The sequence below is a fragment of the Acinetobacter sp. AOR18_HL genome, assembly GCF_027855145.1.
Taxonomy (GTDB): Bacteria; Pseudomonadota; Gammaproteobacteria; order Pseudomonadales; family Moraxellaceae; genus Acinetobacter; species Acinetobacter pittii.
Genome location: NZ_JAKTIG010000080.1, coordinates 101,384 through 145,975 on the forward strand (window position 1 = coordinate 101,384; position 44,592 = coordinate 145,975).

A 44,592-nucleotide genomic window follows, 5' to 3' on the forward strand; every position below is an offset into this window, starting at 1 on the left:
GTCGCTTTTTTTATTGCGATTTTTAAAATATTTAGTCATTTCTATGTCTCCTTAATAATAATTACTTTCGATCTTGGTTTAAATTATTTACCAAACACCTTTCTTCAATTGCTGTTTAGCGTCTTGTCTATCTCTACGATGTTGAGCACGAGGTTTCTCTGTTTCATGTATTCCACCTTTGTGAAGTAAAGGGGAAAGAGCCACTTGATTACGGACTTTGATTTTTGACATTTCTTTAATTTTCATGTTTTAACCTTTAATACATAAAACTTGTTTAAGTGTGTGAACGACTTCAATGAGGTCTGACTGATTCGCCATGACTTCATCAATGTCTTTATAGGCGCTTGGAATTTCATCGACAACGCCACTGTCTTTACGGCATTCAATACCTTGGGTTTGTTCAATAAGATCTTGCTGATTAAAAAGAACTTTTGCTTTACTTCTGCTCATCTTGCGACCAGCGCCATGAGAACAAGAACAAAATGATTCAGGATTTGCTTTGCCTTTAACGATATAAGATCGTGCTCCCATTGAACCTGGAATAATACCTAACTCATCTAAGCCTGCTCTAATTGCACCTTTTCGGGTAATCAATAGATTTTCGCCAAAATGTGTTTCACGGCTTACATAATTATGATGACAATTAATCGCTTCTTTTGTCATTTGAAAAGAAGGGAGAGGAGGGCGGATCGCTTCTAAAATTAATCGCATCATCTCTTTGCGGTTTTCAAAAGCATATTCTTGTGCCCACTCTACAGCTTCTACATAATCATCAAAACTTTTTGAGCCTTCAGCAAAATAACTTAAGTCTTTATCAGGAACATGGCCAAAGCGATGCTGAGCTTCTTTTTTGGCTAACTCAATAAAGTAAGTACCAATAACATTACCAAGCCCTCTGCTACCTGAATGTAGCATTACCCATACGTCTTGATTCTCATCAATACATAACTCTATAAAGTGATTACCACCACCCAAAGTCCCAAGTTGCTTTTGCCATGTTGCATCAAATTGTCGAAGCATTCGGACAAGACCAGGATGCTTTTTGATAATTGGTTCTAAGCATTTTTCAAGTGGAATAATGCTAGAAGCTTTCGCTTTGACTTGTTTATGCAAAGCAAAGCCAACAGGGACTTTACGTTCAATTGCATCACGCAAACGACTTAAGTTATCAGGTAATTGTGAAGCCTTTAAACTCAAGCGAATTGCATTCATCCCACATCCAATGTCAACTCCTACAGCAGCAGGAATAATGGCGTGTTTGGTTGGAATAACACTACCTACAGTAGCGCCTTTACCCACATGCACATCAGGCATAACTGCAATGTGAGAATAGATGAATTGCAGCTGAGCCATTTTTTTGAGTTGTTCTATACTTTCACTATCTATATCTTGAGTGAAAATTTTAACAGGGACACCATAGAGTGCCTCCTTGTTTAATATTTTTTGTATGCCCATAATTTTTTCTCTTATTTTTGTCCGAGCAGGCATAAAAAAACCTAGCGAATGCTAGGTTTTAAATTTAAGCATTCGGACAAGTGGTGTGAATTTGTACACTTGTCCGTGAGCTGACATCGTGCCAAATTATTTAATCTGTTTTACCTTGTACTAATGGCATGATGTCCTCCTTATTTAAAAGTGCCGTTGAAAATCTGAACGGCATTTTACGCTTTTTTAATCAAAGATCAAGTTTTTGATCTTTGATTAACTTTTAATTACCGATTCTTAGTCTTGCTCAGGTTTGACGTTCATTTGATCGTAAGAGATCAATTTGGTTTTATTTTTCCACTTATAGCCTAACCAAATGATCAAGAACAAAGGCAAGCTAATATAAGTTGAAAGTAAGCCTAACCAATCAATTTTTCCACCTAAAATGGCTTGATAGTTCTGCCCTAAAATGATGATTGAACAGAGAATAAAAGCAAACCAAGGGGCAAATGGGAAAAATTTGGCACGATATGCTAAATCTTCTAATTTATAGCCTTGAGCAATATAACCTTTACGGAAACGATAATGTGAAATCGCAATTCCTAACCAAACAATAAAACCGCACATACCCGACATATTGAGTAGCCAGTTAAATACTTGTTTTTCACCAATAAATGTCGTTAAAAAACAGAATGCAGCAATAAATGTCGTTGCGTATAGCGCGTTCATTGGAACGCCACGACCATCGAGTTTTGCAAACCACTTTGGTGCACGGCCTTCTTGAGCCATTTTAAACAACATACGAGTTGAGGAATACATGCCTGAATTACCTGCTGATAAAATAGCAGTAAGAATGACAGCATTCATTAAACTCGCAGCGAAAGCAAAACCTACTCTTTCATAAAGCAATGTAAATGGAGATAGTGCGATATCTTCAGTGGCTGCTGCTTGCAGTAAATTCGGGTCATCATAGGCAATCAAAGTGCCGATAATGAAAATACATAGGATATAAAATAATAAGATTCGCCAGAAAATCTGTTTGATTGCAAGTGGAATTGTCTTCTTTGGATCTTTTGATTCGCCAGCAGCAACTCCAACCATTTCAGTTCCTTGGAAAGAGAATCCAGCAATCATTGCTACTCCAATCATGGCTTGTAAACCGCCTACAAAAGGTGCCTCTTTGTAGGTCCAGTTTCCGAAAGTTGCAACACCTGGAGTTAGCATAATCTTGATGATCATGGCTAAGCCAATAATAATAAATGCAACAATTGCAATTACTTTAACCATCGAAAACCAGAATTCGCTTTCCCCAAATCCCTTTACTGTCATGGCATTGATCAGAAAGATAACAATAAGGAACAGGGCACTCCAATAGAACCCTGGAATATCAGGGAACCAGAACTTCATAATAAACTGAACCGCAACAAGTTCGAATGCAACCGTAATTGCCCAGTTATACCAATAGTTCCAGCCTAGAGCGAAACCAAAGCCTTCTTCGACATAACGACTGCCGTAAGTAAAAAAGGCACCGGATGTTGGTGTGTGAGTTGCAAGCTCACCTAAGCTGGTCATTAAGAAGTAAATCATAATGCCAATGAGTGAGTAGGCGAGTAGCGCTCCACCAGGGCCAGCGTTTGCAATGGTTGATCCAGAAGCAAGGAAGAGGCCTGTACCAATGGAACCACCAATGGCGATCATATTCAGATGACGAGCCCCAAGCTTACGCTGGAGTTTTTCAGGAGCATGTGTTTCGCTCATGGAGATTCCTTACATAGTTTGTTATGCACAGGCATATAACACCTTAAAGCCTTGATGATCAGTTTTAATCTGGCACTGACCAAAGTGCTTCTCAATTAAGATCGGATAGTTTAAAAAACGGTTTGCTACAATCCATAGCTCACCTGATGCCTTTAAATGTTTTTTAGCGTTTTGGCAGAGTCCTTCACTTGCATCATAGTTGGTATGAATACCTTGATGGAAAGGGGGATTACTGACAATGGCATCGAGTTCTGTTGGAGCGTCTGCAATTCCTGTAACAGGCTGCAATCTCAACTGGTCTGAACCTATTCCATTTCGACTAAAAGTCATTTCCGTTGACCGTAAAGCGAAAGCATCAATATCTAGGGCATGAATAATATTACTTGAATTTATTTTTGCCAAATAGCAACTGATAATTCCAGCACCACACCCGAAGTCGGCAATTCTACCTGATTTCACCTGATTAAGATAAGGGAGTAAAACAGCAGTTCCGACATCTAGATGATTTTGGCTAAACACACCGGGAAGGGCACAAATCGTAAGTTCTTGTTCATTAACATGAACAGTGTAAGTTTTAAGCCAACTTTCGAGAGGTTTAATTTGTTCTGTTTTTTCAATCTTTAAGTGCCATAGCTGACAGTGGCGTGCACTATCGAGTTTAAGTACTTTGCCGAAGCTTTGTAGTTGTTTGGCAGCGCGTTCAACACCACCTTTTTTTTCACCTACTAAAAAAACAGACTGAGCAGTTTTAAGATTGCTCATTACTACATGCAGTATGTAATTTAATAGTTCTTTAGATTTGGGAACAAAAATGACGGCTTGATCGAATTCTTGTAATGGAAACTCAACTGAGAAATGCGCATTTGTTCCACTATTTATAAAGCTTTGATAGTCAGTATGGTTCCATGTCCAGACTGACGCATCAATATCAGTTGGTAGTTGACTAACTAAGGCATCATTCGGTGCATTAATGAACAAGATTCTACCTTTTAAATAGTCTTGCTGTCTTAATATCACTTCACTTCTAGGATCCATGTACATCTCTCATGAAGAAGAATGCCCAGTGGAAACTGGGCAGTAATCAAAATTAAAAAAATAGTTATTTATGTGTTTCAGGAAGTACAACATTTAAAATTAATGCTGCTATACCGCCTGTCGCTACGCCAGAGCTAAAAATATTTTTAAATAATTCTGGTAGGTGTTCCAAAATTTGAGGAACTTGAGCAACACCCAAGCCTAGTGCAAGTGAAATTGCGATAATTAAAAGTGCTCGGCGATCAAGGTGAATAGATGAGAGAATATTAATACCTGATGCAGCGACGGCACCGAACATTACCATAACTGCTCCACCTAAGACCGCCTGTGGTACGGCTTGTATTACACCAGCTACTGCTGGAAATAAGCCCAATAAAATAAGTAAAGCAGCAATCCAGATACCTACATAACGACTTGCAACCCCAGTAAGTTGGATTACACCATTATTTTGAGCAAATACAGAGCTAGGGAAAGTATTAAATAAGCCTGCGAGTAAAGAGTTTGCACCATTTACTAAAACACCGCCTTTAATGCGTTTCATCCATTCTGGACCATTAACGGGTTGGTTTGAAAGTTTACTGGTTGCAGTCACGTCACCAATCGCTTCTAAAGATGTAACTAAATAGATAAAAGCCATTGGAATGAATAAGCCCCAAGAAAAGCTTAAACCAAAGTGCATTGGCGTTGGAATCTGTACAAGAGGCGCATCTTTAATACCTGAGAAATCTAGGTAACCCATAAATCCTGCAAGAATGTAACCAATTACTAAAGCAATTAAGATTGCTGAACTTTTAATCCAAACCACCCGAATGCGGTTTAGCACAATAATAATAGCAAGTACGGTACATGACATAATAAGGTTGTCTGCACTTGCAAAAGTATGGTCTTGCATGGCTTGGTAGCCACCACCCATACTAATCAAGCCTTCCTTAATAAGCGTTAAGCCAATTAATAGAACAACAATACCAGTCACCAAGGGAGTAATTAATCTTTTTACCCATGGAAGAATTTGCGAAACACCCATTTCAATAAAGGAGCCAGCAATTACTACACCAAAAATTGCAGCCATAACTTGGTTTACAGGAGTTCCTGCGGCAACCATTGCACTACCAATACCAATAATTGGTCCAATAAAGTTAAAGCTTGTGCCTTGTACAATCAGAAGACCTGCACCAAACGGGCCGACTTTTTTACATTGAAGAAATGTAGCAATACCCGAAATCACCAAAGACATAGATAAAATCATGTTAGTTTCGGTGCGTGATACGCCTAAAGCTAAACAAATTAAAAGCCCTGGTGTAACAATTGGTACAATAATCGCAAGCAAATGCTGGAAAGCTGCTAAAAAAGCGATCAAAGGTTTTGGTCGATCATCTAAGCCATAAACAAGGTCAAGATGGTCTTGAGAGTGTGGATTGGACATGGGTGTAGGTACGCCGCAATTTCGCAAATTGGCGCTATTCTAATCGAGATACCTATCTTTACAAAACGAAATACAGGCTATTGGAAAATTTTTTTGTCAATGTCAATAAACTGTCACTACTCAAGAGTAGTGTTTTTCTGTATAATTTGCCCTCAAATTTCAGGCGTTTCGAATTTTCATGTCAGATATCAAAAATCTCCGTAATATCGCAATTATTGCGCACGTCGACCACGGGAAAACCACACTTGTCGATAAACTACTTCAGCAATCTGGTGCTCTCGGTGAACGAGCAGGCGAGATTGAGCGTGTCATGGACTCAAATGCGCTTGAAAGTGAACGTGGTATTACCATTCTTGCAAAGAACACTTCTATTACTTGGTTAGATAAACGTACTGATACAACTTACCGTATCAACATCGTGGATACCCCGGGACACGCCGACTTCGGTGGTGAAGTAGAACGTGTTATGTCGATGGTTGACTGCGTATTACTTTTAGTTGACTCTCAAGAAGGCCCAATGCCACAAACTCGCTTTGTGACACAAAAAGCCTTTGCTCGTGGTTTAAAACCAATTGTTATTATCAACAAAGTAGACAAACCAAGTGCGCGTCCAGATTGGGTTATTGATCAAGTGTTTGATTTATTTGATAACCTTGGTGCAACTGATGAGCAATTAGATTTCCCAATCGTTTATGCATCAGGTTTACGTGGTGTAGCGGGTCCTGCTCCAGAAGAACTTGCAGAAGACATGACTCCGTTGTTCGAAACGATTGTAGACATCGTTGAACCACCAGCAGTTGATGTTGATGGTCCATTCCAAATGCAGATTTCATCACTTGACTATAACAGCTTCGTAGGTGTTATCGGTGTTGGTCGTATTCAACGTGGTTCAGTAAAATTAAATACTCCTGTTACTGTAATTGACAAAGAAGGTAATACACGTAACGGCCGTATCTTAAAAATCATGGGTTACCATGGTTTAGAGCGTATCGATGTTGAATCAGCATCTGCTGGTGATATCGTATGTATTACTGGTATCGACGCACTTAACATTTCTGACACGATTTGTGATCCGAAAAATGTTGAAGCATTACCAGCTTTATCTGTAGATGAACCTACAGTATCTATGACTTTCCAAGTAAACAACTCTCCGTTTGCTGGTAAAGAAGGTAAGTTCGTAACTTCACGTAATATCCGTGAACGTCTTGATCGCGAATTAATTCATAACGTAGCTTTACGTGTTGAAGACACTGACAGTCCAGACCGTTTCAAAGTATCTGGCCGTGGTGAACTTCATCTTTCAGTTTTAATTGAAAACATGCGTCGTGAAGGCTTCGAAATGGGCGTATCTCGTCCACAAGTAATCATCAAAGAAATTGATGGTGAAAGACAAGAGCCTTACGAAAACGTAACTTTTGACGTTGAAGAACAGCATCAAGGTGCTGTAATGGAACAAATGGGTCACCGTAAAGGCGAGATGACCAATATGGAAGTTGACGGTAAAGGCCGTATCCGTATTGAAGCAACTGTACCTTCACGTGGTTTGATTGGTTTCCGTTCTGAATTCTTGACCATGACTTCTGGTACAGGGATCATGACTTCAAGCTTCTCGCATTATGGTCCTGTTAAACAAGGTACTGTTGCGAAACGTCAAAACGGTGTATTGATCTCTATGGTTCAAGGTACTTGCTTGGGCTATGCATTGTTCAGTTTACAAGACCGTGGTCGTTTGTTCGCTAAACCACAGTTAGAAGTTTACGAAGGTATGATCGTGGGTATTAACTCTCGTTCAGACGATATGGTTGTAAACCCGACTAAAGCGAAACAATTAACTAACGTTCGTGCGTCTGGTACAGATGATGCTTTAACTTTAGTACCTGCAATTGAATATACGCTTGAACAAGCGCTTGAATTCATTGAAGATGACGAGTTAGTAGAAGTAACACCTAAATCAATCCGTATCCGTAAGCGTTATTTAACTGAAAATGAACGTAAACGTAATCGTGATAAATAATTTTTCTTAATTGAAAAAGAAGAAACCGCTAAATTAATTTAGCGGTTTTTTTTAATCGTTATATTTGAAATTAAAGTAAGCTTAAAATCATATTTTTCTTGTAAACGAATATGTTGTTAAAGTGTGAAATAGCTTTCTTTTTTTGATAAAAATATTAAATTATCAATATCATGGCGAGAACTATCTAATTCGATAAGATGCCAATGAAAAAGAAAAATATGATGTGTTTCTGCCCCCGACATCTGGAGATGTTTAGATGAGTATTATTCAAGAATTTAAAGAATTTGCCGTTAAAGGCAATATGATGGATTTAGCCATTGGTGTGATTATTGGTGGTGCTTTTGGCAAAATCGTGGACTCTTTAGTGAAAGATATTATCATGCCACTTATCACTGTAATTACTGGTGGTGGTGTTGATTTTTCACAAAAATTCATTGTATTAGGTGCAAACCCTAATAACTTGCAATCTTTAGATGCTTTGCAAAAAGCAGGTATTAATGTTTTAACTTATGGTAATTTCCTCACCATTTTAATTAACTTCATTATTTTGGCTTGGGTTGTGTTCTTAATGGTGAAATTATTAAATAAACTTCGCCGTAATAAAGAAGAGCCAGAGGCTCCAGCTGCAACTCCAGAAGACATTCAATTGTTGCGTGAAATTCGTGATGAGTTAAAAAAGCAAGCTTAATAAGATTTGAAATAAAAAACGGTGCCTTGAGTACCGTTTTTTATTACTTCATATTTTATGTTGTACTAAAACTATTGGTAACATTGCCAGTAGAGAGAATTTCAACTCAGCATATTGTAAAAGGTATATAAATTAATGAATCAGCTTTTTGTGTATGGCACTTTATGCCCGAATAAAGCAAATGCTCATATTCTTGAACAAATTGGCGGTAGTTGGACCAAAGCCAGTGTAAGAGGTGTGATTCATATTTTAGATTGGGGGCCAGACAAAGGGTTAAAAGCGCTTGAGTTAGATTCGGAAGCAGATTGGGTAGAGGGCTATTTGTTTAGCACAGAAAAACTTGCTGAAAACTTGCAGATGCTTGATGACTTTGAGGGTTTTCAATACCAACGTGTCATCGCAAATATAAAATTAGAATCAGGCGATTATGTTAAAGCCTGGACATATCAGCTGAATGCACAGGCTTCTGAAAAACGATAGTTAAAATTATGGAATCAACGTAAGCTACCCATTCTAAATTTAACTTCTAAAAGATGATAGCCAAATTGGCTTTTGATTGGGCCTTGTAACACACGTTCAGCAGCTGTAAAAACAACTTTGTCGATGACGGGCACCAATTGCCCTTTTTTGACTTCACCAAGTTCACCACCACGTTTTGCCGAATTACAGGTAGAGTATTGCTTGGCAAGTTTGGCAAAGTCAGCGCCACTTTGAAGCTTCTTTTTTACCTGCTCAGCTAAGTCTTTATCTTTAACTAAAATATGTCGGACAATTGCTGTTTGCATGTTGTCTTCCTCCAAAAAATTAAGGCTTTCTCAGCTTTTTAAGCGGTTGGCACTGTGGGCAAAATACACTGGCACGCTGACCGAGTTTTAAGTTTTCTAATGTGGTTTCACAGTTAATACACATTTCTCCAGCACGACCGTAAGCAAGAAGTGTTTGCTGGAAATAACCATTTTCTCCCATGGCATTGCTGTAGTCTCGTAATGTCGAGCCACCTAAATCAATTGCCGACTTTAAAATGCGTTTAATCTCGACAACAAGTTTCTCAATTTGTTGCATGCTTAAGTCACCAGCAGGCTGAGCTGGGTGAATGCCTACATTAAATAAGCTTTCAGTTGCATAGATATTGCCTACACCAACCACTACATGATTATCCATGAGTGCAATTTTTATGCCGACAGATTTATTTTTGAGTTTTGAAGCTAAATATTCTGCATGAAAGTCAGTACTTAAAGGTTCAGGCCCTAAAGTATCTATGAGTTTGCCTTGAGTCTCGGGATTAAGCCAAAGAATACAACCAAAACGGCGAGGGTCATGGTAACGTAATTGCTGATCTTCAAATTGAATAATCAGATGGTCATGCTTTCTCAGTTCGTCATTTGGCTCGGTTAGACGAAAGCTTCCTGACATGCCTAAATGCCAAAGCATTTGATCTTGTTCAAACTTTGCCAAAATATATTTTGAACGTCGATTTAACCCAATGAGACGTTGCCCAACAAGTTTCTGAACATCATCTGGTATAGGCCAGCGTAAGCTAGGATTGCGTACTTCAACACTTAGAACTTTTTGATTCAATAATGGAAATAAACTGGTTTTGGTGGTTTCGACTTCGGGTAACTCAGGCATGCCAACTCGCAGAATTAACAGATATACTGGATTAATCAAGTATAACGTGTGGTATGTAATATTTCAGAGATTACTATGTCAGATATTTTACCATTAAGCTGGTTTCAACGTGAAACCTCAGAAGTAGCTTATGATTTAATCGGCTGCGTATTGTGTAAGCGACAACCTGATGGCCAAGTGATCCGCTGTACAATTAGTGAAACTGAAGCTTATTTGGGCGTTCGTGATAAAGCTTGCCATAGTTACAATGACAAACGCACCGCTCGAACAGAGGTAATGTATTGCCCTGGTGGCACGATTTACGTCTATTTAATTTATGGCATGTATGAAATGCTCAATCTTATTACTCAGACAGAAGGTGTGCCTGAAGGGGTAATGATTCGTTCTGCATTTTTAAATGGTGCTTCAACTAAAAATGACTATAAGCTTTTAGCTGGACCCGGAAAATTGACACGCTATTTAGGGATTGATCGGACTTTAAAAGGACAAACCTTGGGAGAGGAATCTGGACTATGGGTTGAAGCAGCATCAACGCAACCAGAAGTTGTTTTAACACCACGTATTGGAATTGATTATGCCGAAGAAGCAAAACATTGGCCTGAACGATATTGCTGGAAAGATCATCCATCTTTGAGTCGATAATTTTAATCTGGAAATCAATTTTTAGATATTGATGAAGAGTGTTCCAGATTTACAACAATGCAGATCGAATTCAATATCCAGACAAGACACTGCTTTTTGTTATCATAACTACAATTAAATAAAGGAAATAAGCATGTCCTTATTACGCTTAGACCGACTTCATTACTGTATTTTGATGAGTATGGGCTGTATTTCTAGCCCACTTGTTTGGGCAGAAGATTTAACACAAGACGTAACTGTATTGCCAACATTACATGTGGAAGCAACCCGTACCGATACAACCTATTTGCAGACACCGGCCTCGGTTTTTCGAATAGATGCACCTCAAGTTGATACTTCTTCACAAGTAAATTTAACCGAAGTTGTAAAGGGTATACCGAGTTTACAGCTTCGCAATCGTGAAAATTATGCACAAGATTTACAGTTATCTATGCGTGGTTTTGGTGCACGTTCAACTTTTGGTGTTCGAGGCATTCGCCTATATGTGGACGGTATTCCTGCAACAATGCCAGATGGACAAGGCCAAACGTCTAATATCGATTTAAGTAGTCTGGACCATGTTGAAGTTCTAACAGGACCTTTTTCCTCACTTTATGGAAACTCATCGGGTGGAACAATTTTAACTTCTACTAAAGAAGGGCAAGGCAAAGATTCAATTGAGCTGAGCTATTCGGGAGGCAGTCACGATAAAAGCCGAGCAGGGCTCGTGCTACAAGGTGGAGCAAAGGGTGCGAATGAACCAAGCTATGTTATTAGTTCATCATACTTCGATACTGATGGTTACCGAGAACATAGCGGTGCAGAAAAAGTACTAAATAATGCAAAGCTCAGTTGGAATCTTGTTGATGGTAGTAAAATCAATTGGGTAACCAACTATGTAAAAATTCATGCAGATGACCCGCAGGGTTTGAACCGTGATCAGTGGAATGCAAATCCAAAGCAACAAGTTCCATTTTTAAAGCAATTTAATGTCCGTAAAGATATTGAACAGACCCAAACAGGGGTGACATGGTCTAAGCCTATTAATGATAAAAATGAACTCTATGCCATGGCATATTTAGGTAATCGCCAAGTCACTCAATATCAATCTATTCCTAAATCAACACAAGATGCCAGCATCAATCATGCAGGCGGGGTAATTGATTTTGAACGTGATTATTATGGTGCTGACTTCCGTTGGACGGGCAAAGAATTACTTCCAAATACCACTGTAAGTGTTGGTGTTGCATTAGATGCGATGGATGAAGATCGTAAAGGTTTTGAAAACTTTAATTTGGTAAATGGTCAACCTTCTTATGGTGTCAAAGGTAATTTGCGCCGTGATGAAGATAATACTTTGTGGAATATCGATCCCTATTTACAAGCGTCATGGCAGTTCTTACCAACGTGGCGTTTAGATACAGGCGTACGCTATAGCAATGTCCATTACAAATCTAAAGATAACTATTTAAGTAATGGCGACGATAGTGGTAAGACTGATTACAGTAAAGTTTTGCCTTCTGCTGCTTTAAGCTGGCAAATTTTACCTGAACTCATGGCTTATGTGAGTTATGCCAAAGGATTTGAAACGCCAACTTTTACTGAAATGGCATATCGTCCAGATGGAGAAAGTGGTTTTAATTTTGATTTAACCGCATCCACAAGCGATACCTATGAAACAGGCTTAAAATCACAAAACCAATTAGGTGATTTTACTTTGGCAGTATTCCAGACTAAAACCAAAGATGACATCGTTTCTGCAGGTAACTCAAATGGCCGATCAACCTTCCGCAATGCAGATAAAACCTTACGTGAAGGCTTAGAGTTTGCATGGAATAAAAAGTTGTGGCGAGATTTAACAGCGACTGCTAGCTATACATATTTAGATGCAACTTTTGATGCTGATATTCCAGCTTTAGGAAGTATTGCTCAAATTCCATCGGGCAATGCCATTCCGGGAATTGCCAAAAACCAAGCTTACGCCTCTTTGGCTTGGCAGCCATCGCACGGGCTATATGGCGGGGTAGATGTACAGTATATGGATAAAGTATACGTGAATGATACCAACAGTGACGCAGCGCCAAGCTACAGTGTAACCTCAGCTAATGTTGGTTACGCATGGGTAATGGGTGACTGGAAAGTGAATAGCTTTGCCCGTGTTGATAACCTATTTGATAAAAACTATGCAGGTTCAGTGATCGTAAATGATGGTAATAGACGTTACTTTGAACCAGCGGATGGACGTAACTGGAGTGCAGGTTTACGTGTAATTAAGCAATTCTAGGAATTAAAAATGGCAAAATTATTTGAAACGGTTAACTTTGGTTCACTACAACTGGTCAATAGAATTGTAATTGCTCCGATGTGCCAATATTCGGCAACAGATGATGGTGAAATTACCTATTGGCATGAACAGCAATGGGCAAATTATGCATTATCTGGTGCAGGACTTTGTATTGTAGAGGCGACTGCTGTACAACCTGAAGGTCGGATTAGCTATGCTGACCTTGGGCTTTGGAATGATCAGCAACGTGACCAAATCAAAGCGTTGTTAGCTAAGGTTCATACACTTTCACCAATGCCATTTGGGATTCAGTTAGCACATGCAGGACGTAAAGCGTCTACTGAAAAGCCGTGGTTAGGTAAAGGTCAGATTGCAAAAGATCAGCCTCATGGTTGGCAAACGGTTGCTCCAAGTGAAAGTACCTTTTCAGTGCATGATGCTGCACCACATGCTTTGACCATTGCTGAGATTAAACAAGTTCAACAAGACTTTGCAGCAGCGGCAAAACGTGCTGTAGAAGCTGGATTTGAGTTGATTGAAGTTCATGCTGCGCATGGTTATTTACTACATCAATTCTTATCGCCAATTGCCAATCAGCGTACTGATGAATATGGTGGTTCTTTAGAAAACCGTATGCGTATGACCCTTGAGGTTCTTCAGGCAATTAAACTAGCTGTACCTGAAGGTTATCCTGTTGGTGTTAGGCTGTCTGCGACCGATTGGTTGGAGAGTATCGAGCATTGGGACGTTGAATCTACAGTGGGCTTATCAAAAGCTTTAGAGCAATTGGGTGCAGCCTATGTGCATGTGTCTAGTGGCGGTTTGCACGAACATCAATCTATTACGATTGGGGCTGGCTACCAAGTGCCTTTTGCTGAACAAGTTAAAAAGCATGTGTCTATTCCAGTCATTGCTGTAGGGCTAATTACTGAGCCAGAACATGCTGAACAAATTCTGGAAAACCAGCAAGCTGATGCTATTGGTCTTGCTCGTGCAATGTTATATGACCCAAGATGGCCTTGGCATGCAGCAGCGGCTTTAGGGGCAGAAGTTAAAATTGCGCCTCAGTATTTACGTTGCCAACCTCATGGATTAAAGCAGCTTTTTAACTCTTTTTAATTGTATTGGGCAAAGTTATCTTTGCCCATTTTTCTTTCGTGAAGTGAGGACGGTCAGTGGTTTTTCAGGTTATTTTACCTATCTTGATATTGCTATTGATGGGCTATGTCTGTGTCCTCATCAAATTGGTAACACCTGAACAGATCAGGGCTCTTAGCGCATTCGTAATTAAAATTTCCTTACCGGCTTTTTTAATTCACTCATTGGCAAATAAAAACTTACAAGACATTTGGCACCCAGCTTATTTTCTTGCTTATGGTGGCGGGTCTTTAATTTTATTTTTCTTTGCTTTTATTCTCTATAGAAAATATTTTAAAAATAGCTTAACCCATAGCGCCGTCATATCGATGGGGGCATCTATGTCGAATACTGGATTTATGGGAACAGCTATTCTAACCATGTTGATAGGTAATCACGCTGCGATCTATATTTCTTTAACACTCATCATTGAGAATTTATTGATTGTGGCGCTGATGCTCATTTTGGCCGAAGCTGGTTTACATCAACAGCAAAATCTTTTACCGCTGTTAAAACAGACTTTTTTAAACTTACTCAAGAACCCTGTCATTATCGCTATTTTGGTTGGGATGGGATGCATTCTTTTAGATGTTAATCTTCCTGCAACGCTTGACCAATCTTTAGAGTTACTTGGGCGTACAGCTTCGCCTTTGGCCTTGTTTGCAATTGGCGGAAGTTTAGTAGGTATTGGAATAACAACGGTAAATATAGAAAGCGTTTTGTTAGCGACCTTTAAAGTTGTACTAATGCCATCTGTTATTTTTGCACTTTTTTTAATAACTCCAAATGTAAGCCGTGAAATGCTTTACGCAGGAACATTAATCGCTGCTTTACCGATGCCGATTGCTTTCGGCATTTTTGGACAAGCCTATGGCTTAAATGAAAAGGCGTTAACACCACTTATGATTAGTACAATTGTTGGTTTTATTGGTGTGAGCTGGCTTATTGCTTTGTGGTGGTAAAAGAAAAGCCCCATAAGGGGCTAATTACTTACTATTTTTTAGGCGCTGGCTGTGCGGGAGCATTTGCAGCCTGTTTGCTCTTTTCTGCAATAATCTTATCAACCGAAGCTAACGATTCTTTAGCGTTAGGCACATTTTGATTGGCAAGTTCAGTAAAGATCTTTTTAGCCTGCGGTAGGTTTTGCGGAATGATATTGCCATTCGCCATCATGGTTGCTAAAGCCATAGAAGCAGGTGCATAGCCTTTTTGTGCAATTGACTGTAAAGCTTCGATACCTTGGCGTTTCATTAAAGGATTTTTATTTTCAACACCTTGGCTAATGTCATAGAGTGCTTTGACCTGAATAGCAGGATAGTTACCTTTTCGAATTAAAGGCGCCAATTTTTGAAGGGCAATTTGATGTGACTGCGGTTTTTTCTGAGCAAATAAAATTGTCGCAATTTTCACAGTTGCATCATCAGAACCTTGAGCTGATGCCTTTTGAATATATTGACTGAATTTGTTGCTATCTTTCGCAACGCCCAATTCACCAGTCTCATAAATTTGTGCAAGCGTGTAACTTGCTTGGGCGTAACCTTTATTTGAAGCATCCTCATAATATTTTAGGGCCTTAGAAGAATCTTTTGCTATACCTTGGCCCATTTGAGTCATATAGCCTAAGTTATAAATAGCTTGGGCATTACCTGTTTGGGCTAGGCGTTGCATTTCTTGAAATGCGGCAGAGTAATTTTTTGCTGCGTAGAGTTGCTCAGCTTGTTTAAAAACATCGGTTTTAGCAGCAGTCGCTGTGTTATCAGCTGCAAAAATTGATGCACTTGAAAGGGTGATTAGGCTTGCGATTAGTAATTTCTTCATTTCTTTTTAACCTTTTACTTCGTAGCTACATCAATCCATTGATGCATGAAAGAGTTTCAATTTCTCATCATAAATATTGATTGCTGAAAGTAAACAGCCGATTTGTATATAAAGCACTGCACTTTGGGCAAATTGTGGAGAAAAAATACCCACTCACATTCATATAATGCAGTGGGTAATATTATTATTTTGCTGACTGAAGTAATGCTTCGATTTGCTTGGCATCACTTGGTACACCAGAGAGTCTTTGGCCATCTTGCAAGAACAGGGTAGGTGTTCCATCGATATTTAATTTTTGACCTAAAGCAATATTTTTCTGAATCGGGCTTGAGCAACTTTTGCTATTAGTCGTTAATTTGCGATTAAGCATATAGTTTGTCCAAGCTTCTGCTGGATTTTTTGAGCACCAGATTTGATTTGAAACTTTTTCAGCATTTGGATGCAAACTAGTAAGAGGATAAAGGAACACATATACGGTTACGTTATCAACCCCAACCATATTTTGTTCTAGGCGCTGGCAATATGGGCAATCTGGATCACTAAAGACATAGAGCGTACGTTCGCCTTTACCTTTTACATATTTAATTGCCTGATTTAATGGCAAACTTTTAACGTCAATTTTGCCCAGTTCGGCAATACGTTCTTCAGTCATATTTTTTTGTTGTTTAATATCGACTAAATTACCAACAAAAAAGTACTTCGCATCTTGATTAGTATAAACAATGCGGCCGCTTGTATAGACTTCATAAATGCCTTGTACAGGCGATTGATAAACACCTTTTACAGGCAAATCGGGATAATTTGTCTTAAGATTTTGTTCAAGTGTTTTAACATCAGCATGAGCAGAACCGAAAATAGCCAGACTCAAAATGAGTGTAGCAAGTTTAGTTTTCATCTTTTTTCTCTTTAATTTCAACAGGGCTAATGATGGCATATAAAGCTTAAAAAATTGACGTTCTAATCTAATGAAATCATTAGTGTTTTGTATCTATAAAAAAGCCCACTAACTTAGCAGTGGGCAGTTTGGACTAATAAAAATTATTATTGTGGTCTTGCAACGTCACCACTTAAAGCTTCTGGTAACTTAAGAACTTGAAGCCCCAACTCTTGTAGAGCAGCAGGTTTCGCAACAACTAAAGCAAGATAGCCTTCATCATTTGCAATACTATTAACGACTTCAACATCATTATTTAATTGAGTTGCTGAAGCAGGCGCTTCACCTGTACCTTGTACGAGATGTAACCAATGTTTTGGTTTTGCTTTAAACCAAAGACGCGCCACAATTTCCTGACCTAGGTAACAGCCTTTGTCGTAATTGACGCCTTCACGTTGATGTAAACGCAATTCTTGTGGCTGGAATTCATGTTCAGTTGCCTGTGTAATCCACGCTTGACCAGTCATGATGGCTTGTTTTTGCCATTCTGAAATATCAGTTTCAGCAGTAGTGAACTCAGTTTGATGATTCACAACTTTTGGAAACACAGCACCTTGTTCACTTAAGGTCATTTTTGAAAAGGCACCATACTTTTTAATATGTTTGGCAAACTCTTCAGCTTGATCTTGAGTAACTACAATTTCAAAACTTTCAGGATTAATCTTCTTTAGCCATAAGCCAAAGTGAATACGACCTTTAAGATCACAAATAGCTGTATAGCGAGTTTCATTTTCAGCTAAACGTTCAGTATCTACAGTAACTTGGCCTTGTAAAAACTTTTGTGCATCTACACCGTTTAAAGCATATGAGGAGAAAGCGAGCAGACTCATGATTAATCTCAAATTCAATATGTTTCTTTATGATTGCTGACTATTTTGCTCCATTTTTACTAAAAAATCAGCCATAGTTTTCGTAATTTGAGTTTGTCCTTAAGTTGGCTTTTTTGTTTAAAAAAACACCAAAAATATACGTTCGGATAAATCGGAAGGTTTAAGCTAATAGCCATAATTTCAATAATTTTAAGGAAATTAAAATAAGGAGAATATGATGGCAACAGGTACAGTGAAATTTCATCGCGTGTTTAAGGCACCAGCCGAGCGAGTCTATCGTGCATTTTTAGATCCAGATGCTTTAGTCAAGTGGTTACCGCCCCACGGTTTTACTGCGAAAGTTCATAGTTTTGATGCAAATGTTGGTGGCTCATACAAAATGAGTTTTACCAATTTTTCAACAGGTTCAACACATGCTTTTGGCGGAACATATGTGGAATTAGTTCCAAATGAACTAATTCGCTACAACGATCAATTCGATGATCCAAATTTACCCGGGACTATGCAGGTTACTATTACATTAAAAAGCGTATTGGTAGGTACAGAAGTGCATATTACGCAAGAAGGCATACCAGAAGTGATTCCTGTAGAAGCTTGTTATTTAGGGTGGCAAGAATCCCTATCTTTGCTTACCTTATTGATTGAAGCTGAAATTCCAGATCAATAAAGTCACTCTACTTTCTTATAAAAAAGAGTAGGTCGTATGACCTACTCTTAACATAGTTCTAATTGGTTTTGTTGTTCCAATAGCTTAACTATGGCTGAAAAATCGACTTGTTGTGCATCGGGTTTGGAAACCTGATTAAACTGTTGCTGAATAAGACTAAAAGCTGGAAGTTCCAAATTATTTTGAGTAACGAGATTTAGTGCAATTCCAATATCCTTTTGTAATAAATCTAATGCAAAAGTTTTTTCAAATTTGCGGTTTAAAACACGTTGCATCATGATGTGTTCTGAAACATTACTTTTGCCACTAGAGTGGTTAATACAGTTCATTGCGGAGTGTAAATTTACGCCTTGAGATTTAAGGATACTTAATCCCTCTGCCAACGCCCAAAGATGTGTTGCCATTAATGTGTTATTGATGGCTTTTACTGCAAAGGCAGCACCACTATCGCCAACATATTCAACTAAATTAGCAAACGCTTGAATGATTGGTTTTGCTCTTTTAAAAGCAGACTCGTCACCTCCGACCATTACCGTGAGAGTTCCTCGTTCAGCTCCAATCGTTTGTCCTGAAACTGGTGCATCTAAATAATCAACTCCATTTACTTTGAGCTGTTGGCTGAGTTTTCTTGCAGTCTCTGGCACACCGCTAGTGCAATCCACCCAAATACAGCCTTGTTTTAGTTGAGAATCCGCAATTAAATTTTCTACATCTTGGCTAGTCGGTAGGCATGAAAAGATAATATCTGCTTGTAGAGCTTGTGTCAGGTCTACAGCCTGCGTACCAAAGGATTGTTCATGTTGCTTTGCTTTAGCAAAAGTACGGTTCCAAACATACACTTGGCTACATACTTGGGTTAAATGGGAAGCCATGTGCCATCCCATCGCACCTAAACCGATAAATGAAACACTTTGAATCAAGGAGTTTCTCCAGAACTAGAGATGTGGGACAGAATTAAGTGGTTCTACTGATTTTTCAATAGATTGACTTTCGGATTTTTCCGTTCTGTTGAGTAATAGGTTAAGCACAATTGCTGCAAGTGTTGCAGTTCCAATACCCCCTAGGTCAAATGGCCCAATATGTAGACTTAAATTACCAGCACCCATAATCAGGCTGACTGCTGCAATAATTAAAGTACTATTTTTGGTGAAATCAACTTTGTTATCGATCCAAATTTTTGCTCCAGCCACAGTAATTAAACCAAAGACAACAATGGATGCACCGCCTAATAAAGCGACAGGGATGGTACTAATGATTGCTCCAAATTTAGGAGATAGACCGAGTAGAATTGCAAATAGTCCCGCAATCACAAAAATAGTCGTTGAATAGACTTTAGTTACAGCCATTACTCCAATATTTTCAGCATAAGTCGTCATGCCTGTACCACCAACAGAAGCTGATAAACTTGTACAGATACCGTCTGCAAAAAAAGCACGCCCCATATATGGTGATAAATTACGTTCTGTCATGGCAGAAACCGCTTTAAAATGTCCCAAGTTTTCAGCGACTAAAATAAGCGCAACAGGTGCAATCAATAAAATAGCTTTGGTATTAAAAACAGGTGAGTGAAAAGTTGGTAGGCCAAACCATGCAGCTTGACTGATTGCATTAAAATCGATGGGTTTGCCTAACCCTAAGATATTAGTGAGTAGGAAATAAATAAAATAAGCACTGATGAGCCCGATGAGTAATAGAAGGCGGCGAATCATACCTCTTGTAAAAACAGCAACGGCACTAATGCATAAAATGGTAATGACTGCCATCCACGTGTCAAAGCTATTTGTCGAAACGCTTTTGATTGTTACAGGTGCAAGGTTTAAACCAATAATCATGACAATTGCACCAGTGACCACGGGTGGCATGAGTTTTTCAATCCATGCAGTTCCAGTTTTCATGACAATTAAACCGATGCATGCATAAATCAAACCGCAAATGATTGTACCGCCCAGCGCCACAGCTAAATTGGGATTTGATCCAACCCCTGCATAGCCTGTGGCTGCAGCGACTGCACCAATAAAGGCGAAACTTGATCCGAGATAGCTAGGCATACGCCCACCTGTAATTAAAAAGAACAAGATGGTGCCAATACCAGTAATAAAAATGGTGAGGTTCGGATCAAAGCCCATGAGTAACGGAGCTAAAACAGTTGCTCCGAACATAGCAAAAGCATGTTGTAACCCCAAAACAATACTTTTACCGGGAGGGAGATATTCATCAATTTGTACGGGAGTTTCTAAATTACCTGTGTGCGGCTTAAATTTAGGAAACCAAGATTCTTTTGTTCGCATAACAGATCCTCTTTTTCATTTTTTATCTGCATTAGCATGCTGTTTGTAATTCGCAATAACTGCGGTTGAAGTACATAAGTGCATTAAGTCCACTTTGGTGTTTCATTGCTTTGACCGCACAAAACAAGACGTCATGACTACCGATACTCATGCTTTGTACAATTTCACAATCAAATGACACCAAGGCCTCATTCAAAATCGGAGAACCAGTGAGTAGCTTGCTCCATTCCCCATGGGCAAAGCGTTCTGGCATTGGTGTTTTTCCGCCGAATATTGTAGATAGCGTACTTTGATGGGCAGCTAAAGTATTGACACAAAGCACCTCGTTTTGTTTAAAAGTATTAAACACAGATGCTGAGCGATTGAGACAAACCAATAGTGTCGGTGGTGTATCGGTTACGCTACATACAGCGGAGGCTGTAAAGCCAGCCTGTCCCGCAGGTCCATCTGTCGTGATGACATTCACTGCTGCTCCAAGATTTGCCATGCCTTGTCTAAAAGTATGCTGATCTACTTCTAAGTGTGTTGAGCATGTTTGAGCCTGCTGAATAGCAGATGGAGTTAAAACCTGTTTCTCTTCTCTTTTTTGCATGATTGCTCTCCAACCCCAATGCATGATCATTACAATGAATCGAGGCTAAAACATCACATCAGTTATGATGCTGAAGGTTTTTATCAGTGACATCGTTTATCCCACATGGGCAATCGATGCAATTTCAATTAAGGCATCAGGTTTCACCAAGCCGCACTGGATACAAAAGCGAGCAGGTTTGTCACCCGGAAAATATTCTGCATATACCGTATTTACTGCGCTATAGTCGGCCCAATCTTTAATGAAAATGGAATTGAACGTTACGTCATCCATGGTGCCACCTGCAGTTTCAATCACTTTTTTGATCGTTTCTAAAATATGGCGAGTCTGTCCTGCGGCATCACCAATACAGACCACATTATTATTTTCATCAAAAGCCAATGTGCCTGAGACATACACAATATTGTCTGCTTTGGTTGCAGGAAAATAGGGTGCAAGTGGTGCCGCTGTTCCTTCAGGAATAACAACTTGTTTAGACATAAGATGCTCCAAATCAAAAAATTTAGATAAAATTAAATGCATGAATTAGGCAGATTGCTGTAGCAATGTTGATGCCGAACTAAAGGTTTCAATAAAACTATTGGTGTCAGATACCCAGCCAAAAAAAGTTTTAATGTTATATAGGGCTGCGTCATGAGCCTCTTGAGGTCCGGCTTGATAGCAAGCATCTTTAAGTGCAACACCGAAATATTCCAAAAAGAAACCATCACGTAAGGTCGACTCGACACAGACATTGGTGGCAATGCCTACAAAGACCAAATTACGAATGCCACGAGCACGTAAAATGCTGTCGAGCGCTGTGTTAAAGAAACCGCTATAACGTGGCTTTTCAATAATGATGTCTTGTGGAAGAGGTTGTAACTCATCAATTAAAGCAAAGTCCCAACCGCCTTTAGATAAAAGTTGGCCTTGTAACTCAGGCTGTTTACGCATGGTTTTTAAAGCATTGGATTTATGAAAATTTGGTGAACCTAAACCACCAGCTTCGACGTAGTTTTTATCCCAACCATTTTGAAAATAGATGACCTGAATCCCTGCACTATGTGCAGCATCGATCGCCTTTTTAATATTTTCGACTACGGGTTTAGTCTTTGAGACATCAAAACCTGCTAAATCTAAATACCCACCTAAAGAGGTGTAGGCATTTTGCATATCAATGACAATAAGCGCAGTTTGTTCTGCTGCTAATTGAATATGTTCAGGTTCGGCTTTCAACACTTTGCCTGTACCAATCTGTGCCGTGAATTCTGCACATACAATATTAGACATTTCATTCATGCGCTTTTCTCCAAAACAGTTGGTGCGGCTTGCTCTGCCAGTTCGGTAACGACACTTTCACGACATTTCATGAGCGGTTGAATGCGTTGACCAAAATCTTCTACGCCTTGTAAAAAGTCATCAAAGGTCAACAAAATTCCCTCTGTCCCTTTAATCTCGGAAATTTGATCGAGCATTTTTGCGACATTTTTAAAAGAGCCAACAATGGTGCCCATATTGATATTGACGGGAGAAACGCTAGAGGCCATGTGGCGAATATTGGTGTCGGTGCCAGACACTTTATCTTTTGCACCTTGGTCTTGTAGCCAACGAATAGCTTCCATGTCCGCACCGTCGTTATAGTGTTGCCACTTCTGCATTGCAGCTTCATCTGTTTCGGCAGCAATTACCATAAACAACACATAGGTCTGTACATTGCGTCCAGTTTTGTCGGTTTGAGCTTTTAAGCGATCATTAATTTCGGCATACGCTGTCGGTGTGTTTACACCTTTTCCGAAAACAAAGTTGTAGTCAGCATATTTTGCGGAAAAAGCTAAACCAGCATCTGATTGTCCTGCACAGATAATTTTCATATCAGCTTGAGGCTGTGGTTTGACCTGACAATCATTCATTTGGAAGAACTCGCCTTTTAGGTCTGACTTCCCAGTTGCCCAAAGTTCACGCAAAACTTCGACATATTCAGATAAGTAGTCATAGCGCTTAGCAAAATATTCATCGCCAGGCCACATACCCATTTGGGAATATTCAGGCATTTGCCATCCGGTCACGACGTTTAGTCCAAAGCGACCGTTGGAAATCGAATCTATGGTCGATGCCATACGTGCCACAATTGCAGGAGGCATGACTAGTGTTGCAGCGGTTGCATAAATTTGGATTTTACTGGTGACAGCAGCGAGACCTGCCATGAGGGTAAATGTTTCAAGGTTATAGTCCCAAAACTCAGTTTTTCCGCCAAAACCACGTAACTTAATCATGGAAAGGGCAAAGTCAAAACCGTAGTGTTCAGCACGCTGTACAATTTGTTTGTTTAATTCAAAGGTAGGTTTATATTGCGGTGCATTTTCTGAAAGCAGCCAGCCATTATTTCCAATTGGACAAAAAACGCCGATCTTCATCTTGATTCCCCATCGTGAGTTTAGGAAGTCGAACTGAAAGCTATAAACGATATAATTTTCAGTGTTTGGTTGTATTTTTAATAATGCATAGCTCGTGCCAACTTTAATATTTATATATTTATCAATGTATTGAATTTATTGTTTGGTATAATTTTTATCAAATGGTAAAAAATAATGCGATTATGCACCAAGGAGGAACTAACTTGCTTTATTGTGCATCATTTGATCAATTTTACTTTTGGAGTGTGTATTACATCCAATTTTATAAAACAGCAGAATAAAAAAAGGCGACATTGAAGTCGCCGTGTAGAACTAAGGTATTTCTCTTTTGAGATTGAAGAGGGAGTTATGTACTTAACTCATTCTACCCGACAAGCCTCTTCAAAATTTAAACGGGGAAGGCGAGTATAAACTTTTTGAGGGTCGCCATAGCCGATGTTAATGATGAGATTAATATGATGATTTGTGCCTGCAAAAAATAGCTCATCAACTTGTTTTGCATCAAAACCAGACATTGGACCCGTATCTAAACCTAAACTACGACATGCCATAATTAAATATGCAGCTTGTAATGAACTATTACGAAAGGCAGTTTCATGTGCTACGGCTTCACTTGATGTAAACCATGATTTTGCATCGGCATAAGGAAATAGTTCTGGCAGTTTGTCATAAAATCTTGCATCGGTTGCAACCAAAACAGTGACAGGAGCTGTCATCGTCTTTTCTACATTGCCAGACGACAATGCTGGCTTGAGTTTTTGTTTAGCTTCAGGTGTTGTTAAAAAGACAAAACGAGCAGGACTACAGTTGGCAGAAGTCGGCGCCATTTTGACCAGATCATAAATTTGTTGAATTTGCTCAGTGCTGACCGCTTTATCTAACCACGTGCTGTGGGTTCTAGCTTCTAAAAAGAGTTGATCTAAAATATTTAATGTTTTTGCATTCATGATAAGGCCTTAATGTTATGGAAAAATTGAATGAAAGTTTGATTTAGTCGTTGAGATTCGGTCACTGTGGAAGCATGGGCACCAGAGGGTAAAATGCAGAGTTGACCATGAGCGAGTTTGGTAAAAAGATCCTGTGATTTATGTACTGGAACTAAAAAATCATCTTGATTGGCAACGATATGAATTGCGGTGTTTTGCAATGCTTGTAAGTGCTCTGCTTGTAATTGAAAGCGCATCAATGCTCTGAGTCGTGCAAATACATTTGTCTTAGGTGGAAAGTTTTGGAGTTGAATATCTTCGGTATTTTTAATGTCGCTATGATTCTGAGAAATCCATGCTGGGGGATACAAAAATAATGCCTGTGCACGCACATAGGCTTCAGCACCTGCTGACGCTAATAATGCGATACGGGCATCAAAACATTTTTGTGTATGGGCATCTAGTTCATCCCACGCATTAATCAGTGTCAGGCTGAGCATGGTAATTGAGCTGGATTGTAGTTGCTTTGCGAGTTCCATTCCGATGATGCCACCCAAAGCATGCCCGATCATATGAAACTCATGAATTTGAAGATGTTCTAATAAGTGTAGTACTTGATTTGCCATGTCACACATATGGTAGTGTGCAGGTAATAAAGCACTGTCTTGGTGACAGCCTTCTTGGTCATAAGTCACGATGTTGAAATGCGTACTCAACGATTCAAGTTGTGGGTTCCAAAAACTAGCATGACCACCTAAGCCAGATGAGAAAATCAAATAAGGGGCGTCTTTTTGAGATGAACACGGATAAATATAATATTTCATTTTTTACCATTTGATAAAATAATGGAAAATTCAAAAGCAATTTATATGCCTGAATTAATCAGTAATGGCAAATTGAGACAATATTTAGCGCAAAAGATTTAGATTGTAGAGTAAGGCAAATCAATGTGATGATATTTAGATTAAGCTGAGTAGGTGTCAGAAATGGATATACATATTAAAAGAATTTATGAAAATGCTGAGCCTAGTGATGGAAAGCGAATATTGGTTGACCGTTTATGGAGTAGGGGAATTAGTAAGGAGAATGCCCACTTAGATTTGTGGCTAAAAGAAATAGCACCATCGACCGAGCTTAGAAAATGGTTTCATGCTGCAACACCAGATCATTGGCACGAGTTTAAACAGCGCTATTTAAAAGAGCTTGAGACCAATTCCGCAGTTCAAGAGCTACAACAAATCGCATTGAAGAATACGATCACACTTTTATATTCAGCCAAAGATGTTGAAAACAATCACGCAATTATTTTGAAGGAATATTTATTAAATAAAAACTTAAAATAATATATAAATTTTTTTTTGGTAAAAGTCTCTTATTTAAAACTTTAAAAAATGAGTCATTTCTCGCATAATATACTTTTTGAGATTTTTTTTATGTCTTTGCCAAACTGCCCAAAATGCCAATCAGAATATACTTACCAAGATGGCGACTTATTGATTTGTCCTGAATGTTCACATGAGTGGAAAGAAGGAGAAGCATCAGCAACTGAAGAACAAGAAATTATTAAAGATGCAAATGGAAATGTCTTGGCAGATGGTGATAGCGTCACTGTAATCAAAGATTTAAAAATTAAAGGTTCATCTTCAGTCGTTAAAGTAGGTACAAAGGTAAAAACGATTCGTTTAGTTCCAGATGCAAGTGATGGCCACAATATCGATTGTAAAATTGATGGTATTGGTCAGATGAAGTTAAAATCTGAATTTGTAAAAAAAGCTTAAACTGTTAATTATTATTACATTTCAGCAGAGATATACGTTTATATCTCTGCTTTTTAAATTCCTAACATCATTTTAATTTTATTACGAAAAAGTATAAAAAATGGGCTGTTCAAGGAATATTTACGCCTTTATATTGTCATTAATAACAAATAACTTTCGTCCAGAATAATAACGAAAGTCATACCCACACCAACAAAAAAATGAGGTTTTTATGGCAGGATGGTACGAAATTTCACAAGCGAGTGATGGTCAATATCGTTTTATTTTGAAGGCAGGAAATGGTGAACCTATTTTAAATAGTGAGCTATATAAGGCAAAAGCTTCTGCTGTAAATGGTATTGAGTCAATTCAGAAAAACAGTGGTGATGACGCCCGATATGAGCGTTTAACTGCAAAGAATGGGAAACCTTATTTCAATTTAAAAGCTGCAAATCATCAAATTATTGGCACGAGTCAATTCTATGCAAGTGAAGCTTCACGAGATAAAGGAATCGAGTCGGTTAAAAACAATGGTTCATCAACCAATATCAAAGACTTAACCGTTCAGGCATAAAATTGAGTTAAAAAAAGCAGCTTCGAAAAGCTGCTTTTTTATTTATGTATTTATTAACGCACTAATTTAGCTAAAAGCTCTTCTTTAGTTAAATTACTCGCTTCAGCATCGCGGCGGCCTTTGTATTCAAAAGTACCAGCATCCAAACCTTTTTCACCAATTACAATACGGTGTGGAATACCCATCAATTCAAGGTCAGAGAATTTAACACCTGGACGTTCGTTACGATCATCAAGTAACACATCAAAACCTTGAGCTTGAAGTTCTGCATAAAGAGACTCTGCTGCTTCAAGAGTACGTGGTGATTTGTGCGCATTCATTGGAACAATTGCAATTTCAAAAGGTGCAATGGCTTGAGGCCAGATAATACCTTTGTCATCGTAGTTTTGTTCAATTGCAGCTGCAACAACACGTGTTACACCAATACCGTAGCAGCCCATAGTTACTGTAAATGGTTTACCATCTTCACCTAGAACTTTACAGCCCAAAGCTTCAGAGTATTTAGTACCAAGCTGGAAAATATGACCTACTTCAATGCCGCGTTTAATTTGTAGTGTGCCTTTGCCATCTGGAGATGGATCGCCTTCAACCACATTACGTAGATCAAAAACTTCGCTAATTTGTGCATCACGTTCCCAGTTTACGCCAACCGCATGTTTGTCCGCTTCATTTGCACCAGCAACGAAGTCAGAAAGAACAGATGCAGCACGGTCAACAATTACAGTTAAGCCTTTTTCGACTAAACCTTGTGGACCTGTAAAGCCAGCACTTAAACCAAATGCTTGGAGTTGTTCTTCAGTTGCAAAAGTAAGAGGCGCAGCAACTAAAGGATGCTTCTCAGCTTTAATCTCATTAAGTTCATGGTCGCCACGTACAAATAGAGCAACGACAGGAACATTACCTTTTTCATCAGCAATGCCTTGAACCAATAAAGCTTTAACAGATTGCTTTGGATCAGCATTTAAGAATTGGCAAACATCATCAATCGTTTTTTGGTTTGGTGTTTCAACCAATTTAAATTCTTGTGTCGGTGCTGCACGTTCACCCACTAAAACAGCCTCAGCCATTTCAACGTTTGCCGCATAATCAGATTCAGTTGAAAATGCGATGTCATCTTCACCACTTGCAGCCAATACGTGGAATTCGTGTGAAGCTGAACCACCAATAGAACCTGTATCTGCTTGTACTGGGCGGAAATCTAAACCTAAACGATTGAAAATACGACTATAAGTGTCGTACATCACATCATAAGTTTCTTGTAATGACTCTTGAGTTGCATGGAAAGAATAAGCATCTTTCATGATGAACTCACGTGAACGCATTACACCAAAACGTGGTCGAATTTCATCACGGAATTTGGTTTGAATTTGATAGAAGTTTACAGGGAGCTGCTTATAACTTTTTAATTCGTTACGCGCCATATCTGTAATAACTTCTTCATGCGTTGGCCCAAGTACGAATGGGTTCGTATGACGATCTTTAAAGCGTAATAACTCAGGACCATATTGTTCATATCGACCTGATTCTTCCCAAAGACTTGCGGGTTGAGTCACGGGCATGAATACTTCCATCGCGCCTGAACGGTTCATTTCTTCACGAACAATCGCATCTACTTTTTTAAGCACACGTGTTCCCATCGGCAGCCATGTATATAAACCAGATGCCAATTTACGAATCATCCCCGCACGTAACATGAGCTGGTGTGAAATCACTTCAGCATCATTTGGGGTTTCTCTCAACGTTGCAAATAAAAAGCGGCTTGCGCGCATGGAAAAGTCCTAAAAGTTAAGCGTTATAAAAACGCAGATTATACGATAATCGCTGCATTATGACATGAATCGTCGAGTTTGACGCAGCATAAAGTTTTTCAAGTCATCCAGATAAGTGAAAATGACGGGTACAACCACAAGAGTTAATAGGGTAGAGGTAATCACACCACCAATAACTGCATGAGCCATTGGTGCGCTTTGTTCACCGCCCTCGCCGAGACCTAAAGCTAATGGAACCATACCCATCACCATAGCGCTTGTTGTCATCAAAATTGGACGTAAACGGGTCTTACCAGCTTGCAAAATAGCGTCATAACGGCTGACACCCTGATCCATCGCTTTCTTAATAAAATCGATCAGCAAAATCGCATTTTTAGTGACAAGCCCCATCAGCATGATAATACCAATAATCGAAAACAGATTTAGCGTGCTTTGGAACAGGAATAAGGCAAGAAAAACACCAATCAATGACAAGGGTAAAGAGGCCATAATTGCTGCGGGATGAATAAAGCTATTGAACTGAGAACCTAGCACGATATAAATAAATACAATCGATAGGGTAATGGCTGTTAATGCGTATCCCGCAGATTCAGCCATATCGGCGTTTGCCCCTTGCGTATCGAATGTATAACCTGCAGGTAACTTAAATGCTTTTTGCATTTTGTCGATGTCTTGACCAATATCGCCACTAGGGCGACCTGAGGTATTTGCCTCAATAAGAACCTCACGTTCAAGATCACGTCGGTTAATTTGCGAAGCCCCAAGCTTTTCTTCGGTCGTTGCGACGGCACTCAATGGAACTAGTATATTTTGTCCAGCTGCATTGGTTTTATTAGAGTTGATATATAAATTTTGCACATCTTGCGGAAGCATACGTTTATTTTCATTTAAACGTAAATTCACATCATAAGTTTCACCATCACGGTCTTCCCAAGTGGTGACATTATCGCCCGCAATTAATGGTCGAATGGCATTCGCAATTTGGGAAACAGATAAGCCCAAATCACTTGCCAGCACGCGATTAATATGAACACCCAAAGTAGGTTTGGGTTCTTTCAATGAACTTTCTAAATCAACTACGCCTTTAATTTTTTCCATTTCAGCAATAAAGCGATCTGAAATTTTTTGTAGTTCATTTAGGTCAGATCCTTTAATCGAAATCATGATTGGTTTCTGACCGCCAGATACAGAGTCTTGTGCTGCGGCAACAGAAGTCACTCGAATACCCGCTACACTTTGCAAACGATCACGGAACTCATTGTTGAGTGTATTTAAATCTGAGCTACGTTCTTGTTTGGGCTTTAAGGTCACGCCTAAACCTGCATGATTTTTACCTGAGTCTACTTCACTGTTGACCACGCCATAAGTAGAAACCACATCAGGGAATTGTCTAATAATTTGATCGACCTGATGTAATTTTGCTTGGGTATATTCTAAAGAAGAATCTACAGGAGTTTCGAACTGAATGCGTACTTCACCCTTATCTGGTGTAGGTACAAATTCGGTCCCAATCAGTTTCGATAGTCCTAATGCAGCAAATAATGAAGCGATTGCAACAATAACCGTGATTAAACGGAAGCGTAGAGCAAGTTTTAATAGCTTTTCATAAACATGGGTAAGCCGATCTAGCACATTAGAAATATGGTTAAAAAACCGTTGTAGCCAATTATCTTTTTTCTCTACAGGATCTTTCCAGTGAGCTGAAAGCATTGGATCGAGCGTAAAACTAATAAACATTGAAATTAGAACAGCTGTACTGACTGTTACACCGAACTGATAAAAGAAACGTCCAATCAGACCACCCATAAACGCAACAGGTAGAAATACTGCCACAATGGTAAGTGTAGTTGCGAGTACGGCTAAACCAATTTCTTTTGTCCCTTCAAGAGCTGCAGTTACGTGGTCTTTGCCAAGTTCAGTATGTCTGACAATATTTTCCCGAACTACAATTGCATCATCAATAAGTAAACCAATACTGAGCGATAGTGCTAACAGCGTCATCATGTTAATGCTAAACCCGAAAGCCCAAATAAAAGTTAAGGTTCCGAGCAAAGTAATAGGTAAGGTTAAACCGGTAATAACTGTAGAGCGGAAAGAGCCTAGAAAGAGTAAAACAATAAGAATTGCTAAAGCAGCACCTTCAATAATGGTTCGAACAACATCTTTGATTGAAGCGCGAATACCTTTAGAGCTATCAGCTACGACTTTGTAATCTAAACCCGCAGGCATTTGATCTTTTAATTTCTCTAACGTTTGATAAGTCTGATCGACGACTTTAATTACATTGGCATCGGAACTTTTTAAGATATCGACTGAGACCGCAGTTCTTCCATTATAAAAGGCACTCGATTGTAGTTCGGCTTGTGTGTCCTCAACAGTTGCCACTTGCTTTAAAAAAATGGGTGAACCATTTTTATTGGCAATGACCAAATCACCAAATGCAAGGGGATGAATAACTTTTGATTGAATCTGTACAACCAGTTCAGAATTTTTTTGCTGTAAAGTCCCTGCAGGCACTTCAATATTTTCATTTTTTAGCGTGTTAATGACCTGATCAATACCAATGCCGTAGCTTTGCAATTGTGCAGGAATAACCTTTATTCGTATTTGCCGTTTAGCGTCGCCCAATAAATTCACATTACCTACACCCGAAACCGTTTTAAGCTGAGGTACGATTTTTTTATCTACATACGAACTTAATTGCGCCAAACTCATGCTGTTTGATTCAAATACGACTGACATGATTGGGCTAGAAGAGGGGTCATAGCGTTGCACAATCGGTGTATCAATTTCATCACGGAACTGCGCTGTGACGGGTGCAATTTTGTCACGAACATCCTGAGCAGCAATCGCCGAAGAAGTATCAAGATTAAACTCGGCAATCACCATTGAAAGGCCTTCACTTGAGCGTGAGGTAATCTGTTTAATTCCTGAAATTGTATTGATTTGATCTTCAAGTTTTTTTGTAATATCTGACTCAACCGCTTCAGGCGACGCACCCGCATATTGCGTAGTGACCACTACGAATGGGAAATCTATATTTGGAAACTCTTCGACAGTCATGCGTTTCCAAGAAGCCAACCCGAGTACCATTAAGCTGAGCATCATCATAATGGTAAAAACGGGGTATTTCACACTGATTCGAGTAAACCACATACGCTATTTGCTACCTTATTTATTTTTGTCGGTTGTAACCGTCACTTTTTTATTAATGTCGGAATCTTCAAATTGAATACGGCTGACCAGATCTGTGCTTTGTAAACCTTCGACTAAAGCAATATTGTCGTTATAACGCTGTTCAACCACCCGAATTTTAACTTTTTGAATAGTGTGATTGCGTATCACCCATACAAATGGATCATGTTGTATATTTTGAATGCTGTCTAAAGGAATAGTTTGGCCTTGATGAGTGTCATTGCGCAAAATGTTTCCATTAATGAAGGCTCCAATACTTAACGAGTCAATTTTTTCTTTAGGAGCAGCAAAAAACTCAATTTGTCGACTGTCTTGATCGGCAACAGGTGAAATGCGAGTTAGCGTTGCATTTAATTGTTTAGAATTGCCCTGAATTTGATATTGAATGTTACTACCGATCTTAAGCGCAGATTGCTGTTCAATTGGCAACTTGGCTTGTATTTCAAGTTGATCAGGATTTACGATTTCAAATAGTGTTTGTCCAACTGAAACTGTTTGACCGGGTTCAACTTGGCGTTTAGTAATCACACCTGAAATTGGACTAGTAATAATTCCGTCTTGATCCGCTTTTTTAGCAATATCAACATTGGCTTGTTGTGCTTTTACACTTTCAAGCTGACCTTTATAGTCAACCTGACTCTGTTCAAACTCGACACGAGCAATAAAACCTTGATTAAATAATCTTTGTTTTCGGTTCATCAAATTACGAGCAAGTTCAGCTTGTGATTGAGCCGATGCAAGGTTGGCGCGTGCTTGCGCTAATCGTGCAACATTGTCCTGATTATTCAATCTCACCAGAACTTGATCTTTTTGTACCTGTTGGCCGACATTTGCAGTGACATTCGTCGCTGTTGCGCTTACTTGCGCCTGAATGGAACTTTGCTGAACCGCACGAATAGTTCCTGTAAATGCAGTTTGAGAATCAAGAGCTCCTTCTTTAACTGCAATAAGATCTTGAGGAATAAGCTCAATTTTTACAGGAGCTGAGGCTGAGGTTTGAGTTGTTTCTTGCTGATTACATGCAGCTAAAATTAAACATAAACTAATAATACTCAGTTTAAAAAAAGTAGAAGGGGTGAGATGCATCGTGTGCATACAGCATCATCCTATAATTCAAATTTTATTTTGCCCCTATTCTTGATAAACCTTTGCAGTTATTCAAGCTTTTTTAAACGATCGATAATATTTTCATACTCATTGTTGGTTCGGTTATAGGTCTTGGAAAGTGTTTCAAGTGTTTGTTTAACCCGATTAATATTATTTAGATTGTTTTCAATCAAAGCCTTATGACGCTCAGGAATCGGTTCTCCTTTTCTGAAATACTCCATTTCCTGACGCTTAAATAAAATTTTGTCTTGTTGTAATTGATTAAGTTGTTCCTGCTGATAATTAATTTGCTTTTTTATAGACACTAATGCCTGATCTCTTTTAATCGAAGCTGTCTTACTATCGCTATAAGCTTTTTTTAATTTGATATCTTGTTCTTTATGTCGCGCCAATAATGCCCGTTGATTCGATTGATTTAAATCAGCTTCAGCATTATAAGAGTGGTTTCTTTTTATTACTTGCATATTACGATCTAGAGCTTCATAACCATAACGAATATGAGCAGGTGTGACCGATGTACTAATATTGGCAATACCATGTTGGTCATAATAACGATACCAAACCGCTTTAGGTGTGTCGGCAATAGCAATACTAGAGGGTAAGAAAAAGAGTGATCCGAAGGAAATAATGCCTATAGATACAGACAAACAGTTCCTGTAAAAGGCATATTTCATCCTGTCATTCATTGAAAATCCCCAAAAAGATAGCTAATTCGCTTATTTTTAAATATTTAATCTTCATTATATTAATTATTATTTAGCTGAATAAAAATATAGTCATTATAAAAAAAATGATAATTTTAATTAAAGTGTGATGAGGTTAAAAGTTATTGTTTATAAATGAGAAAGTAGACAAAAATGCCTCATTGAAAATAGAACGTGAGATATGTTAAAAATGCGTATAAATGTGTAAAAACAAATTTAAGTTAAATTGCATTTATATTTTATTTTTATGGGGATGGAAGATTAAATGGAAGATGCATTCCAAAATCTGAAAGTAATGGTGATTGATGACTCAAAAACCATTCGCCGTACAGCAGAAACCTTATTACAGCGCGAAGGCTGTGAAGTCATTACTGCTGTGGATGGATTTGAAGCTTTGTCCAAAATTGCAGAAGCAAATCCGGATATTGTTTTTGTCGATATCATGATGCCTCGTTTAGATGGTTATCAAACGTGTGCTTTGATAAAAAACTCTCAAAATTATCAGAACATTCCCGTTATCATGCTCTCTAGTAAAGATGGTTTATTTGATCAGGCAAAAGGGCGTGTGGTAGGTTCAGATGAATACTTGACGAAACCTTTTAGCAAAGATGAATTGTTAAACGCGATTCGTAATCATGTAAGTTCATAAACAATAATTTGAGGGCAAAAAAATGGCACGTATTCTCATTGTAGATGATTCACCAACCGAAACTTTTCGTTTTAAAGAAATCCTAACCAAACATGGTTATGACGTGCTTGAAGCATCAAATGGTGCAGATGGTGTAACTCTTGCAAAAGCAGAGCAACCAGATCTTGTATTGATGGATGTTGTCATGCCAGGTGTAAATGGTTTTCAGGCAACACGTCAGATTACTCGTGATGAAGACACTAAGCATATCCCTGTTGTTATTGTGAGTACTAAAGATCAGGCAACTGACCGTGTATGGGGCAAGCGTCAAGGTGCAATCGATTATTTGATTAAGCCAATCGAAGAAAATCAATTGATTGATGTAATTAAACAATTTCTAAATTAACTCATCCATCCATAAAAACATAAATAACGGGCATTTTGTACCCGTTTTATAGGATCGAGTATGGCAGCGAATGGATTTATCGAGTTACTTCGTTTGTCTAAACGGGGTAATAAGAATTACGCTTCAGTTCAAAATGAAGCACAGCGATGGTCAGGAATTGCTTTTGAAATGAGAGGGCAATACTTCGTCGCACCACTTGGGGAAGTGTCAGAAGTAATCTATCCACCAAAATATACACCAGTTCCAAATACCCAAAGTTGGGTAAAGGGATTGGCAAATATTCGAGGAAGACTACTTTCAGTGTCTGATTTGGCGCATTTTATTTTAGGGCAACGAAGTTCATTTTCGTCAACTCAAAAAGTATTGTGTATTAGCCATCGCGACCAGTATGTGGGGTTGGTCGTGGATCAGGTTTTGGGGATTCAGCACTTTAATAAAAAAAGCTTTTTTTCTCAAAGCTTAGACTTAGAGGAAAATCTAAAAGAATATTGCCAAGGTTATTTTCATCAACATAATCAGCATTGGCATGTCTTTTTATTTAGTCGTTTATTGCAAAACCCACATTACATGAATGCATCGACAAAATTTATAAACTAATTTTTACGCTGTGAAAACAGAGTATTTTTCTGGGGAAAAGCTATGGGCTTTAAGCTTAAAAAGAAAGGCAGTAGTCGGGTTGCGTCCGAAAAATCGGGTGTCAATTTTATTGCAACAATCCAGTCAAAAATTGAGCAGTTTGCCAGTTTATTTGGGGAAAGTGAAAAGTCCAAGCCAATCCTATATGCAGCACTTTTATGTTTTGTGCTTGCATTAGTTTCTCTAGCCTATCTGTTCTATAACGTTCCACGTCATAACCAGTTAATTCGAAGTCTCGGTGAGTTACGTTTGTTATCTCAAACGATTTCTAAACAAGCAACTGAAGCAACTGAGTCTGGCTCTCAAGAGGCAATCACCAAGCTACAGCAGTCTCAAAAAGACTTTAATGAAAACTTACTTGAGATTGAAAATATTCACGGTAAATCGACTGATGAATATCAAAAAGTTCAAGTTATGTGGACTGAAGTTTCAAAAAATATTGATTTGATTTCAGCACATCAAAAAGTCCTTAACCAGCTATATGACACCAACATCTCTATTAGCGAAACCGTTCCTGAGATTCAGGCAGAATATAACTTAATGGTTGACCAAATGGCGCGTCAAGGTTTGCCAAGTAGTCAGGTAATTATTGCTAAAAACCAGGTATTTATTGCCGAACGTATTTTACGTTCTATTAACTCGGTATTAAGTGGTACCGATGGTAATGTATCGACTAGCGATTTTGGTGTAGACATTGATACGTTTGGTACGTATTTAAATGCTGAACTTAATGGTAATGCTGAATTGGGTGTTGATCGTATTGCAGATCCAGCATTACGTGAATCATTAGAAAGTATTAAATCTGAATATGACAAAGTCTTAAAATCTGCTGCTGCCACGGTATTAAAAAATGGTAACCAGATCGTCAATGTTCGTCAGGCATCTTCTCAGATCTTCTCTAAATCAGATGTGATGTTAGATAACTTGGGGCATTTATCTGATGTAGCAAGAAAGAACTGGCTTACTTTATTGTTAGGCGCGGTGCTAATCAGTTCTTTAGCAGGCTTAATCTTCTCAGTATTTAAATTGATCACATTACGTAGTGTGATGGATAAGCAACGTGTTACTCGATTACAAGACGAGTATGACCGTAACCAAAACGCGATTTTACGTTTACTTGATGAAATTGCCGATCTTGCAGATGGTGACTTACGTTCATATGCAACCGTATCTGAGGATTTTACGGGAGCGATTGCCGACTCGATTAACTTTGCGATTGACCAACTACGTGACCTTGTATCCCGTATTCATGAAACCTCTCAAGAAGTTGCTCGCTATACGCAAGATACGCAGAGTATTACGAACCAATTAGCAGAGGCATCTGAGCATCAGGCTCAAGAAATTGCTGGTGCATCAACAGCAATGAATGAAATGGCGCAATCGATTGACCAAGTATCTTCAAATGCATCTGAGTCTGCTGAGGTAGCTGAGCGTTCGGTACAAATTGCCTCTAATGGTGCACAAGTGGTAAACCGTTCAATTGAAGGTATGGACACAATCCGTGAACAGATTCAAGAAACATCTAAACGTATTAAGCGATTGGGTGAGTCTTCACAAGAAATTGGTAACATCGTATCGCTCATTAACGATATTGCCGACCAAACTAACATTCTTGCATTAAACGCAGCAATTCAAGCATCTATGGCTGGTGAAGCAGGTCGTGGTTTCGCCGTAGTTGCTGACGAAGTACAGCGTCTTGCAGAGCGTTCTGCATCGGCAACTAAACAGATCGAAACTCTGGTTAAAACAATTCAGACCGATACAAATGAAGCTGTTATTTCGATGGAACAAACCACCACTGAAGTTGTACGTGGTGCAAACTTGGCAAAAGACGCGGGTATTGCCTTGGATGAAATTCAAAAAGTATCGGGTGACTTGGCAAACTTAATTGCCAGCATTTCTGATGCAGCAAAACTTCAATCCGCATCTGCCAGCCATATTGCTACCACCATGACAGTCGTACAAGAAATTACTTCACAAACGACAACTGCAACCTTTGATACAGCACGCTCTGTTTCTGAACTAGCAAACATGGCAGAGTCATTACGTGAATCGGTAACGGACTTTAAATTACCTGATTAAATTGGGGATGAGAATAGCTGTTTCTGTACCGCTATTCTTCTAAAAAGTATTAACAACACCAGATAAATATTGGGGAAACAGCTATTTTTCTGGTGTTGACTCTGTCGTTTTTCTCCATTTTGGAGACAAGCAAAAGAAGCCTTTGCTATGAAAGAAATATTAAAAACTTTAACTGAAGCAATGATGCTACCGGAAGATAGCTACTCTCAACAAGACGATGAATTTCTTGAAATATTTGTCGAAGAAATTGAAGAAATTTTTGTTGAATTACAATCTTTGATTCACGAATGGATGCAATCTGAAAATGTTGCTACGCTTACTGAAATCCGCCGTCATTTTCATACATTGAAAGGTTCAGGGCGAATGATTGGTGCCAAATCTTCTGCTGAGCTTGCTTGGACTGTTGAAGATACGCTTAATCGGGTAATCAACCAGAGTCTCGGATTAACTCCTAACATCCAACAATATGTTCAGTTGGTATTTAAGTTCTATTTCTTTAAGTTAGTAGATGACTTCAAATCTAAAAAAAATCATACCCTAGACTTTAGGCCCCTAATTTTATTGGGACAACAATTACAGCAACAGCAAAGTATAGAACCCGCGTTAGACGAACTTTTATTATTATCAGATATTCTTACTGCTGAAACTCAAACAGGTTTAGAAACAAATGACTTAGAACCAGAATCAACAGAAGTTTTAACTATTTCGACTTCAGAAGTTGCTATAGAAACTGAACAGACTCTTGCTGAAACCTTAATTTTATTTATGGAAGAAGCAGAAGAGCACTTAGCGACAATTGATCAGTTTTTGGAAAAAGAAATACATCAGCATGAAAGTTATAATGCTCTAATACGTGCGTTACATACATTACGTGGCAGCTCTGCCATGGCTCATGTAGAACCAATCTTTGATGCCAGTACCAAAGTTGAGCATTTATTTAAAATACTATTACAAGAAGAGCTTTCTTCTCATTCAGAAGAAATTTCATTACTCCGTGATTATCGTCAGTTTATTCGAAATAGTTTAGATCTATTAGCTGCACATTGCTCTACTGAGCAATTGGAATCTGATCTACAAAAATTTAATCAGGTTTGGGATGCTTACATGGAGCAGCATGGTGAGCATTCGAGCCCACTCATGCCTCCACATGGTTTAGTGTCTCAGCTATTACAACTAGATGTTGCTGAATTACTTGATGCGGAATTAGACTTTGAGAAGGGAATACGTACAGAGTTTCCCCATTATCTTGAACGTTTAAGTGAACAAGCAGATGTTTTGCTGCAACATACTCAGTCGCAGGCAATGATTGGTTTATATGAATATACTAACCAGTTGAAAGAAAGCTACGACATATTGCTTGATCGACCTGATTTATTGCAATCAGATTATGTTTTTGAAATTTATCAAAAAGCGCACCAACAATTAATTCAGTTATTTGATGCATTAGCTGCGGGACAAAGAGTAAGTATTATTGAGCAACACCAAAATGTCTTGGATGAGCTAAAACTATATACTCAATATATTCCAAATCTTAATTCCGAATCCTTAGAAACTCATCAAGACGTTTTTGAACCATTGTTTAATGCTGAAGTTGAACAAACGGCGAATGAACCTCTGATAGAAAATGTATTCACTGATCAGGTCACCATAGGGCAGAGTGTACAACTAGATCGACAATTCATTTCGTCTGAGCATGTAAACCGTCATTTTGATCCAGATCTTTTAGATATTTTTCTTGAAGAAGCCGATGAGTTGCTTGAGGGAATGGATACAGATCTTAATCTTTGGGTTAATGATCAAGAAAACTTTGCCGCTCTCAATAATCTGATGCGTTATTTGCATACCTTAAAAGGTGGGGCAAATATGATTCAGGCAACTTATATTGGTTTAATTGCACATGAGTTAGAAAGTATTTATGAGCGTTTAATTCAAAAACAGTTGGTAGCTTCGTCTGCTCTCATTGATTTTATTCGACTAGTTCAAGATGACTTGGCTGACCGTCTTCAAATAGTGCGTGAACAGCACCTAGATTATGCTGCTTCTCATACTATTCAAGCACTTAAAAATGCAGGTCAGGTATTTGATTCTCATATTAAAGAGAGCAAAACAGAATCTGAAACGTATGTTATACCTGAATTAAATTTTGAAGTATTACAACAAGAAGCGATAAATAATACGGCGTTAAACCTCAGTGAGTTAACTTCTGCTTCTGAGCAGATTGCTGAGTCTAGTAATCAACTTGTTGAGCAAACCGAATTACAAGTTCTTTATGCTGATCACAATCATACAGAGAGTATCCCAGATCAAGATATTAATACTGTTGTCGAGCAGACGTTTATGGAGGAAGCGGCCGAACTATTAGAAATGGCCGATCATCTATTAAAACAATGGTTCGAGCAACGTACTAACCGTAGTATCTTGCTTCAACTACAAAGGGCAGTGCACAGCTTGAAAGGCGGTTCCCGTATGTTGGGACTTGAAACCGTGCAAGCGATTGCTTATCAACTTGAGAATGCTTTTGAACAATTTGCGCTTCATCATTTCAGCTCAAATATTTATGACAACTTATTAGAGAGTGCAATTGTCTGGTTAAAAGAGGCAATTTTTAAACAAAATTATCAACACTTCGATGGTTTACAACAAAGTCTGGAAAATATCCAGTTCATTGAAACAGCAATTCAAATTCCTAGTAAGTTAACTAGAACTGATCTATTCAGCACGGAACCTGTAATGAGTTTTGTACAAGGTGACGGTACAGAACCACCGCCAATGATGGGTGAGTGGGAACAAGCACAACGCCTTGATCAAAATAATGAGATGATTCGAGTCTCGGCAGATTTAATTGAAAAAATGATTGATCTGTCTGGTGAAAATTCGATTAACCGTTCGCGAATTGAAATGGATTTAAGCCAATTTGGTCATACCTTAGCGGAAATGGAATTGGCTATTCAGCGACTTGCAGATCAGTTGCGTCGAATGGAAGGCGAATTGGAAACCCAAATTATTGCCAAACACGGTATTGAGAACTCGCGTTATACGGAATTTGATCCTTTAGAGATGGATCAATATTCTTCATTAAATCAGTTATCAAAGTCTCTTGCCGAGTCTGCATCGGATTTAGTAGATTTTAAAAATACATTATCTGAAAAGATCAGAGACACAGAAGGTTTATTGGTACAGCAATCGCGTATTCAGGCTGAAATTCAAGAAGGTCTTATGCGAACACGCTTAGTACCATTTTCTCGATTGTTGCCTCGTCTCCAAAGAATTGTGAGGCAGACTTCTACCGCGTTAAATCGACCAGCAGAGCTTTTCGTTAATAATACAGAAGGCGAGTTGGACCGGACAATGTTAGAACGTTTGGTTACGCCACTTGAGCACATGCTTAGAAATGCAATTGACCATGGACTAGAAGACCGTGCGCAACGTGAGCAAGCGCAGAAACCAGAAACGGGACGTATTGAACTGAATATTCATCGTCAAGGTACAGATGTTGTAGTTACATTTAAGGATGATGGGCAAGGTATTGATATCGAGAAGGTTCGTCAAAAGGCATTAATGTCTGGTTTGATTAACGCAGAACAAGTATTAGAACATCAAGATATTTTACAGCTGATTTTCCATCCTGGTTTAAGCACAGCCGATCAAGTTACTCAGATTTCAGGTCGTGGTGTAGGACTGGATGTAGTACAAAGTGATATTAAGGCTCTAGGTGGCCATGTGAGCGTAGAGTCTGTGTACGGGCAGGGAACGGTCTTCACAATACGTGTTCCAACTACAGTAGCGGTTAGTGATGCCTTAATGGTTAAAGTTGCTGATCAGCAATTTGCAATCCCTCTGGCCCAAATTGATCGAATTGTACGAGTTTCGCCTGCATCATTAGAACAATATTTTGGAAGCGCACAAGAATTCTTTGAATTTGAAAATAAACGCTATCCATTGCGCTATTTATCTGAATTTGTTGGTAGTCAACCAATTCCGCGTTTAAGTGGAATGATGTATTCATTACCAGTATTAATGATTAAGGCAAATAATGGCCAAACTGTCGCATTATTAGTTGACCAACTGATTGGATCACGTGCACAGATTGTAGTCAAACCAATTGGGCAGCAGTTCTCTAGTATCGGTGCGATTGCAGGAGCAACTATTTTAGGTGATGGTCAAGTTTGCTTAATTTTAGATGGTCAAAATATTGCTCGCCAAATTCAGTCTACTCGTCGACTTAAGCTGGTTAATGAAGCGATTTATAGACAACGAGAGTCTGATGAGCGACGTCTCATCATGATTGTGGATGACTCAGTAACTGTACGTAAAGTAACCTCACGTTTACTCGAGCGCCAAGGCTATGATGTTGTGACCGCTAAAGATGGTGTGGATGCTATAGAGCAGCTAGAAAACATTAAGCCAGATCTGATGCTGCTTGATATTGAAATGCCACGCATGGATGGTTTTGAAGTTCTTAATCTTGTACGACATCATGATATGCATCAATACATGCCAATTATTATGATTACATCCAGAACAGGTGAAAAACATCGTGAACGAGCATTCTCATTAGGTGTAAGTCAATATATGGGTAAACCTTTCCAAGAAGAAGACTTACTTCACAATATTGATGCGTTATTCATGACATTTGAAGGGGGGCTTGCCTAATGAAAAGTAATATAAGTACATCCTTAATTAATGAAATGGACCAGCAAGAGCTTCAGCATTTAATTACTGTCTCAACTGGTTTTATTGATGCATATATTATCGAGTGCTATCAGCAAGTGCCGATGCTATTGCCACAAAATATAGTGTTATCTGCTATGGATGTTAAAAATGGTATCAAGCATATTGAATGGCATGATGTAAAACTCCCTGTTTATTCGATTCACAATGAAACGGATTCTCGAGCAGTAGCGTTAGTCATTGAAAGTGAAGACATTAGGCAACGTTTTGCACTTGTGTGTAAATCGATGCCAGTTTCAGTTCGCCTGCGTATTTCTGAAGTCGTAGATGAAAATGAAGATATACAAGAGTCTTTACAGCGCTCAACTGTATTTAAATATGTTCGTATGGACAATCAACGCTACCATGTTCCTAATTTGCAATATATTCAAAATTCATTTCATCTATAAAAAAAGGAACTCATTTTGAGTTCTTTTTTTTAAAAAATAGGTAAAATTCTTTTAGAGAATATAAATTTATTTTAAAAATCATTGAAGCGCTTGCTTTATTTATATCGTAAATTTATATTTTATATGTATTTCAAATGCTAAAATATAAGAAATTACCAATATTTACTTTTAATAAAGTCTCATACTAAATTTTAAAAGCAGATAAATTGAAGTTATAGTTAAAGGATGAGCCTAATTTTATTATATTAATCATAGCAAAATAACCTAAAATAAAATCTTCTATAGCAGAAAATAAATGTCAATTCATAAAGAGCTACATATTTTAAAAACAGATGATCATGGTGAATTTGCTTTATGGGAAATTTCTAAAAGAAATAATTCTCTAATAAAAAAAGAAGCAATTTTCTTATCTCATGGTGCATTTTCGGATAAAACTGTTTGTATAGGCATTGCAGATTATTTGGCAAATCATGGTTATATTTGTTTTATTTTAGAGTGGCGAGGGCATGGTACTAGCCCAAAAACAGATATACCATTTAATTTTGAAACTGTTGCATTATATGAATATAAAACTGCATTTCAGTATATTCACCATCATTTTAATATAACCTCCTTGCACTGTGTAACACACAGTGGTGGAGGGTTATGCTTAACCATGTTCTTAATTAATTATCCTGAATATTTAAAAAATATTCAAAGTATTACTTTTATTGCTTGCCAAGCATTTGGAGCAGTAAATAATTCCTTTGATTTTATTAAATTGTTTTCTGCAAAATTAGTTGTAAAAGGTTTAGGTCAGATTCCTGCTAATAAATTTAAGTTGGGGCGAATAAATGAAACCTATTAAACGATGCGTCCATGGTTTAATTGGAACTTAAAGGGAAATTTTATAAGTGAATTTAAAGATATAGATTATAAAAAATTTATGAGCTCTATTAGAGTTCCAATATATTCTATTTGCGGGACTGGCGATAAATTTATTCCCTGCTAAAGGATGCTATAAATATTTGCAAGCTTTTGAAAATGAAAATAATATATTTCGAGAATTTGGCTATTCCAATAGTAGGCGAATTCAAACATGAGGTGCGACAGTTTCAAAAGCCATATGATAATCAACAAGCTGAGCAAATTTCTCTAATGGTGTAAGCCAATCTAACGCCTTTCTAGGACGAGTATTCAGTGACATGGCAACTTGATTTAAATAATGCTGATCTGCCTGATTTAAATCAATCCCTTTAGGTAAATATTGCCTAATTAAACCATTCATATTTTCGCATGTGCCTTTTTGCCAAGGTGAATGTGGGTCACAGAAATATACATCTATGCCTAAATCTTCTTCGAGTATTTTATGTTCTGACATCTCGCGTCCACGGTCATAGGTCAACGTTTTACGCAGTTCTGCAGGTAAATATTTCAGAGCTTCAGTTAAAGCCTTGCGCACTGATTCTGCCTTTGCATCAGGTAATGTTGCCAAGATACAGAGCCGTGTATTTCGTTCAATAAGTGTTGCTATCGAACTTTTATTGTCTTTACCTTTAATTAAATCAGCTTCCCAATGACCCGGTATTTTTCTTTCTTGAACTTCGGCTGGGCGCTCATGAATAGTTTTAATATCCTGTAATATAGAATCTTTTTTAGGTTCACCGTTAGCTTTTCGCTTTTTATTTTCATGACGCAGACAGGATAATAAGTCTTTTTTCAACTCACCCTTGGGTAATGCTCGTATCGTTGAATAAATCGTTGTATGGCTTACATTCATTGTTTGATCCAAATCAGGAAATGTCTTTAAACGCTTTGCTATTTGCTGAGGAGACCATAAACAACGGATCGCTTCAACAATAAATTTCCAGAGGATTGAATCGATTTTGAGTTTTCTGTGACCACGTCTACGTCTAGCGAAGGTGTTATCAGAAGCATATCGAGCTTGATAAACGTCATTGATGCTATTTCTTTTAAGCTCACGATAGATCGTACTAGGATGTCTTTTAATGAGTTCAGCAAATTTTCTGGCTGAAAAGCCTTCTTTTCTTGACTCAAGCATTAATGCAGTACGATCTTCAAAGTTAAGATGATGGTATGACAATTTTATATACTCCATAAACCCTTTAAATTAATTAGGTGGTTTATGTCGCACTTCAAGTTTTACTCTGCC

41 protein-coding genes and 1 pseudogene are annotated in these 44,592 nt (G+C 38.4%); 18 read left to right on the plus strand and 24 right to left on the minus strand.

The genetic code is table 11. From position 1 onward, the window contains the following. Positions 1–87 precede the first annotated feature (87 nt). From MKL51_RS19280 to MKL51_RS19300, 5 genes are all read right to left on the minus strand, one after another. Complete coding sequence (locus MKL51_RS19280; protein WP_002116121.1) at positions 88–246, minus strand: hypothetical protein; 159 nt, start codon at positions 244–246, stop codon at positions 88–90. 3 nt (positions 247–249) lie between these two features. Then, positions 250–1,455, minus strand: coding sequence for an RtcB family protein (locus tag MKL51_RS19285; RefSeq protein WP_005064298.1), 1,206 nt, complete (start codon positions 1,453–1,455; stop codon positions 250–252). A gap of 267 nt (positions 1,456–1,722) precedes the next feature. Beyond that, positions 1,723–3,183, minus strand: coding sequence for an amino acid permease (locus tag MKL51_RS19290; RefSeq protein WP_014207587.1), 1,461 nt, complete (start codon positions 3,181–3,183; stop codon positions 1,723–1,725). 21 nt (positions 3,184–3,204) lie between these two features. Further along, positions 3,205–4,218, minus strand: coding sequence for a methyltransferase (locus MKL51_RS19295; RefSeq protein WP_032006030.1), 1,014 nt, complete (start codon positions 4,216–4,218; stop codon positions 3,205–3,207). A gap of 64 nt (positions 4,219–4,282) precedes the next feature. Further along, positions 4,283–5,641: a uracil-xanthine permease family protein gene (locus MKL51_RS19300; protein WP_032006028.1), complete on the minus strand. Its 1,359-nt coding sequence runs from the start codon at positions 5,639–5,641 to the stop codon at positions 4,283–4,285. A gap of 178 nt (positions 5,642–5,819) precedes the next feature. On the opposite strand from MKL51_RS19300, the gene typA reads away from it, so the two are divergent. The 3 genes from typA to MKL51_RS19315 all read left to right on the plus strand — a co-directional run bounded on the left by typA (position 5,820) and on the right by MKL51_RS19315 (position 8,823). After that, the gene (typA, locus tag MKL51_RS19305; RefSeq protein WP_002116501.1) at positions 5,820–7,655 is read left to right on the plus strand and encodes a translational GTPase TypA; all 1,836 of its coding nucleotides are present in this window, start codon (positions 5,820–5,822) and stop codon (positions 7,653–7,655) included. A 256-nt stretch (positions 7,656–7,911) separates the two neighbouring features. After that, positions 7,912–8,343 carry a large conductance mechanosensitive channel protein MscL gene (gene mscL, locus MKL51_RS19310; RefSeq protein ID WP_002116334.1) on the plus strand — a complete coding sequence of 144 codons (432 nt, stop codon included), beginning with the start codon at positions 7,912–7,914 and terminating at the stop codon, positions 8,341–8,343. A gap of 135 nt (positions 8,344–8,478) precedes the next feature. Continuing rightward, complete coding sequence (locus MKL51_RS19315; RefSeq protein WP_002116214.1) at positions 8,479–8,823, plus strand: gamma-glutamylcyclotransferase family protein; 345 nt, start codon at positions 8,479–8,481, stop codon at positions 8,821–8,823. Between the two features lie 14 nt (positions 8,824–8,837). Here the strand turns inward: MKL51_RS19315 and MKL51_RS19320 are convergent, their stop codons facing one another. Beyond that, a complete protein-coding gene (locus MKL51_RS19320; protein ID WP_017482162.1) occupies positions 8,838–9,128 on the minus strand; it encodes a peptidylprolyl isomerase in 291 nt (96 codons plus the stop codon). 19 nt (positions 9,129–9,147) lie between these two features. Next, the gene (gene mutM / locus MKL51_RS19325; protein WP_032006026.1) at positions 9,148–9,972 is read right to left on the minus strand and encodes a bifunctional DNA-formamidopyrimidine glycosylase/DNA-(apurinic or apyrimidinic site) lyase; all 825 of its coding nucleotides are present in this window, start codon (positions 9,970–9,972) and stop codon (positions 9,148–9,150) included. 75 nt (positions 9,973–10,047) lie between these two features. Between mutM and MKL51_RS19330 the strand changes: the two genes are divergently transcribed. The 4 genes from MKL51_RS19330 (at position 10,048) to MKL51_RS19345 (ending at position 14,976) form a co-directional block, all read left to right on the plus strand. Then, on the plus strand, positions 10,048–10,614 hold the full coding sequence (locus MKL51_RS19330; RefSeq protein WP_032006024.1) for a DNA-3-methyladenine glycosylase: 567 nt from the start codon (positions 10,048–10,050) through the stop codon (positions 10,612–10,614). Between the two features lie 133 nt (positions 10,615–10,747). Then, positions 10,748–12,877 carry a TonB-dependent receptor family protein gene (locus tag MKL51_RS19335; RefSeq protein WP_032042224.1) on the plus strand — a complete coding sequence of 710 codons (2,130 nt, stop codon included), beginning with the start codon at positions 10,748–10,750 and terminating at the stop codon, positions 12,875–12,877. Between the two features lie 9 nt (positions 12,878–12,886). Continuing rightward, on the plus strand, positions 12,887–13,996 hold the full coding sequence (locus MKL51_RS19340) for an NADH:flavin oxidoreductase/NADH oxidase (RefSeq protein WP_005064310.1): 1,110 nt from the start codon (positions 12,887–12,889) through the stop codon (positions 13,994–13,996). Between the two features lie 56 nt (positions 13,997–14,052). Further along, the gene (locus MKL51_RS19345; protein WP_032042225.1) at positions 14,053–14,976 is read left to right on the plus strand and encodes an AEC family transporter; all 924 of its coding nucleotides are present in this window, start codon (positions 14,053–14,055) and stop codon (positions 14,974–14,976) included. A gap of 31 nt (positions 14,977–15,007) precedes the next feature. Here the strand turns inward: MKL51_RS19345 and MKL51_RS19350 are convergent, their stop codons facing one another. The 4 genes from MKL51_RS19350 to MKL51_RS19365 all read right to left on the minus strand — a co-directional run bounded on the left by MKL51_RS19350 (position 15,008) and on the right by MKL51_RS19365 (position 17,772). Further along, the gene (locus MKL51_RS19350; protein WP_032006018.1) at positions 15,008–15,832 is read right to left on the minus strand and encodes a tetratricopeptide repeat protein; all 825 of its coding nucleotides are present in this window, start codon (positions 15,830–15,832) and stop codon (positions 15,008–15,010) included. Positions 15,833–16,016: 184 nt separating this feature from the next. Further along, the gene (locus MKL51_RS19355) at positions 16,017–16,727 is read right to left on the minus strand and encodes a DsbC family protein (RefSeq protein ID WP_032006016.1); all 711 of its coding nucleotides are present in this window, start codon (positions 16,725–16,727) and stop codon (positions 16,017–16,019) included. 146 nt (positions 16,728–16,873) lie between these two features. After that, entirely contained in the window at positions 16,874–17,596 is a 723-nt protein-coding gene (gene ygfZ / locus MKL51_RS19360; RefSeq protein WP_032006014.1) for a CAF17-like 4Fe-4S cluster assembly/insertion protein YgfZ, read from the minus strand. 59 nt (positions 17,597–17,655) lie between these two features. Next, complete coding sequence (locus MKL51_RS19365; protein ID WP_080591774.1) at positions 17,656–17,772, minus strand: hypothetical protein; 117 nt, start codon at positions 17,770–17,772, stop codon at positions 17,656–17,658. Between the two features lie 38 nt (positions 17,773–17,810). On the opposite strand from MKL51_RS19365, the gene MKL51_RS19370 reads away from it, so the two are divergent. Further along, positions 17,811–18,263, plus strand: a complete 453-nt coding sequence (locus tag MKL51_RS19370) for an SRPBCC family protein (protein WP_014207573.1) — start codon at positions 17,811–17,813, stop codon at positions 18,261–18,263. 47 nt (positions 18,264–18,310) lie between these two features. Here the strand turns inward: MKL51_RS19370 and MKL51_RS19375 are convergent, their stop codons facing one another. The 8 genes from MKL51_RS19375 to rutD all read right to left on the minus strand — a co-directional run bounded on the left by MKL51_RS19375 (position 18,311) and on the right by rutD (position 25,286). Next, positions 18,311–19,183 carry an NAD(P)-dependent oxidoreductase gene (locus MKL51_RS19375; RefSeq protein ID WP_080973433.1) on the minus strand — a complete coding sequence of 291 codons (873 nt, stop codon included), beginning with the start codon at positions 19,181–19,183 and terminating at the stop codon, positions 18,311–18,313. A 15-nt stretch (positions 19,184–19,198) separates the two neighbouring features. Further along, positions 19,199–20,551: a pyrimidine utilization transport protein G gene (rutG, locus tag MKL51_RS19380; protein ID WP_032006012.1), complete on the minus strand. Its 1,353-nt coding sequence runs from the start codon at positions 20,549–20,551 to the stop codon at positions 19,199–19,201. Between the two features lie 31 nt (positions 20,552–20,582). Next, positions 20,583–21,173, minus strand: a complete 591-nt coding sequence (gene rutF, locus MKL51_RS19385) for an NADH-dependent FMN reductase RutF (protein ID WP_078210294.1) — start codon at positions 21,171–21,173, stop codon at positions 20,583–20,585. 66 nt (positions 21,174–21,239) lie between these two features. Continuing rightward, the gene (rutC, locus tag MKL51_RS19390; RefSeq protein WP_032006011.1) at positions 21,240–21,623 is read right to left on the minus strand and encodes a pyrimidine utilization protein C; all 384 of its coding nucleotides are present in this window, start codon (positions 21,621–21,623) and stop codon (positions 21,240–21,242) included. 45 nt (positions 21,624–21,668) lie between these two features. Further along, positions 21,669–22,421: a pyrimidine utilization protein B gene (gene rutB / locus MKL51_RS19395; protein WP_032006009.1), complete on the minus strand. Its 753-nt coding sequence runs from the start codon at positions 22,419–22,421 to the stop codon at positions 21,669–21,671. After that, positions 22,418–23,536, minus strand: a complete 1,119-nt coding sequence (gene rutA, locus MKL51_RS19400) for a pyrimidine utilization protein A (protein ID WP_032006007.1) — start codon at positions 23,534–23,536, stop codon at positions 22,418–22,420. Before rutA ends, rutB begins: the two co-directional genes overlap by 4 nt. 359 nt (positions 23,537–23,895) lie before the next feature. Then, positions 23,896–24,483 carry a malonic semialdehyde reductase gene (locus MKL51_RS19405; protein ID WP_032006005.1) on the minus strand — a complete coding sequence of 196 codons (588 nt, stop codon included), beginning with the start codon at positions 24,481–24,483 and terminating at the stop codon, positions 23,896–23,898. Continuing rightward, on the minus strand, positions 24,480–25,286 hold the full coding sequence (rutD, locus tag MKL51_RS19410) for a pyrimidine utilization protein D (RefSeq protein WP_032006003.1): 807 nt from the start codon (positions 25,284–25,286) through the stop codon (positions 24,480–24,482). Before rutD ends, MKL51_RS19405 begins: the two co-directional genes overlap by 4 nt. Before the next feature lie 162 nt (positions 25,287–25,448). Between rutD and MKL51_RS19415 the strand changes: the two genes are divergently transcribed. The 3 genes from MKL51_RS19415 (at position 25,449) to MKL51_RS19425 (ending at position 26,793) form a co-directional block, all read left to right on the plus strand. Continuing rightward, entirely contained in the window at positions 25,449–25,805 is a 357-nt protein-coding gene (locus MKL51_RS19415; RefSeq protein ID WP_032006001.1) for a DUF488 domain-containing protein, read from the plus strand. Positions 25,806–25,895: 90 nt separating this feature from the next. Further along, positions 25,896–26,240: a zinc ribbon domain-containing protein YjdM gene (locus MKL51_RS19420; protein WP_002116259.1), complete on the plus strand. Its 345-nt coding sequence runs from the start codon at positions 25,896–25,898 to the stop codon at positions 26,238–26,240. Between the two features lie 211 nt (positions 26,241–26,451). Continuing rightward, positions 26,452–26,793, plus strand: coding sequence for a YegP family protein (locus tag MKL51_RS19425; protein WP_002116533.1), 342 nt, complete (start codon positions 26,452–26,454; stop codon positions 26,791–26,793). A 53-nt stretch (positions 26,794–26,846) separates the two neighbouring features. On the opposite strand, the gene MKL51_RS19430 is transcribed toward MKL51_RS19425, so the two are convergent. The 4 genes from MKL51_RS19430 to MKL51_RS19445 form a co-directional block, all read right to left on the minus strand. Continuing rightward, positions 26,847–28,562, minus strand: a complete 1,716-nt coding sequence (locus MKL51_RS19430) for a proline--tRNA ligase (RefSeq protein WP_032005997.1) — start codon at positions 28,560–28,562, stop codon at positions 26,847–26,849. 57 nt (positions 28,563–28,619) lie between these two features. Continuing rightward, positions 28,620–31,718, minus strand: coding sequence for an efflux RND transporter permease subunit (locus tag MKL51_RS19435; RefSeq protein WP_032005995.1), 3,099 nt, complete (start codon positions 31,716–31,718; stop codon positions 28,620–28,622). 15 nt (positions 31,719–31,733) lie between these two features. After that, the gene (locus MKL51_RS19440) at positions 31,734–32,843 is read right to left on the minus strand and encodes an efflux RND transporter periplasmic adaptor subunit (protein ID WP_080973437.1); all 1,110 of its coding nucleotides are present in this window, start codon (positions 32,841–32,843) and stop codon (positions 31,734–31,736) included. A 68-nt stretch (positions 32,844–32,911) separates the two neighbouring features. Next, complete coding sequence (locus MKL51_RS19445) at positions 32,912–33,550, minus strand: hypothetical protein (protein WP_032042644.1); 639 nt, start codon at positions 33,548–33,550, stop codon at positions 32,912–32,914. Positions 33,551–33,833: 283 nt separating this feature from the next. Between MKL51_RS19445 and pilG the strand changes: the two genes are divergently transcribed. From pilG to MKL51_RS19480, 7 genes and pseudogenes are all read left to right on the plus strand, one after another. Further along, positions 33,834–34,217: a twitching motility response regulator PilG gene (gene pilG, locus MKL51_RS19450; protein WP_000389061.1), complete on the plus strand. Its 384-nt coding sequence runs from the start codon at positions 33,834–33,836 to the stop codon at positions 34,215–34,217. Between the two features lie 22 nt (positions 34,218–34,239). After that, the gene (locus MKL51_RS19455; protein ID WP_002116220.1) at positions 34,240–34,602 is read left to right on the plus strand and encodes a response regulator; all 363 of its coding nucleotides are present in this window, start codon (positions 34,240–34,242) and stop codon (positions 34,600–34,602) included. Between the two features lie 60 nt (positions 34,603–34,662). Next, the gene (locus MKL51_RS19460) at positions 34,663–35,199 is read left to right on the plus strand and encodes a chemotaxis protein CheW (protein WP_002116439.1); all 537 of its coding nucleotides are present in this window, start codon (positions 34,663–34,665) and stop codon (positions 35,197–35,199) included. 42 nt (positions 35,200–35,241) lie between these two features. Further along, a complete protein-coding gene (locus MKL51_RS19465; RefSeq protein ID WP_017482145.1) occupies positions 35,242–37,320 on the plus strand; it encodes a methyl-accepting chemotaxis protein in 2,079 nt (692 codons plus the stop codon). A gap of 147 nt (positions 37,321–37,467) precedes the next feature. Continuing rightward, on the plus strand, positions 37,468–41,973 hold the full coding sequence (locus tag MKL51_RS19470) for a hybrid sensor histidine kinase/response regulator (protein ID WP_057090005.1): 4,506 nt from the start codon (positions 37,468–37,470) through the stop codon (positions 41,971–41,973). Then, the gene (locus tag MKL51_RS19475; protein ID WP_057090006.1) at positions 41,973–42,440 is read left to right on the plus strand and encodes a hypothetical protein; all 468 of its coding nucleotides are present in this window, start codon (positions 41,973–41,975) and stop codon (positions 42,438–42,440) included. The genes MKL51_RS19470 and MKL51_RS19475 overlap by 1 nt, the downstream gene beginning before the upstream one ends. 295 nt (positions 42,441–42,735) lie before the next feature. Further along, positions 42,736–43,504, plus strand: a pseudogene (locus tag MKL51_RS19480) (alpha/beta fold hydrolase); the annotation flags it as partial. Between the two features lie 8 nt (positions 43,505–43,512). Here the strand turns inward: MKL51_RS19480 and MKL51_RS19485 are convergent. Next, positions 43,513–44,538 carry an IS30-like element ISAba125 family transposase gene (locus MKL51_RS19485; protein WP_004994718.1) on the minus strand — a complete coding sequence of 342 codons (1,026 nt, stop codon included), beginning with the start codon at positions 44,536–44,538 and terminating at the stop codon, positions 43,513–43,515. Positions 44,539–44,592 lie beyond the last annotated feature (54 nt).

What these genes read in the sequence shown, in the direction of transcription:
- MKL51_RS19280 (WP_002116121.1), bottom strand. Translation starts at nt 246, where the DNA reads ATGAAAATTAAAGAAATGTCAAAAATCAAAGTCCGTAATCAAGTGGCT.
- MKL51_RS19285 (WP_005064298.1), bottom strand. Translation starts at nt 1,455, where the DNA reads ATGGGCATACAAAAAATATTAAACAAGGAGGCACTCTATGGTGTCCCT.
- MKL51_RS19290 (WP_014207587.1), bottom strand. Translation starts at nt 3,183, where the DNA reads ATGAGCGAAACACATGCTCCTGAAAAACTCCAGCGTAAGCTTGGGGCT.
- MKL51_RS19295 (WP_032006030.1), bottom strand. Translation starts at nt 4,218, where the DNA reads ATGGATCCTAGAAGTGAAGTGATATTAAGACAGCAAGACTATTTAAAA.
- MKL51_RS19300 (WP_032006028.1), bottom strand. Translation starts at nt 5,641, where the DNA reads ATGTCCAATCCACACTCTCAAGACCATCTTGACCTTGTTTATGGCTTA.
- typA (WP_002116501.1), top strand. Translation starts at nt 5,820, where the DNA reads ATGTCAGATATCAAAAATCTCCGTAATATCGCAATTATTGCGCACGTC.
- mscL (WP_002116334.1), top strand. Translation starts at nt 7,912, where the DNA reads ATGAGTATTATTCAAGAATTTAAAGAATTTGCCGTTAAAGGCAATATG.
- MKL51_RS19315 (WP_002116214.1), top strand. Translation starts at nt 8,479, where the DNA reads ATGAATCAGCTTTTTGTGTATGGCACTTTATGCCCGAATAAAGCAAAT.
- MKL51_RS19320 (WP_017482162.1), bottom strand. Translation starts at nt 9,128, where the DNA reads ATGCAAACAGCAATTGTCCGACATATTTTAGTTAAAGATAAAGACTTA.
- mutM (WP_032006026.1), bottom strand. Translation starts at nt 9,972, where the DNA reads ATGCCTGAGTTACCCGAAGTCGAAACCACCAAAACCAGTTTATTTCCA.
- MKL51_RS19330 (WP_032006024.1), top strand. Translation starts at nt 10,048, where the DNA reads ATGTCAGATATTTTACCATTAAGCTGGTTTCAACGTGAAACCTCAGAA.
- MKL51_RS19335 (WP_032042224.1), top strand. Translation starts at nt 10,748, where the DNA reads ATGTCCTTATTACGCTTAGACCGACTTCATTACTGTATTTTGATGAGT.
- MKL51_RS19340 (WP_005064310.1), top strand. Translation starts at nt 12,887, where the DNA reads ATGGCAAAATTATTTGAAACGGTTAACTTTGGTTCACTACAACTGGTC.
- MKL51_RS19350 (WP_032006018.1), bottom strand. Translation starts at nt 15,832, where the DNA reads ATGAAGAAATTACTAATCGCAAGCCTAATCACCCTTTCAAGTGCATCA.
- MKL51_RS19355 (WP_032006016.1), bottom strand. Translation starts at nt 16,727, where the DNA reads ATGAAAACTAAACTTGCTACACTCATTTTGAGTCTGGCTATTTTCGGT.
- ygfZ (WP_032006014.1), bottom strand. Translation starts at nt 17,596, where the DNA reads ATGAGTCTGCTCGCTTTCTCCTCATATGCTTTAAACGGTGTAGATGCA.
- MKL51_RS19365 (WP_080591774.1), bottom strand. Translation starts at nt 17,772, where the DNA reads ATGGCTATTAGCTTAAACCTTCCGATTTATCCGAACGTATATTTTTGG.
- MKL51_RS19370 (WP_014207573.1), top strand. Translation starts at nt 17,811, where the DNA reads ATGATGGCAACAGGTACAGTGAAATTTCATCGCGTGTTTAAGGCACCA.
- rutG (WP_032006012.1), bottom strand. Translation starts at nt 20,551, where the DNA reads ATGCGAACAAAAGAATCTTGGTTTCCTAAATTTAAGCCGCACACAGGT.
- rutF (WP_078210294.1), bottom strand. Translation starts at nt 21,173, where the DNA reads ATGATCATGCATTGGGGTTGGAGAGCAATCATGCAAAAAAGAGAAGAG.
- rutC (WP_032006011.1), bottom strand. Translation starts at nt 21,623, where the DNA reads ATGTCTAAACAAGTTGTTATTCCTGAAGGAACAGCGGCACCACTTGCA.
- rutB (WP_032006009.1), bottom strand. Translation starts at nt 22,421, where the DNA reads ATGAATGAAATGTCTAATATTGTATGTGCAGAATTCACGGCACAGATT.
- rutA (WP_032006007.1), bottom strand. Translation starts at nt 23,536, where the DNA reads ATGAAGATCGGCGTTTTTTGTCCAATTGGAAATAATGGCTGGCTGCTT.
- MKL51_RS19405 (WP_032006005.1), bottom strand. Translation starts at nt 24,483, where the DNA reads ATGAATGCAAAAACATTAAATATTTTAGATCAACTCTTTTTAGAAGCT.
- rutD (WP_032006003.1), bottom strand. Translation starts at nt 25,286, where the DNA reads ATGAAATATTATATTTATCCGTGTTCATCTCAAAAAGACGCCCCTTAT.
- MKL51_RS19415 (WP_032006001.1), top strand. Translation starts at nt 25,449, where the DNA reads ATGGATATACATATTAAAAGAATTTATGAAAATGCTGAGCCTAGTGAT.
- MKL51_RS19420 (WP_002116259.1), top strand. Translation starts at nt 25,896, where the DNA reads ATGTCTTTGCCAAACTGCCCAAAATGCCAATCAGAATATACTTACCAA.
- MKL51_RS19425 (WP_002116533.1), top strand. Translation starts at nt 26,452, where the DNA reads ATGGCAGGATGGTACGAAATTTCACAAGCGAGTGATGGTCAATATCGT.
- MKL51_RS19430 (WP_032005997.1), bottom strand. Translation starts at nt 28,562, where the DNA reads ATGCGCGCAAGCCGCTTTTTATTTGCAACGTTGAGAGAAACCCCAAAT.
- MKL51_RS19435 (WP_032005995.1), bottom strand. Translation starts at nt 31,718, where the DNA reads ATGTGGTTTACTCGAATCAGTGTGAAATACCCCGTTTTTACCATTATG.
- MKL51_RS19440 (WP_080973437.1), bottom strand. Translation starts at nt 32,843, where the DNA reads ATGCATCTCACCCCTTCTACTTTTTTTAAACTGAGTATTATTAGTTTA.
- MKL51_RS19445 (WP_032042644.1), bottom strand. Translation starts at nt 33,550, where the DNA reads ATGAATGACAGGATGAAATATGCCTTTTACAGGAACTGTTTGTCTGTA.
- pilG (WP_000389061.1), top strand. Translation starts at nt 33,834, where the DNA reads ATGGAAGATGCATTCCAAAATCTGAAAGTAATGGTGATTGATGACTCA.
- MKL51_RS19455 (WP_002116220.1), top strand. Translation starts at nt 34,240, where the DNA reads ATGGCACGTATTCTCATTGTAGATGATTCACCAACCGAAACTTTTCGT.
- MKL51_RS19460 (WP_002116439.1), top strand. Translation starts at nt 34,663, where the DNA reads ATGGCAGCGAATGGATTTATCGAGTTACTTCGTTTGTCTAAACGGGGT.
- MKL51_RS19465 (WP_017482145.1), top strand. Translation starts at nt 35,242, where the DNA reads ATGGGCTTTAAGCTTAAAAAGAAAGGCAGTAGTCGGGTTGCGTCCGAA.
- MKL51_RS19470 (WP_057090005.1), top strand. Translation starts at nt 37,468, where the DNA reads ATGAAAGAAATATTAAAAACTTTAACTGAAGCAATGATGCTACCGGAA.
- MKL51_RS19475 (WP_057090006.1), top strand. Translation starts at nt 41,973, where the DNA reads ATGAAAAGTAATATAAGTACATCCTTAATTAATGAAATGGACCAGCAA.
- MKL51_RS19485 (WP_004994718.1), bottom strand. Translation starts at nt 44,538, where the DNA reads ATGGAGTATATAAAATTGTCATACCATCATCTTAACTTTGAAGATCGT.